The organism is Aeromonas popoffii, assembly GCF_037818705.1.
GTDB classification, from domain to species: domain Bacteria; phylum Pseudomonadota; class Gammaproteobacteria; order Enterobacterales; family Aeromonadaceae; genus Aeromonas; species Aeromonas popoffii.
On the sequence record NZ_CP149129.1, the window covers coordinates 1,212,244 to 1,269,582 of the forward strand.

Sequence of the window (57,339 nt, forward strand, 5' to 3'; positions counted from 1 at the left end):
CACCTGGATAACGCCTCTCGCCAGCTGCTCACTCAGGTGCTGGCCGATTATCCGGGCACGTTGCTGCTTGTCTCCCTCGATCCCGAGTTTGTCGCCGGAGTGGGAATTGAGTGGGAATACAGGTTGGGGGGAGAAATAGAAACGGAAGAATAAAGATGGGTGGTACTTCTTAGTACCACCCATTTTGCCTGTTCCAAATTTCCATTTCATATAAAGTCTTCAAAAATGGAGAGCTATGAGGAGATGGATATGATCAGCCTAAAATGATTGATTACATAAATTCCTATATATTTAGTTTGATTTTCAGTGGAAAAACAGTAATCTTCTGTTGAGAGGCGTATCGCTTGCGATCATCCAGTCTTCTGGGTGCAACTAATTTTGGGAGGGTTTTCCTCTAGTTTTACTAGTCTGTTAACAGGCGTTACACGATTACTACCTTTGACGCCTCACTCTTCAAAGGATTTTTTCAATGAGCGACTTCTCTGACAAGGTATGGTGGACACGAAAGTCCAAAATAAAAGCTGAGCGTAGGTTGTTGAATCTTGATACATATTCTCAGATATTACTTCTTTGGCACTCCGTATTTCTTGTTTTTTATTCTATCTACACATTGGTAAATCCTGTTAAAAGTAGTGCTGAGTCGGCCATAATGGTTGCTTTATCAGTTTCTATACTTATCCTCACATTATTCATCAATAATATGAACTACAAAGGAAGAGCTATGCTGTTAAAGCAGAGCTACGAGCAGCTAAGCTTGATTTATACAAAAGCTATATCTAGTCATGGTCATGATTTAGCTCAGTTAGATAAAGACTACCAATCTATACTTGCCGCATCCGAAAATCATCTTGAACTTGATTTCATTAAAGCAGTTGTTGATGAAAATAATAACTCTACAGATGATTCAAAACTAAGTAAGCATCCAACTTGTATCCATAAATTACTTGTGGTGTTCTATGCGGTAAGAAACTTCATATACTTTGTTTTTATATTTTGCGTTCCTTTTCTTATTTTATATTTTTTAAGGATGGATGCATGAACTCCTATAATATACTAAAAAAGCATTTCGAAACTGCGAATCTGAGAAGGATTTATAAGGAAAACGTTCTGCTATCTTCAGCAACCGGTGTGGATAATATGTCACACGAAATATTCTGGAGGTTTCATGATGATGAAATGAATGTTGTACAGAGAAAGTCGCTTAATGGTAATTATGATTTTAATAAATATAAACTTAAATTAATTAGTAAAGGAAAGGGAAAGGCTCCCCGTGAAATATCAATCCCTACAATTAGAGATAAAATAGCACTACGTGCAACTTGTGATTTTTTACAAGAAATATATCAGAATGATCTTGTATTTAATCTACCGCAGGAAATGGTCGTTGAAGTCAAAGAAGCTGTTTCTTCGAATGCCTATGATTCGTACTTAAAATTTGACGTTGCTAATTTTTATCCATCAATTGTGCATGATAAGTTGATTAGCCGGTTACGAGGGAAAATTAGAGACAAAAGAATATTAGATCTGATTTCCAGTGCAATAAAATCCCCGACAGTGTCAAAACCCAGTAAAAGTGATATTGATTCAAATTGTGGGGTTCCTCAGGGTTTATCTGTATCAAATATCCTTGCAGCTATTTACTTATTGAATATTGATAAATATTTTTCTAAATTGGATGGAATCAAATATTTCCGATATGTTGATGATGTGCTGATATTGTGTGCCTCATCACAGACCGAAAAAATTTCACTCGAGATTATCAGGAGATTTAAACATTTAGGGTTGAAGGTGTATGATCCTAAACGAAACCCTGAAAAGTCCAGTACAGGGTCTTTGGGTTATGATGAATTTGGGTATCTTGGATATTATTTTCAAGGTAATGTCGTAACTGCAAGAAAAGGGTCAGTTGACAATCTGAGAGAATCACTTATAGCAATTTTCACTGGTTATAAACACTCCCAATTGAGGAATGCTGAGTTTTTAGAATGGCGGGTTAATTTACGCATAACGGGATGTATTTTTCAGAATAAATCTAAAGGATGGATGTATTTCTTCTCAGAAATAACAGATGAAAATTTATTGCATGAACTAGATGCTTTCTTACAAAAATTGATTGTAAGGTTTAATGTGAAGGTGAACCTTAAATCATTTGTGCGTACATATTTTCAGATTAAGCATTATAGGCGTGAAACAACATACATTCCTAATTTCGACAACTATGATCTTGAAAAGAAAATTCATGTGTTAAGTTACTACTTTAAAAAAGATACCAGTAATATGACTGAGGAGGAGGTTAATTATCATTTTAATAAAAGAATAGCTAAGCAAGTAAAAGATATTGAAACAGATATAAAAGATGCAGGTTATTAAATTTATGAATCTCGTATGCTGGGCTAAACCTTGTGGGTTGATGCTTCACGAAATGAATCCCAACGTTTACCGTGAAGCTAAAGTTTTTTGGTTGTCGATTTTATATGGTCAAAATTTATCTTATTTGGGAGGTTATATATCCCGTTTGTTGGGCTTCGCTGTGCTCAGTGCCAACCTACACGAACTGAAGCCCAACGTTGACCGTGAAAGATAAAATTAATTTGGTTGTTGATTTTATATGGTCAAAATTCATCTTGTTTTGGAGATCATATCTCCCGTTTGTTGGGCTTCGCTGCGCTCAGCGCCAACCTACACGAACTGAAGCCCAACGTTGACCGTGAAAGATAAAATTAATTTGGTTGTTGATTTTATATGATAAAAATTTATCTTTTTTTGGAAATAATATCTCTCATTTGTTGGGCTTCGCTGCGCTCAGCGCCAACCTACGAAATGCACCAATCACGGTTCAAAACCCACGCTACCGCCCGTGGATTACAGCTTCCAATATGCTCCATTGACCAGCGAGGGCAGCAGCCCATCACACTGCAATAGGCACCAGATGGCTATGTTAAGCCAATCGAATCTGGTCGCACCAGTCAAAAAGTGACGCAAGTGTCAGTAACGACTGATTTTTTGCGCTGGCTCAACAAATCGCACTGAACGGGCACAGGATTCCCATGGCCCTTGATTTTGTTGGGGTTGGCAGGCGTGGCGGGGAAGAGGGTGGCTGGATTGCCATTGGGCGACTCTGGTCGGGGTCAATCCCATTAACGCCCCGACGTGGTTTCCAGACTGTGGGTCAGCCCACTTTGGCATCGACGCCGATATGGGCCTTCATACCGACATACCACTGATTACCTTTGGTGGTCTGGTGTATCTCGGGGTCACGCTCTCTGCGCTTGTTTTTGGTGGAGCCAGGGGCCATCGATGATGGTGGCATCGACCAGCGTGCCTTGTTTCATCATGATGCCAGCTTTAAAAAACCACTGGTTGACGACGTCGCAGGGGTTGTACCACTGCTGTATGCGCAGCATGGTGTCGAGTGGACAGGGACGACGACCGTTGCCCGTTTTGGGGCAGATAGGTTCGATGAGACCGAACATGCTGGCCATGGGAGCCGGGCGTTCATGCGAGCCAAACATATCTCTTTGCGGATTTTGTGGCGTTTACCATTGAACTCGCTATCTGCGAAGGTGATTCATATTGAACCTTATCCACTGATGCTAATTGGGACTGATGATGTCACATCAGGGACTTGTTCGGTTCTCTTGTAGGTATTCCGAAAACGTTACGATTTATGGTGCTTTTTCATGTTCAATTTCTTTGAATGTCACTGTCAATATAATTGGTTGTATTACCAGTAAAAAATGATCTAAGGTTGTTCTTTAAATTACCACAACCTAAGGTAAACAAAATGATTAAATTAACAAAAACGGTACTGCTCGCAGGTATTATTGCTTCTGGAACATTCAATCTACATGCCCAGGAAAATAAAGGGGCTGTAGATTTATCAAAATTCAGATATAGCTACGCAGAAATGCAGGAAATTGCCAACCCTAAGTTGCTATCGCACCGTATTTTCTATGAAAAACCCTCTGCTGGTCCAGATGCAGCCTGGTTTGATGCGGTTAAACAAGGTGATTTGGCCACGATTAAAAAAATGGTCGAAGCGGGGCAAAATCTTGAGGCAAAAGACGAAGCTTCCTTGGGGCAAACCGCGTTAGGCTGGGCTGCGTTCATCGGCTATTTGGATATAGTAAAATATCTGACAGAACAAGGTGCCGATATTCGCGCCACAGATAAAGCCGATGTCTACAATACTGTTAAATCTGCTGTCATGGGTAATAATGTAGAGGTTGTTAAATATCTGCATGAGCGTTTAAAGAATGAAGTTGACTGGGATGCCAAAGAAAAAGACGGTGAAACATTATTTATGATCGCTGCAGTAGATGGCAGGCTTGATACGGTGAAATATATTCTACAATTCAACCCGGATTTGAACGTCGTGGCGATTAATGAGAACCCTAAAATTAACGCGAGTCCTCTCAGCGGTGCGTGCGAACATGGCTTTACCGATGTGGCAAACCTGCTGATAGAAAAAGGGGCCATCAATCATAAAACGGGCAAGTCAAGCTGTAATTAAACAGCCTTAACACTCCAAAATATCATTCTGCCTCGATAGGGCTCTGTCGTCATAATCGATTTTCAGTGCGGTAATTAAATCGGTTAAAAGTTAAATGCGATAGAGCCCGTTTTTCGTACTGTTGGTCCTCAAGTCCAGGGCCGGATCCCACTTTATTATTGAACCTTTCATCTGACCGCGATCTGATCTCTATTACTCATATATACCCATTAAAAGCCGCTAACAAAATCGAGTTGATTCGAACGATGCCAATGCCCATCGAGCAGGCATGACATGAAAAATCATCAGTAAACAGCTCTGGAAATCCTTGCGCCACTTCTGCCTGCCACCTCAACAGCCTTCGCCACGGGGGCCGTCCACGCCTCGATGATTATGCCGCTCCAACGGTACTCTTGTTGTCTTTACTACCGGGCTCCCGTGGATGACGCAAGCGTCGCCAGTCCCAGGCGGTAAATCAGGACACCCACCTTTTTTCTTGGTCTGCTTACCGTATGCCGAGCAGCCAGTGATCTGCTTGGTATGGTGCAACCCTAAGACGAAAAAGAGCTCATTAAGAGCTCTTTTTCTTTACCCGCATATGGAAGGCATCTGTATAAAACAGATATCAGTTGCTCTTGCCGATGGCGTTGAGTGTATTGCTGTCGCAGAAGTCATAACCGTCGCAGTACTGCACCTGATAGACATACTCCTTGCCAGGGATCAGGGGGTTCTGGTCGGTGTTGATATCGATATAGCGGTCATCGTTGATGCCGAGTTTGGCCAGCTCGACAAACTTCTGATCTTGCGGCTTGTCGAGTTTCTCGGCGCGGGAGATACGGGTGAATTTATGCTGACGGGTCGTGATGGCGCTGTTGTCGGTATTGTTCCAGAACAGCTGTACCTCGCCGACCAGATCGTTGCTGGTCTTGAACCCGGAAGGCTGGTCGAATTTTGGGTACTGCACCTTGATATAGGTGACGTTGTGCGAGGCGGCATTGATCCGTAGCCTGTTGCTGGTCAGTGCATCGAAGGAGGCGATACTGTTGCCGCACAGGGAGAGATATTTCGGTAGGGGTTTGCCATATGTCGGCTGATCCCGCTCATCGTAGAAATGCATAGAGAGCTGGGTATTACCGCTGGTATAAGGGATTGCCCGTTCAATGTTTTTTACTTGTGACAGCATGAAGTTGTCAGGAGATGAACTGGCTCCCACCGAGATGTCCATAAAAGTATAAGAGTCGTTGCCTGAGGGCTGATAGAGCTCATTGGTTCCCCGCAGGGAATAGCTGCGATATTTCGGGTCGGAATACATGGCGGAGTACATTTCGATCCTGCCGGCAGAGGCACTGCCTTCCGCATTGGGGCCTGTGTCATTGAAGTTATGTCCGAACAGCAAGGTCGAGCCTTCCGGGGTATTGAGGCGATACATCTGGCAACCATATATGATCTCTTTATATTCCAGCGTGGCCAGATGATGGAAAAGGGGTTGTTCGGCCATGGCTGATGTCGAGAGCATGGTCAGGGTGGCGAAGAAAGCGCGTTTCATGTAATGGGATCCTGAATAAAAAAGAGCACACATTGTAAAACATATGGGCTCCCCATTGTGGTCCATATGGGGCTTGCAAAGAGCACTCTTTATTGAATTCCATATGGATCTCATCCGTGGTGCTCTATCTAGTCCAGGGCGGTTGATCTAGTTAGCTTGGTGCGGGTTGACCTTATCCCATTCTCTGGGTTAGCCTCGTGACTCTCTTGATTGATGAGTACCTCCTCCGATGCGCATTTAACTTGTCCGCACCCCGCCTTTGATTCCTCTCCCGCCCGGGAGATCGGGTGCGTCTTACCGTGACAGGTTGATGCTGACTCCTCTTTGTTTTCCCAATCCGTGGACACGTGTCCCTGTCATTTGGCGATGGCTCTTGGTCTGTTGCTCCGGCATCGGCCAAAAGGAGTTCAGATGACCCATATTGCATGTTATATCAAACAGTTGCAGCTGCCCTTCGGTGGATGTACTCAGCCCCTTACCTTTTCTCTGGCCACTGCGGGTGCAACCCTGCTTGGCCGCAACGGCATCGGTAAGAGCCTGCTGATCGAACTGCTGGCGGGCCAGCGCCGTCCGGTCGCAGGCAAGATTGAGTGGCACAGGCCCATCGGCTGGTTGTCCCAGTTTGTGCCAGAAGGGGAGGGCAGCGTGGGCGACGTTATCGGTTGGGGCGAGCCGCTGCGCGCCCTTGAGCGGATTGAGCAGGGCAGCACGGATGAGCGTGATTTCGATCTGCTGGCGGAACGCTGGTCCTTGCGCAGTGATCTTGCCGCCCTGTTGGCTCAGGCCGGTTTGGCGCTGGATGCTCACCAGCCGCTCGATCGGTTAAGCGGGGGCCAGCTTGGCCGCTTGCGCTTGTTGGCCCTCTTTGCCAATCCGGATCACTTTCTGTTGCTCGATGAGCCGGACAACCACCTCGATGCCGCTGGCATCGACTGGCTGAGTCAGCAATTGGCCAGCCATCGCGGTGGCTACCTGCTGGTGAGCCACGATCGGCGTCTGCTTAATCAGGCGAGCCAGATCTTGGAGCTCGGTGAGGCGGGGCTGCAACGTGCCGAGCTGCCGTTTACGGAGTATCTTGCCCAGCAGGCCCATGAGCAGGCGGCTCGCACCGCCCGGCTGGCGCAGGCGGTGCGAAGTGAAAAGGCGGCGGCGCGCAGCTTGCAAAAGGTGCGCGAGCAAGCGGCCAGACGGGCCGGTCAGGGGCGGCGCGAGCGCGGCTCCCAGGCCAAGGTGGTGCTTGATTTTAAAAAGGATCAGGCAGGCAAATCCCTTGGCAAGGTGCTGGATCGCCACGAGCGGGGCCACAGTGCGCAGGCGGATGCCAGAGCCGAGGCGACCGCTGCGTTGGCGGCGGTGCAACCACTGGTTATGCAGTGGCCTGCGGGGAGCGAAAGCAAGGGGGCGGCCCAGCCGCTGGTGATCACGGATGCCTGTCACCCGCGTTGGCATGGTCAGCCGGTCACGCTGGTACTGCAACGGGGTGAACGCTGCCTGCTAAGCGGTTGCAACGGCAGCGGCAAATCGAGTCTGCTGCAGATGCTGCGTGGGGCGCTGGCGCCCGATTGCGGCACGTTTCGTATCAATGGCCGGATGGCCTGCCTCGATCAGGGGCTTGGCCTGATTGCGCGGGATCTCAGCCCGCTTGCCAACCTGCTGGCAGTGGCGCCCAACCTGGCCGAAAGCGACGCAAGAACCCGGTTGGCGGGGATTGCCCTGCGTGGCGATCGCGCCTTAAAGCCCTGTCATGGTCTGAGCGGTGGCGAGCGGCTAAAACTGGGTTTGCTGATGGTGTTGGCGCACCAGCCCGACCTGTTGTTGCTCGATGAACCGGACAACCATCTGGATCATGCCTCGCGTCAGCTGCTCACACAGGTGCTGGCCGACTACCCGGGCACCCTGCTGTTGGCCTCCCACGATCCCGACTTTGTTGCGGGTGTGGGGATTGAGCGGGAGTATTGGCTAGAGGGGGAGGGGGTTAAATCATGAGCCAGCCGAGCAGTGGCTGGCTCAGAAAGGTGGGTGTCCCAGATTTCACTTCCTCGCCTTCGTGCCCCAATGTATCGCCCCCGATGCGCCGCAGAAGGCGCAGGCCTTCATCGTGCTGGGCTGCATCTTCAATTTCAATGGCATGATCTGGTGTCATCTGCTGGCATTCTCAACGGCCTGTGCAAGTCGCAAGGTAAGGTTGCCAGCCCGGCTGGGAGCTTGGCTCAACCGTCTGATGGGGGGCTCTTCGTGGGGATCGGTATCAAGCTGGCGACGGAGTGAGATTCTGCCATGAGAGACAACCGGGCATAGAAAAAGGCGTATCCCATCGCGCGAATACGCCTTCGTCTGCAATGTAGCAGGTCTGATCGAGATCAGTTCATGCCGGATTATCATACTGCCTGTCTAATGCTGTTTAGCGTTGTCCATGGGATAATGCTATCCGATTGATTTGTATCTTTTAATTATCCATTCTTGTCTAAAGCTATCTTAAGGGATGTAAGACAGGTGCGGGTTAAAGTGTGGGGTCAAAATGGCAATGTCAGATTTTCGGGGGGATTACCGTTCTCACCAGTTCGGTATGACTAAGCAGAACCAGTGCTAGATCGATTCGATTCGGGAAAATATCTATCGTAGGAGTAGCCAAGGTTCGACGGCGAGACCGGTGTCCTCTGTCGAGCATGGGAAAGCCACATTGATTGCATAGCCATGCTTTTGCAGCATGGCCGCCTTAAATACCTCATCTCACAGCAGGGCTCGGCGCACAGTGGGGCGAACTGGAATCAGTTCGCCAAGTGAGTGAGCTTTTTCGGGCTGTCTACGGAGTGCTGAGCACCTCAGTTTGAGAGGTTCTGTGCGGCATTGTCTCGTTAAGCGTCATGCTTGAGTCCTGCTGTTGATTCAGCATTACCAGAGACTGTGTATGCCGCTCCTTCCAGAATGGTTGGTCTGGCCAGCGGGATTCCGCAGCATAGAACAAGCAGGTATGTCGCAGGTAGGCTTGGCGTACGTGCTGTAATCGCGAACAGTAATCGGCGTGCAAGACCATGTTGCCGCGAAGGGAGGCGGCAATTGCCTGGGCGCCCCGCAAACCGGTGTACAGGGCGTTGAACAACCCCTGGGAAGAGAGTGGTTCCATCGCGAGGGCTGCATCACCAATGGCTAGCCATTGTTCTCCCCCAAACCTTTCCAGATAGGCCCCGCCCGCTGCATAGGCCTGCAATTCAGTCCAGTCCGAGTTGGCATCGCACCATTCGCGCATGTACCGAGTCATTGCCAGCTGCTGAGCCCATAGCTGTGGCTTTCGCTGGATGTGGGCCGCGAACTCCCGCTGCACGTGTAGGCCGAGTACCCGGCGATTGCCGGGGACCGACGCGCTATACCACCATCCCACAGAGGCTGATTCCACCAAGCTCCTTTGGTCTTGTCCTCGGTCTTGCCCCCAGGCATATAGCGCGACCAGCGGCGTGTCCTGATGGCGTGGGACTCGCAGGCGGCGAGCAATGATGCTGCTGCGGCCGCTGGCTTCTACTAGAAAGCGCGATGAAAGGATGCGTCCATCAGACAGGCCAACTTGCCACAACCCGCCATCGCGTCGGACCGTTTCTATTCGGAATGGCTCGTGGACAGCGCCCGAGGCCAAGGCCGCTTGGTGAAGCGCAAGGTCGAAGCCTTCGCGTTCCAGATGCCAGCCCATACCATTCGGGTCCCGGATAAAGTCTGTACAGACTAGGTCTTCACTGCCCCATGCCGAGAGATTGCCATGGCAAGGGCATGCGTAGCTTTGCTGCAAGGCGGCTAGCAAGCCGAGATCGCGCAACAGGGGGTAGGCCGCACCGGGCAGGCTTTCGCCTGCCCGAATGCCGGAGCGAGGAGGGGCCACAATGCAGACTCCGAGGCCCCTTTCAGCCAACCATTTCGAGCAGGCCGACCCAGCCGGGCCGGCCCCCACGACCAGGACATCCCACGTCGTCATGGCTTGAACACCTCATTGAACGCCTCGAGCTGTTGGTGGCTGAGCCAGCCGGCCCGCAGGAGCTGGTGGTTTTGCTCGATACTGCCTGCCAGCGTGTGGTCGAACAAGGTCCCCATGTGTGGCGACTGCTCCGACTCGCCGGGCAATGTCGCGACAAACATCACGGCGGGAAAGTCCGGATCGTCTTCAATGCCGGGTCGGGCCTCGACCAGAGCCATTTCGCCAAACTGGTTGATCATGTTCAGCATGACCTGCGGCGGCTTGGCGGGATTGCTCAGAGTGCCCAGAACCGGGGCCAGCCAGTTGTCGCGTTGTCGGAAGGCGAAAATACGTTCATCGCGAGGCAGACTCGTGTCCATCACTTTGAGGTAGTTGCGCAGGCTGAGTACTTGATTGGGTACTCGGGCCGGCCAATACGTCGGCAGGTACGGGTCGTACTTGATGTCGTAACCCGAGCGGCAGAAGGCGGAGTCGCCCTGCCAGGGTAGGGCCATCCAGCGAGTGAGGCCACCTGCAGGTTGCGCATACACGGGACCGTCGGGCTGTAGGGCGATCGACTGGGTCAGCTTGCTACCGTAGTCGCTGGGGGCCGTTTGTTCTTTCGGTAGCGCGCGGATCCGGAACGGCGCACGGTACAGGCTGGCATGACGCATGATCCATGGCAGCTCGCAGCCGGGATGGAAGGCATCGGCCAGGCAAAAGTGCAGGGCTGCCTTGTCGAGCATGTCCGGTTGCTCCGCCAGAGGAACTTGACTCAGCTCGCGGGCGGGCTCCTCCTTGGGAGGCCAGTCGCACTCGAAGTCGCCGGATGCCCAGCGTTGCAGGAGCTTGCTACGAACCTTAGACATGGACAGATACGCGCTTGGGGAAATTGGCTTGTCTCGGTCCGGGGCCGAGGTTGGGAAGTCGACATCCCCGTACTGCCAAGGCCAGCTGCGTGGGTCCACCGCGGTCTGGCCGGAGAGGCGGAAGCTGTTGTAAATGATTTGGCGAAGCTCATTGTATGGATTCTGGTCGACACTTTCCGGCCGATGGGCCAGTTTGGCAATCAGCTTAGGATCGTCGAAATCGAACTGCCCGCCCTTGCCGAAGAGAGTGGCGTAGCCTTGATTCACCCATTGCAGGTTGCTAAGGCGTTGCAGGGCGGGGAGGACATCTTTGCTGAACGATACTTTTTCTGGGAAGGGAAGCCAGCCGCTCTCGATGTAAGTGTCCATCAGCAGGTCGTAAAGGGTGCGCCAGCCAATCACATCTGGTGCAAAGTTCGGCGGAGCGACCACCACCCAGGCATCGTCGACCGGGATGTTCTGCCCGTTAAGGTAGACAGTGGCGGAAACCGGGCCGTCCGATACGTCGTCATACCAGTCGGCCGCATTATTGAAACTGTCCGGGGCAGTCGGGTCGTAGATTGGACGCCCCTCGGGCGATGCGGAACGCCCATGACCGCCGAGCACCAGCAGACGGCCCTTGTCGTCAGTGCGCAGCTCGCCCAGTGGGACGTTGACGCCCATGAAATGTCCGCTGTCGAAGTGGTATTCGGGTCCTTGCTTATTGATCCCGGAGATGTGGCGTTCGCCCGGGTCGATCACCAGGCAAGAGCGGTCGTCGCCTTGGAGGTTCGGGTTGCGCAACGGAACGGCCAAGGTGGCTGAATCCGGAATATCCATCGGTTGCTTGAATTGGTACCACTGAGCCTTGCGATTGGCGAGATGTGCGTGCCAGTGGATGTCCGCTTTGTCAGAGGTCAGCTCGTCGACGACCTCGCCGGCGGCGTTCAACCCATAAATACGGAAGATCGCAGCCTGGCGTTTGAGCGCCCCATGGTGGTCCCGGTGCTCACCCGCCATGGTCAGTTCTGGATGCACTACCTCCGGGCCGAGGAAGTAGCCATCTGGTTCGGTACTGGTACCCACTCGAGCGATACCGATGCCAGGATGAATGGCCGCCCGTACAATCGGACCACGTGCCGATGGCCAGATGGCGGCCGAGCGGGGCGTTTCCGGTTCGCCGAGCGGCTGGCCATTCACATCGCGGCGCAAGGTGGCGGAAGCCTGGTAAACCACCTTGCGGGCAGCGGCGATGCTGCCGACCGGTTCATGCTCCAGCAAGGTACGCCATGGGTTGAAAGACAGGGTCTCGCCATACTCGGTCTGCCCACGGGCCAAAATATCCTGTTGCGGCAGGATCAGTGTGGCCACGTGAATGGGGGCGGACTCTTTCTCACTCCACTCTGTCATCGCCTGATCCAGTGGCATGGACAGGGGGTCGATTTGCAGCTGGACCATGAAACGGAGTCGGGCCTCGCCGTTGGCTAGGCGTTGCTGTAGGTCCCGCTGGAGATAGCCTGGGTCCTGCAGGTCAGGTTCGGCTCCTTCAGGAATCCATTCCGGTTCCAGTTTGTATTTGCAATAGCGCTTATCGCCGAAACGGAACGGAATCACGCTCCACATCTCGGATGCAAGGACGGTCGGGACCTCTTTCTTCATCGCCTTGAGAATGCGGTCCGTTTCCGGGTGCTCCGCCAGCCATGCGTCATGATCCTCTTTCGTGTTCAGCGAAGCCCGAGTGAACTCACACATTTGCTGCGCGTTGTCGACAAAGAACACGTTCATGTTCTGCAGGATGAAGTCGGCCGTTGGGGCCGCCTCGTCCGGCGATAGTAGTTTTGTGCCTACGACGTCAAACAGCTTGATGCCAATTCCAACCGTGCTTTGGTAGTCCGGTAAGGAGTCTTTGATGTCGCTGGAGAACCGTACCCATGCCGGGTAAGACTTCCTTTGACCGAAGATGCCGACACGCAGCGACTCCGGTAAATCCGGAACGATCTCGAAACGCCCATGAGCCACGCCGTGCAACCGCAAGAAAACAGGACGTCTCGCTGGACATTGGCCCTGTTGGATCCGCCCGTACTGTACCTGTTCGACGAACATCTCTTTCAGGCTGGTGATGGGGTCGATCTGGCAATTTCCATTGGGGGATTTCGGACTATTCATTAGCACTTCACCTCGCTGGGAGCATCTGTGGGTAAAGCCATGAGATAACGAGTCTCCTTCGAAAAGCGGGGTGAGCGGTAAGCTCATGGCAGGGGTGGCTCTGATACCACCCCCTACAGGGTAGTTTCATATGGAAATCTTGCGTGTGGAGTTTTTGATCTTTTTTTGGGTTGGAAAATATAATAGGGTCATTGCGTTACTCGCACTTGCAGATTGAATCGCCCCCCACTTCCCTAGATACCTCGTGAGCTTCACTGGACTGTCCCGTCTCCTGTAGGCAACCCTGCCCTATGATTTGAGCATGGGAGGATGTCCATGAGCACACAGCGTTTCCCCCTTGAATTTAAAGAAGAAACCGTCAAGCAGGTCACTGAACGTGGCGACTCTGTGGCCGAGGTTTCCGCCCGGCAGGGGTTTCCAGCCACAGCTTGTACAAATGGGTGCAAGCGGTCAGCCCAAATCACTCGGAGAAACAGGCCGCCGAGTTGATCGAGGCCAAGAGCGAAATCCTTCGCACTGGGGGGCAAATGAGTTGCACAGAGGAAGGGCGAGATATTCTAAAAAAAGTCGCGCGGTACTTTGCCAGGGAGTCCGAGTAAGGTACCGCTGCATGAACGAACATCGACATACCTGGCCGCTGACGACCATGTGTCGTTTGTTGCAAGTTGCCCGTGCCGGTTTTTACCAATGACAGCACCGACCCGAGTCTGACCATGCCAAGGAAGATGCCAGATGGCTGGCGTTGATTCGCGATTCCTGGCGGGCTAGGCTGTGTTCTTAAAGTGATGAAGATATAATCTCACATCTTCTCAACAGCTTAAGACCTATGCAGTGTCCCGTCGCTATCAGTTGACCGATGTACAATGGGGCTTTATTGAGCCCCCTTTTTCCATATCACCGCATAAGCGGACGCCCTACTCGCGAGCCACGCCAGGTGCTCGATGGCATTCTCTGGATACTCCACACCGGTGCTCCTTGGCGAGATCTGCCAGAACGTTTCTGCCCATGGAGTTCGGTCTACAACACCTTTTGACGTTGGCAGAGTACAGGCCGCATCGATGCCATCCTTGAAGCGCTGCAACTGCATCTCAATGTGAGGAAGGTCTTATCGACTTCTACCTGTGGTGCATTGACGGCTCCAATGTCAGGGCATCCAAAGATGCTGCTAGATCGCGTAAAAAAACACTCAGGTAAATCAATCTCTTGGTCGATCACGTGGCGGTTTTGGCAGCAAGATTCACTTGGTCACTGATGGTCATGGTTTGCCGCTGGGGTTCTGCCTTTCGCCGGGGCAATCAGCGGAAATCAGATATGCGACAAGTGCGTTGGCCATGGCAAGGATACCGACCTCATCAGGCCGTTATCGCACGCGGGCAACGTATCTTGCCGCAGATAAGGCCTATAGCAGCAGGGCTTTGCGGGCCGAACTCCGGCGCAGAAGGATAAAAGCGGTCATCCCGCAATGTAGCGACCAGCAGCGGCACCATAAGGGGCGTCCACTGGTATTAGACAAAGCTCGTTATCGCAGGAGAAATGTGGTCGAGCGGTGCTTCGGATGGCTGAAGAAGTTTCGCCGATCCTCAACGAGGTATGAAAAGCTGGCGGTAAGTTTTGCAGCTTTTATCAAGCTGGCTTTCTGCCTTCGTTACTTGCGGGAACTATTGGTGGACAGAAAACCAGCACTTTGAGAACACAGCCTAGGCATGGCTATGGAACAGCAAAGGTGTAGCACTATTAGGATCAGTTATTTAGACCGGGCGCATTGCCAGCAGTTCGGCCGCCTGATGTAGACTTTTTTTCTGGAGTCAGTACTTTTGATAGGGGAAGTAGCCAGCCTAGCAGTGGCTGGCTCAGAAAGGTGGGTGTCCTTAATTGTTTCGTTACACAGTCAAGTTAAAAAGTGTAGCGTAACCAGGCAAAGAGGACGTTGCCATTATTTTTTGACCCCGGGATATAGGTAAATTGCGTGCTTATTTGCTTATAACTCGCAGAAAAAAGTGGTAACACAAGCGGCAGAGGGATGTAATTACCCATATCTTTACGTGCAGTTACCCCTGCCGTAAACCCTAAACCTAGACGAACATCTTCATCGTCATCCATATACCATCCTTTTTCCCACCCATAGCCGATAACCGGTTGCCAGTGGTTATGGGAGTCTTTAAACATCATGGAATACAGTGCATGCCAGTTACCCTGTTCGTCATAGCGTGATATGCCGATGCCGCCCCCCCATGGCATTTCATTGTAATGATCTGTCTCATCGTATAGCAGGCGGTTATGCCAACTAAGAAAAGGCAAATACAGTTCGTAATGTTGTGGCTCTTCCTTCGTTTTTACTACGTTGTTGGTAAAGGTATCCCACCAATGAAGGTTATTTTCTGTATCATTAGTGGGTGACGCCGCATGGAGGGTAGTCGTCGACAAAAGTAACACCGACCCTAAGCCGACAAGATAACTTCGCATATGAAACCTGTCTGATAGAAGGGAAGTATCGACGTATCATAGGACAAGTTTTTCCGCTGTCAAGGCTGGGTGCCATTTCATGTCGGTGATGCCTCCAATCAGTTGAAGTGGTGGACGTTCTCATGGATTTCAAAAGAGTGGGAAAAAGATGGTTTACGGGCCTGTCGCTTGATGCGCGTTCTGGGCGTCAGGTTGTGACGCTCGATATGCTGCGTGAATATTTTCACGGTCAGATGTCTCTCGCGTGGGACGGCTCTGGCGTTGCTTCCCCAGTTATCACTGGTGATAAAGCCAAGTTGGAAGGGAGCCAACAGGCTCAATAATCGACGGCATGTGTCATCGCTGCGCTGGCCAGGGTGTAGGCAACAACACATGTTCTTTGGGTATCAAAGGTATAAAAAATCCAATGTCGATGTTTTTTATTGCCAATATAGGCCTATTACTCATCCAGTTCACCAATAAGCGACACATTATCCAACACAACCTTTTCGGTAGTTACGTGCCTTGGTGCGAGTTTTTAAGGTGCGCAGGACGGTGTTAATACCAATGTTGAGGACGCGAGCGGTGTCACGGGCACCTGAGCCGTTGAACACCATCTCGACAATCTTCGCTTTAACGCCAGGATTTTACGCGCGTCATATAAGTGAGCTGAAAAACGTGGGGACAGGCAAGGGTCTTACCGTGGCGATATATGCGGTCGGAGTGGCAACGAGGGCAGTGAACCATGCCATAAATAACTGAGTCTCAAAAGCATCACCATGCCTTATCACCAGAATGTAGGCATGACCGGATGTTTAGCATTACCCGGATATGGGGATATTATCATTGCAATGATGATATATGCATTAGATTTTGAGTTGACATTTTCTTTTTAAATATATGTTTATTTATTTCACTGATAAGTACGTCTTTATTTACCGGTTTGGTAATGTAACCGTTCATACCGTGTGACATATAGTATTGTTTGGATTCTGGCATGGCATCAGCAGTTAACGCAATAATGGGAATGTTAGCCCAAGGTTTTGAGGATTGTCGTATCTGGGTGGTAGCCGCCAAGCCATCCATGATAGGCATCTGGACATCCATCAATACCAGATCAAACGTAGCTTGTGTCAATTTTGTTAATGCTTCTTCTCCTTGTATCGCCAGTGTGACCTGATGGCCGACAGAATCGAGCATGGCACCTATTACCTTGCGATTAGTGGCATTGTCATCCACTAGCAAAATACGATAGCTCTCCTGATTAACTGACTTGGAGGGTAAGCAGACAATGGAAGGTATGGTCGCTTGGGCAGGCCAGATATAGGTGAAGGTACTTCCAAATCCATCTTGACTCTCGACCGAGATATCGCCTCCCATTAAACGCGCGAGATTGCGGGATATTTCCAGGCCAAGGCCGGAACCACCATATTGACGGGTAATGGAAACATCGGCTTGGGAGAAGCGTTGAAATAGGTTTTTTATCTGATCCTTGCTCAAGCCAATACCTGTGTCCTGGATTGAAATCCTGATCGAATGGCAGTCTTTATCCAGTGGCCGACTATCTATGTTGATATTGACCTCACCCTGATGGGTAAATTTGATGGCGTTGCTCAGTAGATTGAACAGTATTTGACGTACCCTCAGGGGATCCATCATCAGCCATTCTGGTGTCTCAGGGGCCAACGTCAGGTTTAGTTTGATCCCCTTTTCGTCGCAGCTACTCTGCATCAGCACTCGGATATCTTCCAAAAGATGAGGTAAATGATGGGGTGCGAGGAGCAGTTCGATCCGGCCCTCTTCCAACTTGGAAATATCCAGGATGTCATTGAGCAGTCCCAGCAGGTGGTTGGCCGACTCCCGAGCAGTCTCCAGATAGTCTCGTTCCTTCGGGGCCATCTCTCTATCTGCCAGCAGTGACAACATGCCAAGGATGCCGTTCATGGGGGTGCGTATTTCGTGACTCATATTGGCCAGAAAACTACTTTTGGCCCGCTGACCGGCTTCTGCTTCACGGTTGGCCTGGAGTAGCTTCTCGTTGAGTTGCTGCATCAGTTTGTGGTGCAGATAGGATGTGTTCATTTGGCGCCATATGAGCAGGGCCAGCACAAACAGCAAGGCAAACTGCAATGTAGCGATCAGTGTGGTTGTGATGATCTGCTCTCGCACTCCATCGCGCCGGATGACGTCGAATAAGGTCGCCTGCTGGTTGACCTCCAGTGTCAGTTGATGAAGCAGTGGGAGCAGTTGTTCCAGTTCTTGGTTTAACTGTTGATGCGCTGTCTGGTCCAGTTGTGTGACCTTATCTGGTCCAAGCCAGATATCGGCCAGAGCAATGTAACTGAGGATCGCCTTGCTGGCCTGTTGATATATCTGGGTCTCTTGCAACAGGCTGCGATCCTTACTCTCCAGTATCAGGTCCATGCGACTAACCATGATGTCGTACCTGAGCTGAAACTTAGCCTGTGAGTCATGCTGCAGTGAGTTTTGAAAGCGCAACGCCTCGTTGTAGAGCTGAAAATAGTTCCACATGACGTTGTCTTCACCTTGGGTGGTACTGCGATGAAGGTCCTGGAATTGCCGATACTGGATGGTGCCAATACCGGCAAAGGCCAGCAACAGGACGCAGAGCACCACGAACAGAGATCGCTGACTCGCAGCTATGGATCGCATGATATACCTCACTCCACCTTGATCTGGCTGATCTGCCAGATGGCCCGACCGTAGTAGAGCTTGTTGCGAAGCTCAGGATATTGATCAAAGGGATAGATGAGGAATAGTGGCCCTTTGTCGCGTACCGAGAGGGGTTTGCCATTGATGCTACGGGCCAGGATCACTTGGTATTGGCTGGCATCGCTGGCGGGTATCTGGACGGAATAGTCATTGAGGGCGGTGATGGTTAGCTGCTTGCCACTGGCGCCGACCTTGGCCAGTAGGTCACTGAGCCGCGGACCCCGGAAGGTTTTCTCCTCGTCGTACCAAGGGGTGTGGGTCTTGATTTCGTACTCGGGCAGTTGATCCAGCATTGCACTATCCCACAAGGCCAATTGCTGGTAGTTGGGCTGAGTGATGCTCCCTTCTACTCTGAGCAGGGCATTGTCGGGGGAGGGGGTGGCCTGCACGACTCCGCAGAGGGTGGCCAGAAGCGGTGCGACATACAAGGTGAATTTCATATCTTCCTCCATCAATCCGTTCGAAGCTGATACTGGCAATGGTGAGCATCGGCAAGGGAGAGTAAGCAATATACGGGCCGATCTGTGAGAAACGCCGGTTTGCGGCTTGGCCGGGCAGGGAGGTAGGAGATTGGTTCCAGTTTCATTGCACTTTGCAACAAAAGGCGGATTCATGTTGCAAATTAGTAACTAAAATAGGGCTTGTCGTCTCAAATGGGGCTTTTTGTGGGCGATAGATTAGGAGCTTATGGGGCTTATTGATCCGGCACAGCCTTTGCATTGCTTCAACTGTCGTGAAAGTGAGCTGTCTAGGTATAAACAAGGAGCTGAACATGGAAAGTATGACTTACACCCTCAATGACACCCAAGTCATCGCACTGGAGAATGAATTCGATGCGATGGCAGTCAGCGAATTACGGCCTTTGTTCGAGCGGTTATCAGAGTACTCTGGTGATGTACTAGCCGATCTTCGTGACGTTCATTTTATTGATTCATCGGGTATTGGGGCCTTGGTCTTCCTGTATAAAAGATTGCTTATGAAAGGTCATCGTCTGGAGCTTATTTGTGGCCCAGGTCAACCCCATGACCTATTGGAAATGTTACATATAGACAGAGTCATCCCGTGCCATGAGAGTATCAAAGTTTATATGCTCTCTTGCGGCATGATGGCGGCAACATCATGAAAAGGTGGTGTGCCTTGTGGATATGCTTGCTGATATCCGGCTGCGCCCAGTGGCCGCCTGAAGGTTATGGGGGGCTTGCCGAGGTAAGGCCTACCCTATTGCCACGGAACGAGGATGAACGGCGGATCTGGTTACGTTATGATAAGCGTCAAAAGGAGCTAGATAAGCAGCTAGCCACATTGAAGCAAGCCAATCTGCGTGAGTGCATGCCCGCAGGGTTGAAACAGTTGCAATCTCAACGTGTTGACATCGTGCGGGATATGCATGGTCGACTCTGGTCAGAGGTTGCCTGGCGTCAGACGATGCTGGCACAATCGTTACAACAGGTACGTTTGCATCTTGAAGAGAGAGTCAGCGAAGGCTGTAGCACAGATTGGTCGGGGCTTCCCTTGCGTCAGTGGAGGCACACGTAACAAGCAAAAGGATGTTTATGAATCGGGGCGCTATCAAAGGATTGATTTGTTTTGTTTTCTTGTTGTTTGCCTGTCCGCTGCTGGCGACCACCTTGTTGGCTCCCGGGGATAGACTGGCGATAGTGCAGCCAGGGGAGGCCGCTTTTGACCAGCCTTTCCAGATAAACAAGCAAGGGGAAGTGAAACTCCCCGAGGTGGGCGTTGTAGTGGTGGGGGGGAAAACGCTCCAGCAGGCGGATGAGATTATCCGTACTGCCCTCAAGCCCATCTACAATAACCTCTCCCAATTAACAGTCACGCTATTGGAAAAGCGCCTGCTCATTAGTGTTATGGGGTATGTCAAAAAGCCAGGCAGCTATGATCTGGCACCCGATGGCAATGTACAGATGGCGCTCGATGCGGCTGGTGGTTTGGTGCCGGGTGCCCAGCTCAACAACATGCAGGTACGTCGTGGCGATACCGTCTCCAACTTCGACTACAAGCACTATCTCGATACCGGCGATGCCAGCTTGCTGCCCCCGCTGCAATCCCTCGATGTGGTGTTCGTGCCAGCCTCTCCTCTCATCGGCAACGTCCAGATTGATTTTGATGCTGCAACCCTGGCGGCAGGGGGGGATGGTGACACCGGCAAGGCTATCAAGGTCTTTGGCGAGGTGAACAGCCCAGGTGCGTTCAGCTTTAAAAGTGGCAACTCTATCGTCGATCTGCTGATGCGGGCCGGAGGGGTGACTCGTTTTGCAGGGGTGGAGCGGATCCGGGTGATCAATGGCGATGCCCCCGAGTTGTTCGATCTCAAAGCCTACCTGGACTCGGGTAACAATAAGTTGCTGCCCACTCTGGCCCCCGGGGCCACCATCTTCATCCCCAAGGATGAAGAGCAAATCAAGCGGGGGGCTCGCACCATCTACATCATGGGAGAGGTGTTCAAACCTGGCGCCTATGAGGGGCGGGAGGGAGACTCCTTCCTCGACATATTGGCCAACGCTGGCGGTCCGACCCGCTATGCCGAGAGTCGCCAAATCCGCTTACTGCGCACCGATGGGTCGGTCGAACCGATCGATCTGCAGGCTTACACCGAAGGTACGCAAAAGGCGCTGGCTCAAATCAAACCCGGCGACGCGATTTTTGTCCCGGAAAAGACCGATATTAACGAGAAGTCCTGGTTAAAAGTGGCACCCGGACGGGCGGTGATGGTGATGGGGGCGGTGCGTATCCCGGGTCGTTATGAATGGTCTGATGAGATGTCTCTGCTTGATTTGATTGCCCATGCCGGTGGCCCCAATGAGCGCGCCGACATTGCCAAAGTACAGATCCTGAAGGCGGATGGGGGGATGGCAACTCCGACCCTCTTCGATCTCGACAAGTTTCTGCATCAGGGGGGCGCGCTCGCCAGCCTGCCAACGATCCATGCCGGCTTTACCATCATGATCCCCGAGCTGCCCACCGATCCCAGCGACAACAAATCTCAGTGGGTACGCCAGTCACCGGACAGTTCCATCTATATATTCGGCCAGGTTGGCGCTCCCGGTCGCTACGCTTTCAACGATCAGATGGGCTTTATCGACATACTCTCCGCTGCCGATGGTCCTAGCGCCATGGCGGACTTGCGCAATGTACGCATCGCCCATCGCAATGGTAGTACGGCACGGGTGAGCAAGCTGGATCTGGCCCTTTACTTCGAGACCGGTGATGAAACTCTGCTGCCCAAGGTGCTGCCAGGTGACTCCATTTACTTGCCGGAGAAAAACCGCCCCTGGCTTGATGAACCCAAGGAGGACACCATCCGGGTGCTAGGGGCGGTTGCCCGACCCGGCCGCTATCGCTTCAATTCTTCCATGACCCTGTTGGATCTGCTGGCGGAGGCCGGTGGGCCAACCAGCTCTGCTTACATCAAGAAGATTGTGGTGATCAACATGGCTGTGAGCGGGCAGGGGGATCAGGCCCGTACCTTCGATCTGGACGGTTTTGCCAAGGAGCCTGATTTCAGCAAGCTACCGGTGCTGCGGGTAGGAGACACCGTCTTCATCCCCGATAGCAAGAGCAGTAACTGGGCCATCTTCATGGAGGGAATGCGGGACATTCTCACCACTATCTCGGTGGTCGCTCTGATGGGAACCCTGTGAGATGAGCATTCCAATCCAGTACCTTGAGCTGGAGTCGCTCTATGCCGCCACCCTGGGTCGTGGGATCCGCTCATTGGCGGTGACCTCGGCCGAAGGGGGAGAAGGGGTCAGCACCATTTGTGAGGCGCTGGCCCGGCGAGCAGAAGCGGACGGGCTCAACACACTGCTGGTGGATCTCAACCTGTATCACCCCGGTCGCCCCGCAACCCAGGCCTGGGGGCCCAACGATGTACCGGAGCCGCTGAGTCGGGGCCACTTCCTTGCGGTGCTGCCGGCACCCGGTAAGGATCTGATGGCTTTTCGCAACAAGGATACCCTGCGCCAACTGCTGGTTCGCTGGCTCGAACATTATGACGTGGTGCTCTTTGATACTTCCCCCCTCAATGCCCTCAACCGGGGCAATATCCCGGCAGATCAGGTCTGCGGGGCTTGCGAGGGCGCTGTGCTGGTTGTGTTGGCCGGGGTTACACCGACTGCCATGGTGCAAAGGGCCGTGGACAAGTTGACCCGGGCCGAGGCCAACCTGATTGGTGCCGTGTTTAACGATCGCCTTAACCCCGGGCTTGCCAGCGAGATTTTGCGTGAGCTCAACCGGCTGCCGAACAACCGGCTGACCGAGTGGCTCAAGCGTTGGTGCCGGCGCAGCGCCCTGCTCAATTTCAGGATCTGAGGGAGTGCCTATGGAAGAGTGGTTGCGATCTGCCCCTGCTACCCTGCAGTCGGTGCGCGAACTGCGCGGCCGCTTGGCACAGGGGTTGGCGCTGTTTCAGGTCCCCTCCCAGGATCAGGCCAACTGGCTGCTCTGTTTCAGCGAGTTGGCCACCAATGTCGTGCGGTATGCAGAGCCGCCGGCTCACCACCTCTGGCTCACTTTGCAACAGGATGAATCGGGATTAAGTCTTCTGCTTGACGACGATGGTGGCCCCCAGCCTAACCTCGTTGCGACACAACTACCGGATGAACTGCAAGAGGGGGGGTACGGTCTGGCTCTGGTATACCGGCTGTTTGATGAGGTGAGCTTTAGCCACCAAGGCAATCGTAATCGCGTGATGTTGCGGGCCCGTGGCTGTGCCAGGCAGGAGCCCGTAGTGGCGGTGATCGACGACGACAAGGTGATGCGTACCTTGCTGACCGGGTATCTTCACGGTCAATATCGGGTCGAAAGCTATGCCGATCCTCTCGCAGCCCTGCAGGCGCTAGGGCGTCAGCCCCCGGCTCTGGTGCTCTCCGACATCGAGATGGAGGGTATCGACGGCTTTGGCCTGCGTCAGCAGCTGATGAAGGACCCCAAGATGCGCGGTGTGCCCTTTATCTTCCTGACCGGTCATCAGGATCAATGGACCCAGAGCAGGGCCGGCGCGCTCGGCATAGATGATTTTTTGACCAAGCCCATCACCAAGCAGGCACTGTTGCTGGCTGTCTCCCGGGTGTTGCAACGCTCGGTTCAGCTCAAGTCTCAGTGGGGGGATCAGCTGGATCAGCGGATGACCTCGGCCCTGCGTCCCTTGTTGCCTGCCAGTCGTATCCATGGTTATCAGCTGTCATTACAGACCCGAGCCGCCGCTGTGGGCGGGGGGGATTTTCTGCTGGTCAGGGAGCGGGTGCTCTGGCTTGGGGATGTGATGGGGCACGATGCTGAGGCCAAGTTCTTCGCCCACGCCTATGCTGGCTATTTGCGTGGTCTGCTGACGGCCCAAAGTGAGCAGTGCTCACCCGCCCGGCTGTTGACAACGCTCTCCACTGCCGTCCATAGCGATCCGTTGCTTGGGGCGACCCTGCTCACCACCCTCTGCATTGAACTCGGTGAAGAGGGATGGGTCCGCTGGGCCAGTGCGGGACACCCGGCGCCCTGGCTAATAGGAACGGATGAGATGCATCAGCTTGGCGTCACCGGGCCATTGCCCGGCCTGCGACCGGATCCCCATTTCGAAACCTGCGAGCACCGGCTTCTTCCGGGGGAACGTTTGTTGTTCTGGACCGACGGGTTGCTGGAGAGCCGCAATGCTGTCGAGCGCCAGCAGTGGGAGGCGCAGTTGCAGCAAATCTGCCTTAGCCACGAACCCAACCTGGATCGGTTGACTCAGCGTATCGCCAACTGGTTTGACGACAGAGCTGACAGTGCACCGGATGACATGACCCTGCTGCTGATTGCCTGTCCCTCCCCCTGATCCTGTTCTCTCCCAGCCAGGCTGGCCCGTTCTATGCAATAACCTGCTGGATGTGGCTTGGGGCCACAAAAGGAGAACATGTATGTTGCCAACACAGCAGGTTTGGCTTGCCATTGATGCCCGTCAGGTCGGCGGGATCGAGGTTCACATCACACACCTCGCCAGCGATCTGCTGGCAAGGGGACTGGGGGTCACCATAGTGCTGGTAGCCGACCACGGTATGACCCCTTTTATCGCGTTGCTCCGGCGGGCTGGGTTGCCATACAGGGTGTGCCGCAACAGCCGGGATTTCATGCGGCAGCTGGCTTGCCAGCCGGGATCCGTTCTGCTTCATACCCACGGTTACAAGGCCGGAGTGCTCGGTCGGCTTACCGCCTGGTGTAGCGGCAAGCAGGTCGTTTCTACTTTTCACAGTGGTGATGAAGGGGAGGGCTGGCTGAAGTTCTACAGTTGGCTGGATCGTCTCACCGCGCGTTTTGCGAAGTGTATTGCAGTCAGTGAGCCAATCGCTCGCAGATTGCCTGTGCCAAGTACGGTGATCAGCAACTTTGTGCCCATGCCGACGACTCCGGCATCGGTTGCAGGTAACCGGGTGGCGTTTGTCGGCCGCCTCTCCCCGGAAAAGGGACCAGAAGCGTTCTGTCAGTTGGCCGCCTTTTGCCCGGACGGGGAGTTTCATCTTTACGGGGATGGCCCCATGAAGAGCGCCTTGTGGCAGCAGTATGGCGATCGCGTGCAGCTTCATGGCTTTCAAACCATGGCCCATGAGTGGCATAACATAGACCTGCTCTGTATTACCTCCCGTTTTGAAGGATTGCCTTTGGTTGCCCTTGAGGCGATGGCCCATGGCATCCCTGTCTGTACCTTTGCGGTGGGCGGCTTGGTTAACCTGATTGATCACAAATCAAATGGTTGGCTGGTAGAGCCTGGCCATGTTCGTGACATGGCGGAGCTGGTCAACTACTGGCTGCGCAGCGATGAGACGGCTCGTAGCAGAATGAGTCAGGCGGCTCGCAGAACCATTGCCAGGGGTTACAGCGTGAACCACAGAGTGACCGATATTCTGGCCGTCTACAGTGCCTGAGGAATGGGTGTTATACCCGGTAAAACGGGTGGTGTTGGCCATAATGCCAGTCAGTTAAGAGACTGTGAGTCTCAACCTGAGAGGGATAAGGCCAAAGAGTGAGGGAGGCATGATGCCTCCCTCTTTTTATTGGATACCCGTCTGGGCAGGGGGGTCAGCCAAATGGACTCTTTCACCCTGGCGCGGCTCCTGTTATTCAACATTTCAAATACTCAGTCACAATAAGAGCCGCTAACAACACAGCTCAACCAAGTGCAGGCAGATAAGGGCACATGCCTGCGTCTGCAAGCGAGATGGGTATCCAGCGTCGCTCGAAACGCAGACAGCGCTTGCCAAAACCGGCGAGCCACCATGAGTTCGCGCGATGATCCAGAGTGACGATCCCATCGCGCATTGCTATCGGTGCCTCGCCGGCAATGGGAGCCTTGATCCCCCGTCGCCTCCGATAATCACAGCAACGGCGAACGTCATATCCCTTGTCTGCGGGTAGCTTGTCAGGCCGACATCGTGGCCAGCTATGTGGGGCTTGGCATCGTTCGAAGCAGCTCAGATTTGTTAGCGGCGCGACATGCTTACCTGGCGGGCATTATGGCTTTTGCCACTCGTTTTTATGTGATGGGGTATGGTTCCTTGCTATCGGCCGGCCCTGACACCGCTCGTTGCTCAAGGTGACATGAGCGCCTGCAATATGGATGGGTAGCGACATGACGGCGTTCAAGCCGTCGCCTCGTGCACGACCACGTCGGATGCCTCATAAAAAAGGCCATTGCAGTGGCAATGGCCTGAGGCTGTTGATGAGGCGGGTGGCGGGATTAGCGCCCCTTCTTGCCAACCATGATGGCGATCGTCTTGCCGATGATATGCACATCCTGCACCAGCCAGCGCCAGGGATGGAGCAGCGCGACCGAGTAGGCAAGGTCGAACGCGAGCTTGCTGCGCACATCATCCAGCGACTCATCATAGCCCTGATTGACCTGAGCCAAACCTGTGATGCCGGGAGCCACCCCATAGGTGCGTTCGATAAAGAAAGGCACTGCCTCTTCCAGCCGGTTAGCGATCCCGGGCCGCTCCGGACGGGGACCTATCAGAGACATGTCGCCCTTGAGTACGTTGATAAACTGCGGCAGTTCATCGAGCCGGGTTTTGCGCAGAAAGTCACCGCTGCGGGTGATCCGGCTGTCCCCTTTGCCACACCAGACCGGCCCCGTGGCCGCTTCGGCGTCGGCGCGCATGGTGCGAAACTTGATCATGAAAAACAGCTCGGTATGGCTTTCGTGGCTGCGTCCGATCCGCAACTGGCGAAAGAACACCGGACCCGGGCTATCCAGCCGGATAGCCAGCATGATCAAGGGCCACAGCGGCAGCGTTAACAGCAGGCCGAGACTGGCACCCACCAGATCCATGATGCGTTTGATCACCAGTGTTGCTGTTGGAATTGGGTGTTTCATGCTGCTCTCTCCTGTGTGGTGGGGTGTACCAGCATCCGCAGGCCGTAGCGCAGGGTGCCGATGCCGTTGTACCAATGTCCGAGTACCAGATAGTGGATCTTGCGAAACAGAGTGGGCCAGCTGTACAGGGGGGTCAGATGGATTAACGTGACCAGCAGATACCCCAGCAGTTGCAGCACCAGCAGCGCCTGAAACAGCATGGATTGCGTTGCCAGCGGAATCGCACACAGCCACAGCAGTGTCAGGCACAGGGGCATCAGTACCCGTAGTCCCTTGCCACTGGCAAAGTTGAATGCTACCCAGCCAAATCTGGGGTGCAGCAGAGGCAGCAGGCGTAGCAGCTGCTGTGTGTTGCCTGCACCGATACGCTTGCGCCGTTGGGCTTCCAGCAGGGCATCGGATACCTCGAGCTCCAGGGCTGAGCAGCGATTGTCATAGACCGCCTTGTATCCCTTGGCGATGGCCATCATCGGCAGCATGAAGTCATCGTTGATGGTATCTGCGGCCAGCGGGGTGAGGCACTCCCGACGCATCATGTAAAATGCCCCGTGGGCGCCCAGCATGCTGCCAAGGGCTGATTCGCACAGCTTGATCTGGCTCTGGTAGTGCCAGTAGCTCTCTTCCCCTTGGGAACCGGGCTGCCAGAAGCGATAAGCCTCGCCCACTACCCCGATCTCTGGGTCCTGAAAATGGGCGACCGCCAACAGAAGGCTGTCTATGGGGAGTAGGGCAGAGACATCGGTGAGGGCCACAAGATCGCTTTCAATATGGGTCATTGCCTCGTTGAGTACCGCCACCTTGCCGCGATTGCAGGGGTGGTCGAACAGACGGATGTGCAACTGCTGCAGTGCCGGATCGCCTAACTGGCAGAGGGCTATGGGGTAGCTCTCATCACTGCAGCCATCAAAATGCAGATGGATGGAGAGTTTGTTGGCCGGATAGTCGAGACTGGCAAGATTCTGCAACTTGGCCGCCAGGGTCGCCGCCTCGTTGTAGATGGGCATCACCAGGGTAATGGTCGGCAGCGCGGCGTCGCTGGCCTCGGCCTTGAAGCCACGTTTCACCGGGAGCGGGGGGGTGACCCGCCCACCTGCGCGCTTGCCAACATATTTCAGCAGCAGGGGGTAGCCGACATGGTGGTAGACCACCAAGGCTGCACATAGCCAGAACAGGATCATTATCCACACCATGGGATACTCCTTTGTCGAAGGTTACCGTCAGTTCAACGGACGTACAGCGCTTGATAGGCATGAGCCATCTGGCTCAAACTGCCTTGCTCGCAGACAAATGCTCTGGTGGCTGCGCGCAGGCCACAAGACTTGAGCAACCCTTGTGCCAGAAGTTTAGCCAGTCGGATGGGATCGCGTTCTTCTAGCAACTGGCCGCTCGCTGGACAGACAATATCTGCCGCCGCGCCCACCGCACTCATGACCACGGGGACGCCACAGGCCTGGGCCTCCAGCACGCACAGGGGCATCCCTTCTGCCAGCGAGGGGAGGCAGAAGAGATCCAGCCCCTGGTAGAAGCGGGGCATCTGCTCGACCAGACCGAGAAAGTGGACCCGATGGGCGATCCCCAGCTGTTGGCACTGCTGCTGCAATGCATTTTGCAAACTGCCCACCCCGGCCAGTGCAAGATGCACCTCATCGGGCAGTGTGGCCATGGCGTCCAGCAGCAGGGCGTGGCCCTTGACGGTTTCGAGACGAGCGGCGCAGCCGATGAGCCGGACGCCGAGCGGCAAGCCCAGGGTCTGGCGAGCCAGCTCGCTGGCGCCGGGCGTAAAACGCTGCTCATCGATGCCGTTGGGGATCACCAATGGGGTCAGCTTGCCGAGCCTTGCCTGCAACTGATTGGCGACCGGGATGGCGTCGGCCACCAGGATAGGCCGGAAGGCATGCAGCCCAAGGCCTGCGAGCCTGCGTTGACGAGGATCGTCCAGATACCAGGCGTCATGTTCGGTATGCACCAGGGTTGGCACCCGGGCCAGCCGGGTGGCGAGTCCGCCATAGAGCAGAGGGCCCAGATGATGGGTGTGTACCGCTGACGGGCGCAGCTTGCGCAACAGACGGATGAGACGATAGAGGGTGGCGGGCGACCAGCCGGCTGGCTTGTCCAGGCAGTGGATCCCCTCGGCAAAGGGACGCAGGGCTGGCCAGGCTGCCAGCAGCGTGTCTTTTGTGCCCTCCAGTGAGATGATGTGCATGGGCTGGTGGCACTCGTTGGCCTGGCTGAGGTTGAGCACCATGGTTTCCAGTCCCCCGGGTTGCAGGTGCTGGACGATTTGCACGATGGCGGACTGTGAGGATACTGAAGGGGCTGGTGAAGTGAGCATTTGCATGGTGTTCTCCTGTCCTGAATGGAGCACGCCTTCGCCCCGTAGCGGTGACTATGCGAATCCTGTACCAACACTGGTCGAGGGTGTATGAGAATTGTGCCCGCTTTCTATCTACTGGCACCGCCCTTGCATTTGATTGTATGCCTTAGCCGTCTTGTCGGGAGTGACATCATGCCAACCCAGTTTTACTACAACCTCTACATCATTCTCTTCGCCGCTTGGCGGCGCCGCTATCTGATCCTGATGCCCATGTTGATCATGCCGCTGGTGGGGGGGGCGATCGGTCTGATGACCGCAAAGGTGTACGAGAGTCGCACCACCTTTATGGTGCCGCAGGACTCCAATCAGACCTCGACCCTCAAAGACCTCCTCACCCAGGAGAGCCTTAAAGATCGCTTTGCTGTATTGGAAGCCATGCTGCGTAGCCGCTATGTGATGGACGGGGTAGCGCGGGATCGGGGGCTGGTGAATGACGACACGCCTCCCGCCAAGCGCGATGCCATCATGGATTGGCTCTCCACTTCGGTCTCTATCCAATTGATCGGAGACGAAGTGATCGAGCTAAAGGTCAAGGCTGACTCCGCCGCCAACAGTGCCGGCCTGCTCGAGGCCATCTCGCGCCGTTTCTTTTTCAACCTGCTCAACAAGGGACGTCAGTCAGCCGAGTCCTCCGAGCGTTTCCTGCAAAGCCAGCTCGACAGCCGTCGCACTGAGTTGCAGGGGGCCGAGCAGTCGCTGGCCGACTTCAAACGTGAGCACGCCAGCGCCCTGCCAGCGCAGCAAAATGCCAATGCTGCGCGGTTCTATGGTCTCAAGGATCGTTACGCCGAGAGCCAGCTCCAGCTGCAACAGGCCAAAGCCCAGGTTGAGCAGTTATCCCTTGGTCAGCAAGGGCCTATGGCTCGCAGCCTTGAGGAGAAACTGCAGCAGATGCAGACCGAACTGGCGCTGCTGCGGGTACGTTACAGCGACGAACACAGCCAGGTGCAGACGCTGCTCTACCAAATTGGCCAGTTACAGCAGGAGCTGACGCGGCTCAAGAGCAAGCCTGACGCAGCCATAGGGCCCGAGTGGGAACAGGCCAAGCGACAACTGGCCGAGGCTGAGCAGAACGTCGCCGGTTTGCAGGCGCAACTCAACGAACTGACCGGGGTAGTGGATTCCCAAGGGGATACGGAGCGCCAGCTGGCGGAGCTGGAGCGCGACCTTGAGGTCAAGCGCACCCTCTATCAGGATCTGCTGCTGCGCTACGAGAAAGCCAAGGTGACCGGGGCGCTCGGCAGCTTCGAGCCTGGCGAACGGATCAAGGTCATCGACAAGCCGTTTGCGCCTGGCAAACCGAGCAACTACCCGCTTTGGTTGTTTCTGGTCGCCGGTGTGGTGGGGGGGCTGGGGCTTGGCTGTGGTCTGGCCTTGCTGACCGAGCTGGCGGATACCAGCCTGCGTCGCGCCGATCAGTTGGCAAACCTGGTCAATGCGCCAGTGCTAAGCCGGATCCCCTACTGCGAGCCCGCGCAGGGCTATCCAGCCAGCAGTGCTGGTCAGGTTCTGCCATTGGCATAGGAGCCGGGCTGATAGCCGCGAAGGCTGGCGCAATGCCAGTCATCCCGAACTTGCATATTCCTGTTAAGGCCTCGTGATGAGGCCTTTTTTATATCGCACAGATGACGGAGTAAAAATCGTGGCAAGCCTATAAAAGAGGATAGAGGCTGCATTTTCTATTTCCGTTTCTTGACTGTGGTTTTACCCAGTGATACAAGTGGAGCCGATGTAAAGCGTTGATAATAAATTGATTTTAAAATCAATTATTGGTTGTGATAACGAGTGATGGAGCAGAGTTAGATGAAAGACGTTACTAACAAATTAATAGCGCCTTCCATCTAATTACTGTTATGTTTTTTAGGAGAGTTTGGTGAAAAAGAAAAAACCAAAGTTATTTATTGGCTCTTCCGTTGAAGGGCTTGAAGTTGCTTATGCAATTCAATGTGAATTGGAGCATGATGCTGAACCAACAGTTTGGTCTCAAGGCGTTTTTAACTTAACACAATCAACATTGAGTGATTTGTTGTCAGTTTTGGACACGTATGACGCAGCGATTTTTGTTATGTCACCTGATGATATAGTTAAAATGCGAGGCCAAGAACAGACCGTTACAAGAGATAATGTTCTATTTGAACTCGGTATGTTTATAGGGCGTTTAGGACCTGAAAAAACATTTATGGTAAAGCCTCGTAATAGTCAAGATTTTCATGTACCGACAGACCTTCTAGGGCTCACTCCTGGGGTATATGATAATGAGCGTAGCGATGGTAATTTGCAGGCTGCATTGGGACCTTTTTGTTTTCAGGTGAGAAAACAATTAGCGCAAATGACTGTAAAACTAGAAGCTATCGAAGTTCATAAGTCGGAGATTGATGTAAAGTATAATGAGTTAATGAATAAATTGATTCAACTTGGTGGATATCCGCGTATGGTAGAAAACCAAGAGTGGCCATCTGATTCCATGCTCAAGTCTTATCATGAATTACGTGCAGATGTATTCGCTATTTTAAAGTCAGACTTTGGCAATCTGCTTGAAATGATAACAGCATCAGGGATTTTGAGTGTATTCTTCGGTGATATTTATGATAATGCCTATGTAACATTAGATGTTAAAAATGTTGATTTCTTAGATAATAATTTTATCCAGTTTGGTGCTTCTGACATAACTGCAAGCTCAATGGATATTCCAAAAGAAATTGTCACTTGGTTCGAGGATAGATTTGATATCATCGCAAAAGAAAACATATAACAAAGCATTTAAGAGTGATCTCCAACGCTTGGCATTTCTCGTTCCATCATTGGGTTTTGTGGTTACGGTGGTATGGTTTAGTTTGGTGGTAGCCTTGCTCACACCTTAATGCGGCGTTAGAAATATAGCCGGTATGCATAATCGGACGCTCGCGGTGACACTCCCCGCTAATGTGGAAAGCATGTCCCGACTGTTGACTTTGGCTGCCAGTTTGAGAGTGAGTTTCTGGGCTAAGAAGTGGCAATATTGGCGAGTTAAAGAGACATATTACAGAAAGATCTCGAACGTCCGATTACGCTTCGCTAATCGAACCTACGGTCCTAATTTTCACGCGTTAAAGGTAAATCATGAAAAAAAGTCTCAGGAAAGGATATTTTCACTTAGAGCTAAACCATGAATACGGTGCAGATACGATCGGTGCCGAAGCGGCAGAAGTAGAACTTAAAGAGGGTGTGGCTATTTTTAGAGCTAAGCTAAAGCCTGCAAGTGAAAATCAGATTTTGGATGCTGTTCATTCTAAGGATCAAAGTTTTAAGAATGTAGAATATTTTTCCTTTATAGATGAACACATTCGGAAAGGCATATCATCTTTCGTAAAGATTAATAAGGCCAAAATTAAAAGTTGGCGCATAGAAATTGACTATGAAAAAAAGTATGATTTTTCTTGTGAGATTCAGCCTATGAATCCTGACGGGGTATTATTTTATGTTGTAAGTTCATAGGTTAGATTACGACTTCGCTAGTCGAACCTACGGCCCTGGGCATTATTTGACTAAGTGGATATGTGAGAATGGAAGTTTTATATACTTACCCGAAATATTTAGAAAGCATCATCAAAAATTTGATTGATAGAGACTGGGTTGTTCATAATTTCAACTTGGTTAATGATTCAGATGTATATAATAGTTATAACTATCAATATAACAAGAAAATAAACTCTGTTACTTACACTATACATCTTGATTTAAATATCTATCAGTTCATTTTGAATGCATTTAAGAAAAGTAAGCCTAAACAAGAGTTTCGTGATGCAATTGCACTGGTTGCTTTTTGTCAATTTGCAGAGATCGAATTAGACCCAACTTATGCCGTATATGAAAAAATAAACTATAGAAGTGATGATGAAGTTCTTGATGAAATTTTATCTGACTTGGAGTTATTTCACCGTATTAACAATATAAATAACTCATCAGTAATAGATTTTGCATTGGGTAAAATAGACACAATTACTCCTGCAGATTCTTATGTTATGGATGTGCCCTTTATCAGGAGCAATCTCACTAAATATAGACGCCTACGTGAGTGGGATTCACTATATTTAATTGTTTTGTATATTATCTATGTGTCTCACATTCCAAATATGCGCCGACTGGATAAGCTTAAAAAAGTGGTTGAGTGGATGATTGTCGAGTTTATGTTATCTATTGTGGGTATTGCTTTTGCTTCTATTTATTTCAGTGAAACGCCCATGAAACGAATGATGAAATACAAAGTGTCAGATGATCCATGTTCAAAACAACGTAGTGCATTTAATATGACATGGGACTTATATAACTTGAATCGTTACTTCAGAATGTGGACTGAACGAGAATCCGAGCAAGAGGGGATGTTCGCGAGTGGTGACAAAGTATTCAATTTGGTGCTAAGAAAGTCAATTAAGGTACAACAAACAGGTTGCCTAGATAGCTTTAAGGATTTCCTCCCACAAGATATAGTTCTCTATTTAGAAAAAATAACTGCTCAGCCAAATAAATATTTTGAAAGAGCCTATAATTCAGCAGATTGGTCTCCTTCATATAGAGATGAATTAATCAGAAAATATGAATCACTAACTGATATAAAATATAGTGGATAAAAGTAAGTCAATGAAACGATCAAATCTGATGTTGTAGGCACGATACACGTACTGATAAAAAATCAGGGAGCCATGGCTCCCTAATCGCTGCACTCGGGGTGACAAACTAGCCGATGACGGGCGCCAGCTGCCCGTTGGTGTGCTGCCGGCGCTTTTGATAGCGCCATGCCAGCAGCAGCGGCATGCCGAGCAACAGCTGGGCGGCCAGCGGGATCTCCTCGATGGGGGCGGCCAGCGCGCCTTCCGGAATGATACCCCCTTCAATCTCGGCCGCCAGTTTGAGCTGCAGGGCACTGCCAAAATCAGCGAAGGTGGTGGCGTTGATAACAAAGGCATCCTCACCGCCCGCCACGTTCTCCACATACCACTCTTGCAGCACCCCGTCGGCATAGTCCTGACCTATGGTGATGCCGTTGATGGTATCGATGCCGGAGGCGAGCAGTTGATCCCGCACGGTGGCGGTATCCCGCCCGTTGTTCTGGATCCCGTCTCCTGACACATCCATCACCTGCCGGGCGGCGGTGTAGTTGTTGGTGTCAAACTGCTGGGCACCAAAGGCCATCGCCGAACCGGGGGCCGTCATCCCCGCATAGGGGCGCACCAGGTTATCCAGCGTGGCGGCGAAGTTATTGATGGAGGTCATGTCGTAGAGGTGAAACCAGTCGGTCATCGTTCTTTGTTGGTTGCTGCTACTCCACATCACCATCTGCACGGCGATGGACCCGAGTTTGCCACCACTGGTATCGAGGATGGCGCTCTGCACATCCTGGTTATAAAAGGCGTCCACATAGCCTTGTAACTGCAGATTGAATTCCGATGAAGTGACACTGCCAGACACATCCATCAGCAGTTGCAGTTCGGTATCGACTTGGGTCAAGGCGTATGCGGGGGAGGTCACCAGTACCATCCCTAGCAGCCCTGCTAACGGTTTGAGTTTCATCGCTCACTCCTTCTCCTTGGCGGTAGTGCCAGCAGAATGAATGAATAAAACGTGCCATCTTTGTTAACGGGTCTGATCGGGACAGGCATGGAACTTGCGATACCGGATAAGACACGTGATAACGGGCAGGAGTAGCAATGGATATCCGTCCTTGGCAGTGGGCACCCAACTGGTTGTTGCTTGGCTTGGCCAATCAGTGGGGCATGGTGTGGCTCAATATGGGTCACTTTAACGTGCTGGTGGTGTTGCTGATTGCTATCTGGTGGCAAATTGCATCGCGGGTTGCGCCAACCTGGCGCGTGCACCCGCTTGCGCTCGCCCTCTTTATCCTGCTGATCCTGATCCCCAGCGCCAGTTTCAAGGCGCTGGCCTGTCTGCTGCTGGTGGCCACACTGTGGCGCCGTCACCAGAGTGCCGATGAACGGGCCGTGTTGCAGATCGTGCTCGCCTTCACCGTGGCCGTGTTATGGGGTCAGCAGGTGTTTGCCCTGCTCTCCGGCCCTGTGCTGGCGCTCGATGCCTGGGGGGTTAGCCAGTGGTTGCAACTGCTTGGGTGGGAAACGCGCTGGGATGGCAATCGCATCGAGCGGTTGGGGGGCCATGCCCTGATCGTGCTCAAGGGGTGTTCCTCCTTCTCCCAGCTCTATCTGGTCGCCCTCTCCTGGCTTATCTCCAGCTGCTGGCTGGCGCCGGAACGCCCCTTATACCGGCAGTGGCCCATGTTGCTGCTGGTCTGCCTGCTCTATATCGGGGCCAATCAGTTACGGCTGGTGCTGATGAGCCTGGATCTGCGCTGGTATGGCTGGCTGCACACCGGCAGTTTGGCCCAGCTCTATCAGTGGGCCATCATGTTGCTGGTGATAACCATTCTGTTTATGCGGGGGCGCCATGGTGGGAATGTCTAGGGGATACCTGTTGCTGGTGGCGCTGGCCAGTGCCGCCGCCGGTGTTGGGGCCATGAGATGGCGCTATCAGACGCGGGTGGTCAATGTGATGCGGCTGGTGATGGCCATTCTGTTTATGAGGGGGCGCTATGGCGGGAATGTCTAGGGGATACCTGCTGCTGTTGCTGGTGGCGCTGGCCAGTGCCGCGGCCATGGGGTGGCGCTATCAGCACCGGGTGGTCAATGAAGGGGCCAAACCCATGCTGATGGAGCTGGCCCAGCTGGGATGGCAGATGCGAGCAGCCACGCCGGTATTGGGTGGCACTTATGTCAGCTATCAGCTGGTGCATCCCCAATGTGACGGGACGCTGCAGGCCATGCTGGTGGCGCCGGATCGCGAGGCGATGTCAGTGACGCTGGCGGGAGAGGGGATGAGTCAGGGGGTGATGTTTTTAGGCCAGCTTCACCAGAGCCCGCCGCTGCTCTCATACCGCCTCACTCAGGGCTGGCGTAAATTGTGGGGGCTGACCCCCTATCCCCTCTATCGCGTCGCCTTGCCGACGGCTTGCCTCGGGCTCATTGCGCCGCCGATGGCGTGACCGGCGCCGGTTCATCGCTCGGCAGAATGCGGATCAGCAAGGTGTTGGGTGCCAGCATGGGGTCATAACGGGGTTCCAGTTCAATGGCGCGAGACGCCAGCAAGTGGGTCAGGGCCGTCAGCCGTACGCTCGCTATCCGCGCACTCTCCAGCATGTCTGTTTGCAGTCCGGGGCCGCTCACCAGGGCGATACGGGCCGGATCCTTGAGTCCCAGAAACTGATGCAACTGCTGCTCCTGATCAGCCTGCAGCAGGGTCTGCTCTTGCTGGTACTGCAGCTGCAACTGGGGCTGTTCGGCCAACTGCTGATCCCGCAACTGGTTGAGGATGGGCATGGCCTCATTGACCGGCTCCTGACGGGCGCAACCGACGAGCATCAGCAGCGGCAGCATGAGGGGCAACCATCGGGGCAGTGGTCTGCCCCGACAGGTGCAGCGTGGGATCTGGTTGGCCATACGCAGTCACTTCAGGAAGATGAGTTGGCACCAGTTTGCAATGTTTTCAATCGCTTGGCTAGCTGTTCAATCTCCTGGCGCCACTGTATCCAGGTTCTGGCTGGCAACTGCTCGGCCAGTTGCCAGCGGCTTGGCACCTGATCGCGCAGACGCTGTAGCAGCAGGGCGGCATCGACCTGGTAACGGGCTTCCTGCTCGAGCCAGGCAAGCCAGCGCAGATCCTCGATGGCTTGCTGAAGCAGCAGAAGGTCATGGGAGAGACGATGGGCTTCGCAGGCTTGCGGGCCCAGCAACATAAAGTCGCTCTCCCGTCCGTCGGTGGGGTCATAAGGCAGGGCGGTGGGCATGCGGCCATGCCACTGCAGATAACCCTCAGCCCCGCTTTGCCAGAGGTAAAAACCGGCGGCCCTCGGGGTGCCCAGGTTGTAGAACCAGGGGGTGGCCCCGGCGGCCTTGACCCGCGCCACATCGACCTTGTCGGCACCAAAGCCTGCGTTGATCAGGGCAATCTCCACCTCTGCCAACAGTGCAACCTGACCGGGGTGGTTGAAGTGGCCTGCCCGGATCACCGCCGGATCCCGGCGCTTCATCTCCCGGGCCATCGCAGTGATGGCGGGCAGGGTGGCGAGATCCGGCTCATCAAACAGGCTCCAGGCCAAGGGTGGCAAACCGCTGGCAGTCAGTGCCTGTTGCCGCCTCTGCCACTGATCGAGTTGGCTGGCAGGATCGCCTCCCCAGCGTTTGAGCGGGGTATAGGCAAGCAGAGGGGGAATAAAGCCAAGTCCGGCGGCTTCTCCCATGATGTCACGCATGCCCGCCTCATCCTGTGGCAGGGCCGGGGAGAGCCCGCTAATCCCGAGCCGGGCTAGCCGCTCCAGATCGCAGCGACTCGCCGCGGCAAGCTGTTGTTGCAAGGGCTTGGGATCCGGCGTGAGCCAGCTTAGGTAGGGGGGCGCTTCGACGTAGATGCCGACCGGTTTGCTGGCCGCAGGCAGGGTCAGCGGCAGTACCTCGATAGTCAGTGGCAACTGCACCAGTTGCTGTTGGCTGAGCAGCTGAATATTGCCCTGATAGCGACCCGCAGGGGCGCTGCGGGGGATGGTCACGTGCAGCACCAGACGCCGTGGCACCCCAGCCCGCAGGGTGAGCCCGGCCACCCCCTCGACCAGCTCCTGATCCGAGGGGGCCAGCAGGGTGCCGCTCGCCTGGGGGCGCACCAGATGCCACTGACTGTAATAGGGGGTCAGCGCCAGCCGTGTGCCTGCTGTCTCGGGCGGCTTGATCACCAGCAAGGGGGCAGGATCATCCGTCGCCGCGTGGATGGCAAATTCCAGCAGCAGCTGGCTGCCACGGGCGGCCAGCACTGGTTGCGAGGCTTGCTGCAATGCGTGGGCGGGCGACGTTGGTGTGATCTGGAGGGTCAGGGCTGCATCCGGGATCGGCGTGAGGCTGAGCTTCTCCGGGATTGGTGCTGGCCGAGAGGGGGCCAGAGTCCACTTTTCCAAAAACAGCTGGCGCTGTTTGGCCAGCACCCGGGCGGTGGCATTGGCCAGCATGACGTGGCGCTGGTGACCCGCCACGACCGGGGTGTCGGCCTGGCCGGTGGGCGCCGGATAGGGGGCGAGCAGCACGCCCGCCAGGTATTTTGCATCCGGTGAGTGGCCCACCAGGGTAATGGTGAGCGGGCCGCCGGGGTGGTTCAGGGTGACATGGACGGGCCCCCCCTGAGGTGCGCCAAGCAGCAGCCAGGGATCCGGGTTGGGCAGTGCCTCGCGGGACTGCCCTGCGAGGTAGCGCTGGCGCAGCCACTCTTGCGGTTGCCACTGCCCGGCCCAGATGGGCTCATCATTGACCAGTACACTGCGCTCGAAGGGGTGGGGCAGGTATTCCCACTCGCCGGGATCATCCAGCCAGAGGGTGAGCTGGTAGCGGCCCTTGGCCACCTCCAGTCGCACCCCGTCCAGATTGCGCAGGCCATCGCGGATCAGGGCATCGCCGGAGGGGCGCAGTATGGGGGTGGGGTGGCCAAGCAGACGGGGATCGCCCGGAGCCAGGGTTTCAAAACCGGTAAAACGGGGGGCATCGGCCGCCCCCAGATCGAGGGCAACCGTGCCGGTGGGCAGTGTTAATCCTGGCTCCCAGTACCAACGGTGAATTGTTAGCTGAGGCGCCCCGTCGGCCATAAAAAGATAGAGTTTGGTCAGCTTGTCGAGGGCCAGGGCTCTGGGCTGGGCGGTGCGCCAGTCGCTCAGGGCGAAGCGCAGGGTGAAAGGACCGGGGGCAATGGCCCGCTCCAGATTGACCCGGCTGCGATAGTTGACTGACGCCGCGTCATCGGCCCGCAGGATGAGCGTCTGGGTCTGCGAATAGGGATTATGCCCTTCGATCACCAGTTCATCATCTCCACCGACGGGCCAGGGGACTGTGTCGAAGGTGAGGCGCTGAGGCGTCTTGTCGCCAGTCAGTGGCAATGGGACAAGGCCCGCCAGATGGCTCGCTGCCATCACAGGCTCCCCGCCGATGAGGAACAGTGCCAGCAGTAGCCAAGGGATCCATGGCAAGCGAGTTCGCATTCCCGCCCCTCCTGTCATATCAATGCTGCCAGCCAGGTTTTCAGTTCATCGACCTTATGATCCCAGCTTTGTGTTGCCACTGTCTGCTGACGGGCATGGCATCCCTGGGAGTGGGTCAGCGTCTCCCACTCATGGCGCTGGAACCAGTCCGGACCGTGTTCATCAAAGGCGGCGCGGTTGATTGCCTGGGCAAGATTGTCACCGGGGCGGGGCAAGTGCACCAGCTCCCGATAATCATCGAGCGCCGGAAAGTCGGTGCTGACGATGGGCCGCCCTACCGCCAGATACTCCCGCAGCTTGAGGGGGTTGCAGGCACGGATCTGGGCGTTGTCGACGAAGGGGAGCAGGCTAACTTGCCAGTGTTGGGCATAGGCGGCCAGGGTGTGGTGAGGTCTGGGCCCGAGCAGGTGAATATTGGGTATTCCCACCAAGGCGCTAAGGTCGGTCTTTTGCGGCCCTATCAGCACTAAGTCCCAGTGGGGTAGGGCGCGGGCTGTCTCTGCTAACAGAGGGATGTCGATCCAGTCACTCAGACTGCCGTAAAAACCGGCGATGGGGCGTCCGCTTGGCAGATCCGCCGGGCGCGGTTGGGGCGGCATAAAGAGATCGAGATCGACCCCGTGGCTCAGCAGTCGAGTCTTGTGGGGAGGAAAGCGGCTGGCCAGTGCTGGGCTGGCGGCCAGGATGAGATCCGCTTTTTCAACCAGTCTGGCCTCACAACGGGCAATGGCATCATGATCGACGCCTGCCAGTGCCGAGAAGTCATCGCCGCAGTAATAGATCACCGCGCGCTCGCCGAGCTTGCCGACCAGATCCACGGCACTGGGCAGCGAGATCCAGAGTAGAGGACGGTCAAGATCGGGCAATTGGCGGCGGATCTGGGCGGCAAGCCAGTGACCGTTTATTCTGCCCGCCAGGCGGCTACCGGGCAGGGGCAGCGCCAGCGGAGGCAGCACCTTGGGGCGTGGTTGCGCCTGGTGTGACGGTACCGCCTCTTCCCGCTTGGTCGAGAGACCTAGCACGGCCCCCAGCTTGCGCCCTAGGCGGCCAAGATCGTGCAGATTGAAGCGGGGGCGGCGCATGCCGATGGAGTTGACCCAGAGCACCTGATAGTCCGGCAGCAGGCGCTTGATCATATGCTGGGTGCTGGAGGGGTGCTGGCCCCAATCTTCGCCCAGAACCACCAGTTGTGGCTGTGCTGTCGGTTGCATCATGTCCGGTTCTCCTCTGTGAGAGTAGGGGCCGCGAGGATGTCGTGGCTATCTTGGGTGTCGAGAGGGCGCAGTACCCGAGCTGGTACCCCGGCGGCCAGCACTCCGGCAGGTAGATTGTGGGTCACTATGCTGCCTGCGGCGACCACAGTGCCCGCTCCAATGGTGACACCTGCCATCACCATGACACCGGTACCGAGCCAGACATCCTGCTCCAGGACGATGTCGCCCACCTGCTCGTCCTGATCAGGCAGGCCCTGGGCCCGGGCCCGAGCGTCCAGCGGGTGACCCGGGTAACCTGCAAGAAAGGCACGCCCGGCGATCCGTACGTTATCCCCCAATACCACCTTGCTACCCACCGCAATGGTGGTCTGCCAACCGATACCGACATTGTTGCCGATCGTCAGTTGCGGATCCTTGCTCGACGGGCGGCCGCTGATGGTCATGGCGGCACTGAGGCGGCAGTCGGAGCCGACTTGGATTGACACGGGCCCGCTGATAAAGGGGATGCCGCCATAAAGATAGAGGCGGGGGGCGGGCGCTTTCAGGCGTGATTGGAACAGCGGTGTCCACCAAAAGGTACGGGTCAGGGTCGAGAGGCTCTGGCTGCCCAACCTGTAGAGGCGATAAAGCAGGCGATGAAGAGGAGGAACCAGTGGAAAGGACCAGCTGCGTGCGCCCTTGGCGAACCGCCATACAAAGCGGGCTTGCGCCGACTCGCCCTGTTTGGCCCACGCTTTCATCCGGTACATGCTGATGCTGTTCATTGTGTCGTCTCCTTATTCTCATCTGCCGTTTGGCCGACCTGTCAGGGACTAGCATGGATCGCGCCAATCGGGCGCGTCCTGCAGATGAGGGGCTGATGGTGGGGGGCGTGGCAGGGGGATATGCAAATTGCGCTATCCGTGCTGCAAAACGCAAATAACAGTCTCATTTTGGACCTAATATGCTTTGCTGTGAGTGTAGGACTCAGGGAAACAGGGGATTATCGTCATATATGCTGTCTGGCGTGCCCTTTGCATTGGCGGTACATGACCCAGGGCGTGTTGCCTGGTGGCTGGGAGGCCCTATGAAACTTGGTGTGAACCAGATAGCCATGCTCTATTACGCGGTCGGATTACTGCTGATGAAGGGCATTTCCCTGCTGATGCTGCCGGTGCTGACCCATCAGTTGCTGCCTCGCGAGTATGGTCAGCTGGAGGTGTTGCTGACCATCATCAATCTGGGCTCACTCATTCTCGGCTTCGGTCTGGTGGACGCCCTCTACCGCTTCGCTGGCATGGCACAGAATGACGCAGAACGTAAACAAGTGGTGGCGAGGGTATTTGGCCTGGTATGGGTCATTGCGCTGGCCAGTCTGGTGGTGCTCTGGTTGCTGGCCCCGCAGGTGCAGCGGCTGCTGCCGGCGGAGACCCGCTTGGCGGATGTGCGCTGGGTGCTCAGTGCCCTGCCGTTCGAGGGGGTGATCGGGGTGCCGCTGGCGTGGCTGCGGATGCGCAATCAGGCCCGCCTTTTCTTTGTGGTCACGGCTGGCAAGGCTGTGATCCAGTCCCTGCTGACGGGCTGGTGGCTCTGGTTGGGCTGGGGTGTGAGCGGGGTGCTTGCCTCCGGCACCCTGACCTGTATCGCATTGGCCCTGCTGCTCAGCCTGTGGCAGTGGCGAGATAGCGGAATCCGCTTTGACTGGCAATCCTATCGTCCCCTGATGCGTTACGGTATGCCACTGGTGGTGAGCGGGCTGGCTGGCTTTGCTCTGAGCGGGCTGGATCGCTGGTTGCTGGCAGACGTGGTTGGCGAGACTCTGCTGGCCTACTATGCGGTGGCCGGCAAGCTGGCGCTGGCGGTGGGGCTCTTGCTGCAGCCCTTTGCCCTCTGGTGGTATCCCCGTCGCTTCATGCTGCTCAAGGAACCGGATGGCTTGCGTCTCAATGCGCACTACAGCGTGTTGGGGTCGGTGTTGGGTTTTGCCACTGCCGGGGTGGTCGGTCTCACGGCTCCCTTGCTCATTCACTGGCTCACTCCGCAGAGCTATCACGGGGCCATCGCTTATATCCCGTTGTTAGTGTTGGGAATGGCGGTGCGCAATGTTTCCGATCTGCTCAATGTCGGTTGCTTCAGCGGCGAGGAGAGTAAGGCGCAAATGTTCATCAATCTGGGCTGCAGTGCGCTTGGCGTGACTGGCTTTTTGCTCACAATCCCGCAGTTCGGGGTAGGCGGGGTGATCTGGACCCTGCTGTTGGTCTACATGGTGCGGGCGTTGGCCTTCTATCTGGTGAGCCAGCGGTTGCTGCCGTTGCCATATCGCCTCTCTATGCTTTGGGCGAGTAGCGCTGGGTCGTTGGCCATGATGTGGCTGGGTCAGTGGTGGGCAGGGCAATGGGTCGCCTGAGCCATGCACTGTGGGGGCTGGCCGTCAGCCTGCTGGTGGCGGGGCTCTGGTGGCGTCTGCCTCATCCCCTGCTGATGCCGGTGATTGGCCTGGCTATCCCTGCTATCTGGTTCGCCCTGCGTTGGCCATTTTTGATGGTGCTGGGGTTTGTCACCTTCTCTTTCTTTCGTCTGCATGAGGTGTTTCCCCAGCTCTATCCCCTCAAGATACCGCTGCTGTTCTCGCTGGCCGCCATTGGCGCCCTGGTCTGGCACATTTTGCTGACCGGGCGGATAAAACCCTACTGGAGCCAGCCCCTGAGTTGGTTGACGGCCTTCTTTGTGATGGTGTCTATCGGTGTACTGTTCGCCAGCAACCGGGGCGAGGCGATTGCCACCTGGACTGGCAGTTACAGCAAGATCTACCTGATGACTCTGGCGACCGCCTGGCTGGTGCGCACCCCGGGGGATTTTGCCCTGGCCGTGAGGGTGTTCGTGGTGGCGGGTTGTCTGGTGGCGCTGGTGGCGCTCTCCAACAAGGCGAGCGGGATCGGGCTGGTGGAGGAAACCCGGGTGACCATTGGTCGCGAGCTTGGCTCTGTGCTGGGGGATCCTAACGATCTGGCGCTGGTGTTGCTCTTTCCTGCCGGTTTCTCGCTCAGCTTGCTGCTCAATCAGGGTAACGGCGTGGCAGGGCGGGCCCTTGGGGCGCTGGGGTTCGTGCTGGTGGCCGCCGCCATTATTGCCACCCAAAGCCGGGGGGGCTTGCTGGGCATTTGTGCGGTCTGTGGCCTGTTTGCCTGGCAGCGGGTGAAGTCTAAAACCGTGCTGATCCTCTGTGGTTCCCTGGCGTTGCTGGTGCTGTTTGCCGCCGCAGGGATCAGTGATAGGGCATCTGGTGGTGCGGCCGAGAGTGGGGTCGATGCCTCCGCCATGGGGCGGATCTACGCCTGGCAAGCTGCCTGGGGCATGGCGTTAGGCCATCCGCTGGTGGGGGTGGGGCTTTCCAACTTCTATTACAACTACTTTTTCTACAGTCCCCACTGGGATGGCCTCAACCATGCAGTGCACTCCACCTGGTTCGGGGTACTGGCGGAAACCGGATTTGTCGGCCTGGCGCTGTTTATTGGTATGGTCACAGTGACGCTGCGCAGTTGTTGGCGTTGTCAGCTTGCTGGCATGCCTCCTGCAGTGATCACTGCCATGCAGGGTGTGATGGCCAGCATGGTGGGATTTGTTATTTCGGGGTCCTTCCTGACCCAAGGGTTTACCTGGCCCATCTATCTGGAGCTGGCGTTGGCTGTCGCCGCCATCAAATACGTCCAACAGGCCAGGGAAACGGCCGCTGTGGTACAGGACACAAACGACAAGGGAGCAGGATAATGAGTGCAATCCCCATTTTGCTGGTTCACTACGGTGAGGACTGGATCCGCGGCAGCGAACGCTGCCTGCTGGATCTGCTGGCTCACCTCGATCGCAGCCGTTTTGCACCTCTGCTCTGGTGCAACAGCCAGAGGTTGGCGGATGAAGCGGCCCGCCTCGGGGTGAACACTGTGGTTGAGCCCTTTACTCTGCTGCTCGGGTGGCAGGCTCCCCGTTTCGATTTGGCCGCTCATCGGGCTTTGTGCCAACGGGCGAGGGCGCTTATAGGTGAACATGGTGTCACGTTGGTACACGCCAACAGCGCCGCCCCCTGCCAGTGGTTGGCCGGGGTGTGCCGGGAGATGGCCGTGCCACTGGTGTGCCATCTGCATGCCCGTTATCAGCCCAGAGACAGGTTCACCTTACGGGTACACGAAGCCAATGTACTGATCGGGGTGAGCCAGCCGGTGCTGACTGCTTGGCGAGAGGATGGCTGCGAGCATGCTCGCCTGATCCACATTCCCAATGGCGTGGATGGTGAGCGTCTCAACAGTGGATCTCGCTGGCCTGTGCTCGACATGTTGGGGCTGCCCCCCGGGGGGCTGATTCTGGCCACGATAGGGTCGCTCATCAAACGAAAGGGGATCGATTTACTGATCCGCTCTCTGGCAGAACTCGTCAACTCAGAGGAAGAGGTACAACTTCTGGTGATTGGTAGCGGTCCTGAACGACTAGCCTTGGAGGCACTCGTGGTCGAGCTCGGGGTAGCGGAGCGGGTGCACTTTCTGGGCGAGCGTCCTGACAGCGCCGCTATTTTGCGGGGGGGAGTGGATCTCCTGGTGTCTGGTGCTCGCGAAGAAGTATTCGGTCTTACCTTGGCCGAGGCGGGCATGCTGGGGCTGCCGGTGAGTGCCTACCGGGTGGGGGGGATCCCTGAGGTGGTTGAACACGGGGTTAATGGGCTGCTGGCTGAACCGGGAGATTGGATCCAGATGGCTGGGCATTGGCAGAGGTTGAGCAACCCTTCGCTTCGATCTGCAATGGGTCATGCTGGGCAGCAACGTGCAGAGCGACTCTTCACTGTGGAGATTTATGTCGACAAGATAACAGAGGTATGGACTGACGCGCTGGCTGGGCGCTGGGCTAGTGCGAGTCAGTTTCCTTATCAACGGATGCTACGTTGGCTTGGGCGACGGCTTGCCGCTAGAGGACGAAGATTGTGGGTGAGGATGTTGGCTGGTATTGGCACCCGAAATTTATCAAATTGAGGGGGGAGCAAAAAGATGACAACACAGATGAAGCCAGTGACAGGAAAGATTGTCGTGGTTGATCCCATCCCCTTTCGTGGTGGATCCAAGGTGGCGACTGAAGTATTACTCGACGAGTTAGCCAAACGTATGCCGGAGATGACATTTCATGTGCTGACTCAGGACCCGGCTTCCTGGGCTCATTGTCGACATCACAAGCTTTGGGTTCCCCCGTTCTTGAAAGGGCGGGAGTCTGGCTTGGGTTATCTGCTCAAGCAGGGGTGGCAGACCATGGCTATTCTGTGGCTGGCATGGCGTCTGGGGGCGGTCAAGTGCTTGCTGGCAGCATCAGGGCCCGGGGTCGATCTCTGCTGTTACTGGGCTGCCCGCTGGTTGCAGTGTCGGGTGGTGCAGATGATCCATGGGCCTGTGGGGTGTTCTGGCCTCTCAGCCAGAGCATTGCAGCGTGCGAATCTTGTATTTTATCTGGAAAGTACACGTCGCTCTTTGGAGGCGTTAATACTTCGGCTTGGCGAAACTGATTTTCCATCACATTGGAAGTCATTTATAAATGGTTTGAGTGACGTTGATTGGCCTACGACGACATCGGGAGGTGCTCGTATATTATGGGCAGCGTCCTTGCTGAAATGGAAGGGATTGGAAACAATATTGGCCGCCCATCAACAGATATCTAGCAGTCGTCCAGAGTTGATAGTTTGCTATCTTCAGCCGATGGGAACTCGTTTGCCATGCAGTCAGCCCCAGCCCCAGTTGCCAGATACCCGCTGGTACTCAAGTCCTGATAATCTTGATGAGATAAGATCTCAATGTGGTATTTTTGTTTCTACTAGTCATCAAGAACCGTTTGGGCTCTCCATTCTGGAAGCGATGGCGGCAGGATTATGCGTGGTTATCCCAACTGATGGTGCCTGGTGGGATCAGCACCTGATTGATGGTGTGAACTGCTGTAAATATCATCCAAACGACTCTGATGATCTTGCCCGAGTATTGGTAGAACTGAATGCTATGCCAGATGTTGTCATTCGACTTGGGCGTAACGCTCAATTACATGCAACGACTCATTATAAAGCTGTTGATACGTATCAGGGTACAGCTGACCTGTGGGAAGCGCTGTTGCGAGAGGATAAATTAATTCTGTAGTGACCTGGGCTGTATTCCTAAAGTGGTTGAAAAAATGGCCTCCTTGGAGGCCATTTTGATGGCTTGAAATTGCGGCTCCTGAAATTTTTACACGGTGATAATACAACCTGGCACCGGTGACTCAACAAGTCCCTCATAAAAAATATTGATACCTCCATAATTATTTTCACATCTAAGCCACATTTTCAGTTAGCTCAATTCACGCTGCATCGATTTGGGAAACAACGCCTGTAAGAACACCTTATTTTTTGGGATTGAGAGGTCGTGACAACATCCAAATTAGTAACTTCGGACATAAGTATAGCTACTGACTTATTGTTATATTATTTTTCGGATAGCTATTGACATGCTAATAGCACGTTGTTGTCGCTAGTAACATCTACAGACTTCAGTGTTACGGCACATTGTCCACAAACGCCAGAGCCACAGTTGTATCTTATCGGTATATTTTTCTATGGCTGACTGAAAAACTGTTTTCTTTGTATTGCCAGGGTGTTTTTTTCGTTAAAACTTATATCTACCTTTCTACCGGTAATCCACTCAAACGTTTTGTAAATTCCTTTTTGGTTTTAAATAATTCCGTGAGTTATAAATAATCAATGAACATAGAATGATGCATACGCCAATAACTTCCACTGTTGTTAGAACTAGGTCGTAAACTAAAACATCAATGATTAACGCGACAAGTGGGTAAACAAATGACATTATCGCAAGACTCGACACATTTGATTTTTCATATGCTCCGTACAAAAATATATACATAAAACCTGTATGGACTAATCCAAGAATGACTAGGTTATGAACTTTATTTATATTCAGATTGAAGTTATTTACATCAAAAAAACTAGCAAATACTACAAGCCCAATTAACAAGTGACATAATGCAATAAACGTTGGCGTAAGATTGCTAACTTTCTTAGTATAAATGGTTGACAGAGCATATAGCGTTGCGGCTATTAAAGCATTTAGTACACCGGTGACTTTGATATCGCTTTGCTGCATATCACCGCCTAAAACAATAGTTGTGATGCCGATAAAAGAAACCGTCACAAGAGCAATATGATCTAGCTTTAACCGTTCTTTCAAGAGAATCGAGCCAAGAATAATTAAAATAAAAGGTTGCGTATTGTATATTATCGTGGTTAATCCCATGGATAGTTCGGTATATGACTTAAAGAGAAACAGCCAGTTTAAAACTAGTGTCACACCACCAATGATTAATGCGAGTACGGTATTCCAAGTGATTTCTTTCAGGGAGGGAAATTTTTTAGAAAAATAAACATACAACGTTAAAAATACCGAGCCGATAGCACACCGAGCGAAAACAATATTCTCAGATGCTTGATTTGATTCCAAAGCGAAGTAGCCAATAGACCCAGAAATAACCATTGCTATAAACATATAGTAACGGCCTAATGTATCGTTAGTGTATTTCATACTAATAGTCACCATATACTTGTTGGCTTAGATTTTCTAGATTGATGAGCATGACATCACGTCGGGCCGTACCTTTGGTTGAACCTAATGGGGTTACTGCATGCTTCAATGTCGGGTCAACGATAAGGCAGTCCATGAAGTTCGTTAGGCGTACAACATTTGTAGGAAGATCATCAAAGCCTGAAATAACATTATCTGCACCTAGGGCATTGTCTGTTAAATGGATTAGATGAATGAAAACCAGAGGCTCATCATCTTGGTGCAACCACACAGGGGAGCTGTATGATGCTTCACCTTCTTTTGCCTGATAACGTATAAAATGAATGCTGATATTAGCCGTTTTAACGTTATTAACTTCACAGTATTTTATGATAAGTGGCTCGTGTTGGTTAAAAATAGCTTTAAATGTAGGATTACTTAATAGAGATTCATCGATTACATTGAAGGTTCTACTCATGCCACCATTCAAGTTATTTGCTTTACCTGAAGCAAAATAACTTTGTATCTTTGATTTGATGGTTTGTTTACTAAGATTATCATACTCAATTTTAAGCATCCCACGATGTCGCACTGGAGAATATGGATCTGGCTTTACATTTTCATCAAAGAAAACTCGAAATTCAGAGATATCACTAAGTTCTAATTTATGCTCAGACAGTAAACTCTCGCCGCTAACAAATTTAAAACCGTTTACATAAGGGTGTGGCGCTTCCATTTCCGTTCCTTTCCTTTATTTAAGGAATTCATCATAATAGTTAATTAAAGACAGTGAAAATGCTATTTTTTAATAAAGTATTCATTTTTTTTATGGGTGCATTGCTCCACCCCAATCCCAGGGTGAGAGCATGGGTGTATGTTATTTAACCAATCTTTCGTTTCTCACCCATTTTGAAGAAGATAAGCGGAGAAGGATGTTCAAATTACCTTCCATTGTTGAGGGTTAAGTAAACTGATTTCGATCATAAAACATTCATGAGCTCACCCTGTAATTACCCCAGACAACGTCGTTGATTTCCTAAATCAACCATCAAGCCACAACCCCAAGTGACCGCTACTCTTGGGGCTTTCTGACTGGTAGACTAAGGGGGAAGCGACTGCCCCATGATGTAGACTTGAAGGGAAGGGTGGAGATCAGATCATCGCTTCCTCAGTTAGTTCCATCCAAGCTGCATCGATTTGGGAAATAACGCTGATCTAAACTATCGCCAAAATGGAAGCAATGAGTGCAGCTTGATTCTTGGCATAGACTCCTCAACAGAGCCGGACTACTCCATTTTGAAAATATCCATTCATGTAATATCGAGCTAAGTGATTTTCAACTAAAGGTGTTCGGCGTCTAAGAGAAGATCGTCTTTACCCCGTCAGCAAGAGCGTCAGTGATGATATCTTGCCGGCCTATCAAATATACATCGATATCCCAGAGGGTTGGAAAACCATCTTTAGATTCCAGTATTGTGAGTTCATCATCGTACATAGTATCTAGTATGATTCCAACGCCTAATCCTGACTTGATTGCCTCTATATTTTGATGCCACGAAAAAGATTCATACAAAAATTTATAAGGGATTCGGAGCATTGCTAAGGAATGTTCAAGACTAATGCGAGGTATACACCCTTCGTGAAATGATACTAGCGGTAAGTAGCTCAAAAGCTCAAGATTCACTCGTTTATTACTTGCCCAAATAAGTCTTGATGTATATAGGTAGTGACCATTATTTACTACAGCGGGTTCACTGTTTACTTTCATTTTTTTTTGAAAATAGAAATCCAGATTTCCATTCACATAGTTCCTGGCGTGGTTTTCATTTTTATCAACTATTAAAAATATGGTTGAACCATTAAAACACTTACTGAAATAACTCTTTACTTGAAGGGTTTTATCAGTGGAAAGGTCATCTGGAATACCGACGGTAATTATTTTATCTGATGGTACACATAATGAATTGGCTCGCTTTAATATATCGATAGCTTTTATATATATATTCTCCGCACCTTCGCCCCTTACTAGATTCTTTCCCATCCTCCGATTGAAAACTTCAATTCCTATTTTTTCTTCAAACTTCTGCAATGTGATTGTTACCGCCGATTGAGTTTTTGCTAGTATCTGCGCGGCTTCTGTAATGTTTAGCGTCTCGTATACACACGCAAAACAGCGTAGCTGCTCCAATGTAATCCCACTTTTACGCAAAAATGATCGTTCCATACCATACAACCAAGAGTCTACTATTTATTGCTATTTTCTAGCGAACGTACAAAAAAAGCAATCAAAAATCACCGAATAGAATAAAGTCGTGACATGATATATCTTTCCTCTTTATTTTAACGCTTTGTATCAACATAAAATTAATTAATTTTTCATACATAATCTGACAAAGTGTGTTGTGCGACTATGCATGGCATTGTTCATGGAATGAAATTGGTGAAGGCCAGATCGGTTTTGGTGGCCTTCAGTTTGGCATCATCGGCGGCCTGCACCGTTGATGTGACGCTACCGGTAATCAGTGCCACGGCGGTGGATGCCTTGAACATCTTTTCAATTGGTGATGGCGATGATGAAAGAGGTGCACTCAAAACTCTGCTGTGAGCCTGTCAAAGAACTTCCTGTTTTTTGGTTCAGATCATGGAGGCGAGCGGGGGCCTTGCTGTACAGCTTGCTCGGCACCTGCCGGTTGAACGGTGTAGATCCGGAGCATTACCTACGGCATGTGCTAAATATGATCGCCGACTGGCCGGTGAATTGGGTCAGCGAACTGCTGCCATGGCGTGTTGTTCTACCGGCGGAATAACATGTAACGCCTGTCAATACGCTCTTCGCTGTACGCTTACGATTTTTGGAGGGATGAGGCTTGAAATAGTGGCGTATCTGTTTTTTTACTCCCTTTGAGAACACAGCCTCGAGGCTCAGCGACACAGCATTGAGCAGATCCACAAGGTAGAAATGTGGTTCGCAGACGAGGGCATATCTGGCGCAGTGAAGGCATTAGAGTGCCCGGAATTTTCCGAGCTGTTCAAGTTTGTGCGGAAGGGGGATACGCTAATTGTTCCCGCCGTTGACCGTCTTGGGCGTGACACCATCGACATTTTGCACACGGTTGAGGCGCTGCAAGCTAAGGGGGTGTCGATTATCAGCTTGCGGGAAGGGTTCGACCTGTCCACGCCAATCGGCAAGGCAATGTTAACCATGTTGGCCGCAGTCGCAGAGCTGGACCGCTCAAATATCAAGGCCCGTCAGATGGCCGGGATCGCCAAGGCCAAGGCAGAGGGCAAAGCATTAGGGCGAGAAAAGACCATTGACGATATTGCCGTTGCTATCTGGCGCAAGGAGAACAGTGCAAGCATCCAAGCGACCGCCGAACATTTTGGGATTTCACCCGCCAGCGTTAAGCGAGCCTGCAAAGCAGCGTAATGACGCCCGAAACACCACGCGCATAATGGAGCTAAAGCATGATTCCGGAAACGCGTTTCGAACAGGCACATAGTGTGACAGCGGGCAGTTACATAGAGTTATTTACAGGCTCGAGATAGAGGTTTAATGCCGGTTTAACGGGCTTATCAAACTCAGTGATCCTTGTGCCACCAAGTTTGATAACCAGCCGGGCTGGTAGTTTTTCATTTTCCCGTCAGTCTTTTTCATTTTCGGCGGCGGGCTACACCAGGGGGACCACAGGATGGAATTAATACTGGCGGAGCTTGAAGTGTACTTGGAGGAAGTAGACCTGACACTGCAGGAGCGGGATACAATCGCGCGCATTCTTGAAAGGCTTCGTGATGAAGTCACTGCGTTGTAATGCGGAAGGATTCGGATTAGCCCGCCACAGTGCGGGCTTTTTGATGTCTTGGATAGTGAAAAAGAAAAAAGCCTGCATTTCTGCAGGCTTTCTAAATCTTGGATCACCAGTGGATCATTTTGGTTCCTGTTTCAGGCCAGTCTCTGTCGCGATGATTTCGCTAAGTGGCTGTTTTACCTCGTTTTGTCCTACCGCTGTCCTAGTTAAATTGGTGGAGCTGGGGGGATTTGAACCCCCGTCCAAAATTACTACATCCTCGGTACTACATGCTTAGTCACTCTTTACATTCGCCAACCCGCTGCGGAGAGACACGCCACGAATTGACTAGCTCGATTGGTTTTAATGCTTCCGCCCCGAGCAGGACTTCCACACGATCCTGTGAAGGATGACCTTCCGATTCCCTAGGACACAGGCAAGCTAGGGTAGAAGGGCTCAGCGCAGGTTATTAAGCTGCGAGTGCGTAGTTTTCGTCGTTTGCGACTATTTTTTTGCGGTTTGTTAACGAGGCCTACCGCACCTCGGCATGCACCTTGGGTTTCGTGAATCTTGTCGAATCCAGAATCAGCCCCAAGTTGTCAAAGTCGATTGTACGCAAAAATCCTGTCATGGCAAGGCGTTGATAGCAATCGACCGGCCTGGGCCGGTCGATTGCTGGTTTATTGGACGCCGCATGGCTGCATGCGGCGCACAATCAGCCGCGATGCTTGTTTTTCATGATGCGGGCTTTCTCCCGATCCCATTCGCGGGCCTTGGTGTCTTCCCGTTTGTCGTGCTCTTTCTTGCCTTTGACCAGGCCGATCTCGACCTTGACCCAGCACTCTTTCCAGTAGAGCGCCAGCGGCACTATGGTGTACCCCTGACGGGCGGTCAGGCTCTCCAGCTTGTCGAGTTCACGGCGGCTCAGCAGGAGCTTGCGGGTGCGGGTCGGATCACACACTACGTGGCTGGAGGCGGCGTTCAGTGGCAGGAAAGTGGAGCCGAACAGGAAGGCCTCGCCCTGCAAGAAGATGACATAGGCTTCGCTGATGTTGGCCTTGCCCGCCCGCAGGGATTTGACTTCCCACCCTTGCAGGGACAGACCGGCTTCCACGCGCTCTTCGATGAAGTACTCGTGGCGGGCGGTTCTGTTGAGTGCAATGGTGCTGGACCCGGCTTTGTTTTTACTGTTCTTTTTGCTCATGACGGGCGCCTTTGGCAATGATTAGGAAGGCGCATTATACGTGGGTGGCGGCGGCTGTAAAACGCGCAACTGCTCGAGTGGCGGCTTTGTGAGCGGTTTTGGGGATGATCTTGGCTAACAAGGTGATAAAATCGGCCCGATTGGATGAGGAAAGCCCATGCCCCGTATTACTCGCAGTGCCCTGGTGATGTTCAGCGCAGAACAAATGTTCAGGCTGGTCAATGATGTTCACGCTTATCCGGAGTTTCTGCCCGGTTGTGTCGGCAGCCGTGTCCACGAGACAGGCGATGACTATATGACTGCCTCGGTCGATGTGGCCAAGGCGGGGATTGCCAAGACGTTTACCACCCGCAATCGGCTCGATGCCAACCGGCAGATCAAGATGGAACTGGTGGAGGGTCCCTTCAGCAAGCTGGCTGGCTGGTGGACCTTTACGCCGCTGGATGTGGATGCCTGCAAGGTCGAATTCGACCTCGATTTTGAGTTCACCTCCAAGCTGATCGAGCTGGCGTTTGGCCAGATTTTCCGCGACCTAGTGGGCTCCATGGTGCTTGCCTTCTCCAACCGCGCCAAGGTGGTGTACGGTGTCTGATCTGCTCAATATCGACGTGGTGTATGCCTTGCCCGAGCGCCAGACTGTGCTGCGTATCCGGGTTGCTCCCGCCACCAGCGTGCTGGCCGCCATCGAGCAGTCCGGCATAGTGCAGAAGCACCCGGAGATCGATCTGTCGGTCAACAAGTTCGGCATCTACAGTCGGCCGGTCAAGGGGGCTGACCTGCTGCAGGAGGGGGATCGCATCGAGATCTACCGCCCGCTCATCGCCGATCCGAAAGAGATGCGCAAGAAGCGAGCCGAGAAGGCCAAGGAAGAGGGCCGTGCCGATGCGGTGACCGGCGGGCGGCCCAATGCCAACCGCAAGCGAGGGGACACAGATCCGGCCTGATGCCGCACTCTGGAGTAAAAAGGCGCCTTGGCGCCTTTTTTGATCTGCTTTCCTGTTGAGTCGTCACCAACGCTGTTCAGCGGCAGAGCGCTGTCACATCCCGTGCAGCCGCTCGTTTTCCACCACCTCAACGCCACCCTCCTGCTGGCTGAGCACTATCATGGCGTGGGCTACCTGGCTGGCGTCGATGGCGCGCCAGCGGCGCAACTTGCCAACCAGCAGGGGGCGCAGCAGCGGATAGAACGCCTGGAAGCATTGCTCCGACAGGCGCGGCGGCTGGCGGTTGCCGAGCAGCATGGCGGGGCGCACTATGGCGAGCCGTGGCCAGGCTTGTGTCAGCAGCGCCAGTTCCATCTGCCCCTTGGTGCGGGGATAGAGGGCCGGCGAGTGTGGATTGGCCCCCAGACTCGAGACGACGATAAGACGTTGGCAGCCGTGGCGGCGAGCGAGTGCCGCGAAGGCCAGCACATAGTCGTGATCGACCCGGTGAAACGCCTCGTCGGACCCTGCCTGCTTGCGGGTGGTGCCGAGGCAGCAGAAGGCGATGTCGACCGGATCGGGCAGGCTGAGCTCCGCCAGTTGTTCGAAGTCGACCGGCAGCCAGTGATGTTGGGGTCGGGAATCACTCGCCTTGCGACAGAGCAGGGTCAGTGAGTGAGCGGGGTCGAGTTGACGGAGCAGTTCCCGGCCAATCAGCCCGCTGGCCCCGGCGATCAGGATCTGGCTCATGGGTGCCTCCCAGCTTCAACGGGGGCCGTCAGCGCCTGGTCATCAAGCCGTCCGCTGGGATGGGGGTGTCGGGGCTGGTTCATGGAGGCTTCCTCGCGAAGATGGGATGGCGGTGGCCACATAAAACAAAACCGGCACGGGGCCGGTTTTGTGAATGCGATCAGAGCGGTGTGTGGAAGGCCGCTGGCAACGGGAAGTCGCCGGTGACCGTGGCCAATTTTTCGTTGGCGAAGGTCAGGGTGAGCTCCCTGCGCTCCTTTTCGCCACGACCCGGCTGGAATTCATAGAGGTAATACCAGGTGTTCGGGTCAAAGGCATCGCGCAGCATGGCGGAACCCAGCACGAACTCGACCTGTTCGCGGGTCATGCCCTGGCGCAGTTTGTCGACCTGTTTTTGTTCCACGTAGTTGCCCTGGGGAATATCGATGCGATAGACCAGGCTGCAACCGGACAGGGTGAGGGCGGTCAGGGCCGCGGCAATCAGGTGTTTCATCCGCATATCGAGTTCAGATCATCCATTCAAGTCTTTTTAAGCTCGGCAAATCATACCGGCTCCCTCTGCGGAAGTAAAAAGCCATTGATCCATCAGCCAATAAAAAGGGCCGCCGTGCGACCCTTTCTGCCTGATGGCGGTTTACAGGGCGGCGCGGAAGATGGCGACTATCTCCTCATGGCTTGCCTGTTTCGGGTTGGTGAAGCCGCAGGCATCTTTCAGGGCGTTGCTGGCCAGGATATCGAAGTCATCGGCCTTGACGCCGAGCTGCGCCAGACCGGCCGGGATCTTCACATCCAGCGCCAGCTGCTTGATGGCGGCAATCGCCGCATCGGCGCCCTGTTCGTCGTTCATGGTGCTCACGTCCACCCCCATGTAGCGGGCCACCTCTTTCAGGCGGGCGGCGCTCACTTGCGCGTTGTAAGCCTGAACGTGGGGCAGCAGCACGGCGTTGCAGACCCCGTGGGGAAGGTCATAGAAGCCACCCAGCTGGTGCGCCATGGCGTGCACGTAACCCAGGCTTGCGTTGTTGAAGGCCATGCCAGCTAGGAACTGGGCGTAAGCCATTTGCTCGCGGGCATGCAGATCGTCGCCCTGGTTGACCGCGGTGCGCAGGTGCTTGGCGATGAGCTGGATCGCCATGATGGCGCTGGCATCGGTCACCGGGGTGGCGATGGTGGAGACATACGCCTCAATGGCGTGGGTCAGGGCATCCATACCGGTGGCGGCGGTGAGACCTGCCGGTTTGGCCAGCATCAGCTCGGGATCGTTGACCGACATCAGCGGGGTAACGTGCTTGTCGATGATGGCCATTTTCACGTGGCGCGCATCGTCGGTGATGATACAGAAGCGGGTCATCTCGGAGGCGGTACCGGCAGTGGTGTTGATGGCGATGAGCGGCAGCTGCGGCTTGGCGGAGCGATTCACCCCTTCATAATCCTGGATGCTGCCTCCGTTGGCGGCGACCAGGGCGATGCCCTTGGCGCAGTCATGGGGCGAGCCACCCCCCAGCGAGATGACGCAGTCGCAGCCGTTGGCCTTGATCATGGCCAGACCTGATTCGACGTTGGCCATGGTGGGGTTCGGCTTGGTTTCGTCGAACACCACGCTTTCAATGCCATGTTCAGTCAAGAGTGCGGTGAGTTTGGCAACCACGCCGATCTGGTTGAGGATTTTATCGGTGACGATCAGCGCCTTGCGATAGCCGTAACCCTTGATATCGGCGGCGGCCTCTTGCAGACAGCCGGCCCCCATCAGGTTGATTGCGGGGATGTAGAACTTGAATGTCGCCATGATGGACTCCCTATAGTTAGCCATTTAGTGGTAATTGGTGGTTAAGCTACCATCATGGGAGGGATACAAAAGCATCTTGTTTACAACTTTACGGGGTCGATCACGAGTCGTTAATTAAGCGCTGAACCAGGCTTGACTTTCCCTGTCGTGATCAGTTTGCAGAAAAACGTTTTTCAAGAAATTCATCAAGTTAGCAAACGTTTTGCGCGGAGTTTGTGACTGTCAATGCGTGGAAGTGTGAGGCGCTTCAAGGAATTGGAAAGCGCTTTCGACCATAGTTGGCGCCTCCCCTAAAGAGGGGGAAAGGCTTGAAAGTATCATGAAGAATCATCTTAACTTGCGCCCTGACCCTGCTGGCAGGGGGCAACCAGGAGTCCACTATGTCTGATGTATTTCACTTGGGTTTGAAGAAAGCGGATCTGCAAGGCGCCACCTTGGCGATCGTTCCCGGTGACCCCGAGCGCGTCAAGCGCATCGCAGAGCTGTTGGATAACCCGGTGCACCTGGCCAGCCATCGTGAATTCACTACCTGGCGCGGTGAGATGGACGGCAAGGCCGTGATCATCTGCTCTACCGGTATTGGTGGCCCGTCCACCTCCATCGCGGTTGAAGAGCTGGCCCAGCTCGGTATCAATACCTTCCTGCGTATCGGCACCACAGGTGCCATCCAGCCGCACCTGAATGTGGGTGACGTGATCGTCACTACCGGTTCCGTGCGCCTTGACGGTGCCAGCCTGCATTTTGCGCCGATGGAGTTCCCAGCTGTTGCCGACTTCGACTGCACCACTGCGCTGGTCAACACCGCTAAAGAGATGGGCTCCAAGCTGCACATCGGTGTGACTGCCTCTTCCGATACCTTCTACCCGGGTCAGGAGCGTTACGACACCGTATCCGGCCGCGTAGTGAGCCGTTTCCAGGGTTCCATGAAAGAGTGGCAAGCCATGGGCGTGCTGAACTATGAGATGGAATCTGCCACCCTGCTGACCATGTGCACCAGCCAGGGCCTGCGTGCCGGTATGGTGGCTGGCGTTATCGTCAACCGTACCCAGCAGGAAATCCCGAACGCCGAGACCATGGCAAAAACTGAATCTGATGCCATCAAGATCGCATTGGGCGCTGCCCGCAAGCTGATCTGATAGCAGCTCTTGATACAAGAGCACCGAGTGGGGG

Annotated in this window: 48 protein-coding genes, 1 other RNA gene and 8 pseudogenes (1 of these 57 only partly in view); 29 read left to right on the plus strand and 28 right to left on the minus strand. The window is 53.8% G+C overall.

Annotated elements, in window-relative coordinates:
- The 3 genes and pseudogenes from WJM78_RS05830 to WJM78_RS05840 form a co-directional block, all read left to right on the plus strand.
- Positions 1-153 (plus strand): annotated as a pseudogene (locus WJM78_RS05830) (ABC transporter ATP-binding protein); its annotated part reaches 111 nt to the left of the window's first position; the annotation flags it as partial.
- 316 nt (positions 154-469) lie between these two features.
- Complete coding sequence (locus WJM78_RS05835) at positions 470-1,039, plus strand: SLATT domain-containing protein (protein WP_339014380.1); 570 nt, start codon at positions 470-472, stop codon at positions 1,037-1,039.
- A complete protein-coding gene (locus WJM78_RS05840; protein ID WP_339014382.1) occupies positions 1,036-2,370 on the plus strand; it encodes a reverse transcriptase domain-containing protein in 1,335 nt (444 codons plus the stop codon). The genes WJM78_RS05835 and WJM78_RS05840 overlap by 4 nt, the downstream gene beginning before the upstream one ends.
- 776 nt (positions 2,371-3,146) lie before the next feature.
- Here WJM78_RS05840 and WJM78_RS05845 read toward each other — a convergent pair.
- A pseudogene (locus WJM78_RS05845) lies at positions 3,147-3,568 on the minus strand (transposase); the annotation flags it as partial.
- Between the two features lie 216 nt (positions 3,569-3,784).
- Between WJM78_RS05845 and WJM78_RS05850 the strand changes: the two are divergent.
- A complete protein-coding gene (locus tag WJM78_RS05850) occupies positions 3,785-4,513 on the plus strand; it encodes an ankyrin repeat domain-containing protein (protein WP_339014384.1) in 729 nt (242 codons plus the stop codon).
- A gap of 604 nt (positions 4,514-5,117) precedes the next feature.
- Here WJM78_RS05850 and WJM78_RS05855 read toward each other — a convergent pair.
- Positions 5,118-6,038, minus strand: a complete 921-nt coding sequence (locus WJM78_RS05855) for a hypothetical protein (RefSeq protein ID WP_339014386.1) — start codon at positions 6,036-6,038, stop codon at positions 5,118-5,120.
- Between the two features lie 411 nt (positions 6,039-6,449).
- Between WJM78_RS05855 and WJM78_RS05860 the strand changes: the two genes are divergently transcribed.
- Together WJM78_RS05860 and WJM78_RS05865 are read left to right on the plus strand one after the other, a co-directional pair.
- A complete protein-coding gene (locus WJM78_RS05860; protein WP_339014388.1) occupies positions 6,450-8,024 on the plus strand; it encodes an ATP-binding cassette domain-containing protein in 1,575 nt (524 codons plus the stop codon).
- A gap of 49 nt (positions 8,025-8,073) precedes the next feature.
- Positions 8,074-8,306 (plus strand): annotated as a pseudogene (locus tag WJM78_RS05865) (LysE family transporter); the annotation flags it as partial.
- Positions 8,307-8,841: 535 nt separating this feature from the next.
- Here WJM78_RS05865 and WJM78_RS05870 read toward each other — a convergent pair.
- Positions 8,842-9,999, minus strand: a complete 1,158-nt coding sequence (locus WJM78_RS05870) for an FAD-dependent monooxygenase (RefSeq protein WP_052449300.1) — start codon at positions 9,997-9,999, stop codon at positions 8,842-8,844.
- Positions 9,996-12,992 carry a LodA/GoxA family CTQ-dependent oxidase gene (locus WJM78_RS05875; protein ID WP_339014390.1) on the minus strand — a complete coding sequence of 999 codons (2,997 nt, stop codon included), beginning with the start codon at positions 12,990-12,992 and terminating at the stop codon, positions 9,996-9,998. Before WJM78_RS05875 ends, WJM78_RS05870 begins: the two co-directional genes overlap by 4 nt.
- 315 nt (positions 12,993-13,307) lie before the next feature.
- On the opposite strand from WJM78_RS05875, the pseudogene WJM78_RS05880 reads away from it, so the two are divergent.
- Both WJM78_RS05880 and WJM78_RS05885 read left to right on the plus strand, forming a co-directional pair.
- Positions 13,308-13,752 (plus strand): annotated as a pseudogene (locus WJM78_RS05880) (transposase); the annotation flags it as partial.
- Between the two features lie 71 nt (positions 13,753-13,823).
- Positions 13,824-14,680, plus strand: a pseudogene (locus WJM78_RS05885) (IS5 family transposase).
- A 205-nt stretch (positions 14,681-14,885) separates the two neighbouring features.
- Here the strand turns inward: WJM78_RS05885 and pagP are convergent.
- The 6 genes and pseudogenes from pagP to WJM78_RS05905 all read right to left on the minus strand — a co-directional run bounded on the left by pagP (position 14,886) and on the right by WJM78_RS05905 (position 18,607).
- Entirely contained in the window at positions 14,886-15,455 is a 570-nt protein-coding gene (pagP, locus tag WJM78_RS05890; protein ID WP_339014392.1) for a lipid IV(A) palmitoyltransferase PagP, read from the minus strand.
- Positions 15,456-15,553: 98 nt separating this feature from the next.
- Positions 15,554-15,885 (minus strand): annotated as a pseudogene (locus tag WJM78_RS22780) (IS1 family transposase).
- A 40-nt stretch (positions 15,886-15,925) separates the two neighbouring features.
- Entirely contained in the window at positions 15,926-16,051 is a 126-nt protein-coding gene (locus tag WJM78_RS22785; protein WP_422388433.1) for an IS1-like element transposase, read from the minus strand.
- A 16-nt stretch (positions 16,052-16,067) separates the two neighbouring features.
- On the minus strand, positions 16,068-16,181 hold the full coding sequence (locus WJM78_RS22790) for an IS1 family transposase (protein WP_422388434.1): 114 nt from the start codon (positions 16,179-16,181) through the stop codon (positions 16,068-16,070).
- A gap of 96 nt (positions 16,182-16,277) precedes the next feature.
- Entirely contained in the window at positions 16,278-18,107 is a 1,830-nt protein-coding gene (locus tag WJM78_RS05900) for an ATP-binding protein (RefSeq protein WP_339014394.1), read from the minus strand.
- Positions 18,108-18,115: 8 nt separating this feature from the next.
- Positions 18,116-18,607 (minus strand): molybdopterin-dependent oxidoreductase, encoded by a 492-nt coding sequence (locus tag WJM78_RS05905; protein ID WP_339014396.1) that lies wholly within the window; start codon positions 18,605-18,607, stop codon positions 18,116-18,118.
- A gap of 332 nt (positions 18,608-18,939) precedes the next feature.
- On the opposite strand from WJM78_RS05905, the gene WJM78_RS05910 reads away from it, so the two are divergent.
- The 5 genes from WJM78_RS05910 (at position 18,940) to WJM78_RS05930 (ending at position 25,078) form a co-directional block, all read left to right on the plus strand.
- Positions 18,940-19,290: an STAS domain-containing protein gene (locus WJM78_RS05910; RefSeq protein WP_052449301.1), complete on the plus strand. Its 351-nt coding sequence runs from the start codon at positions 18,940-18,942 to the stop codon at positions 19,288-19,290.
- Positions 19,291-19,720: 430 nt separating this feature from the next.
- On the plus strand, positions 19,721-21,826 hold the full coding sequence (locus tag WJM78_RS05915; RefSeq protein WP_339014398.1) for a polysaccharide biosynthesis/export family protein: 2,106 nt from the start codon (positions 19,721-19,723) through the stop codon (positions 21,824-21,826).
- 1 nt (position 21,827) lies between these two features.
- Positions 21,828-22,496: a capsular biosynthesis protein gene (locus tag WJM78_RS05920; RefSeq protein ID WP_339014400.1), complete on the plus strand. Its 669-nt coding sequence runs from the start codon at positions 21,828-21,830 to the stop codon at positions 22,494-22,496.
- 10 nt (positions 22,497-22,506) lie between these two features.
- Positions 22,507-23,994: a SpoIIE family protein phosphatase gene (locus WJM78_RS05925; protein WP_339014402.1), complete on the plus strand. Its 1,488-nt coding sequence runs from the start codon at positions 22,507-22,509 to the stop codon at positions 23,992-23,994.
- Positions 23,995-24,076: 82 nt separating this feature from the next.
- A complete protein-coding gene (locus WJM78_RS05930) occupies positions 24,077-25,078 on the plus strand; it encodes a glycosyltransferase family 4 protein (protein WP_042034139.1) in 1,002 nt (333 codons plus the stop codon).
- An 812-nt stretch (positions 25,079-25,890) separates the two neighbouring features.
- Here WJM78_RS05930 and WJM78_RS05940 read toward each other — a convergent pair.
- The 3 genes from WJM78_RS05940 to WJM78_RS05950 are packed head-to-tail and all read right to left on the minus strand — an operon-like array spanning position 25,891 to position 28,864.
- On the minus strand, positions 25,891-26,526 hold the full coding sequence (locus WJM78_RS05940) for a sugar transferase (protein ID WP_042034140.1): 636 nt from the start codon (positions 26,524-26,526) through the stop codon (positions 25,891-25,893).
- Positions 26,523-27,716 (minus strand): glycosyltransferase family 2 protein, encoded by a 1,194-nt coding sequence (locus tag WJM78_RS05945; RefSeq protein WP_339014405.1) that lies wholly within the window; start codon positions 27,714-27,716, stop codon positions 26,523-26,525. The genes WJM78_RS05940 and WJM78_RS05945 overlap by 4 nt, the downstream gene beginning before the upstream one ends.
- A 32-nt stretch (positions 27,717-27,748) precedes the next feature.
- Positions 27,749-28,864, minus strand: a complete 1,116-nt coding sequence (locus WJM78_RS05950) for a glycosyltransferase (RefSeq protein ID WP_249126551.1) — start codon at positions 28,862-28,864, stop codon at positions 27,749-27,751.
- A 168-nt stretch (positions 28,865-29,032) separates the two neighbouring features.
- On the opposite strand from WJM78_RS05950, the gene WJM78_RS05955 reads away from it, so the two are divergent.
- The 4 genes from WJM78_RS05955 to WJM78_RS05970 all read left to right on the plus strand — a co-directional run bounded on the left by WJM78_RS05955 (position 29,033) and on the right by WJM78_RS05970 (position 33,507).
- Complete coding sequence (locus WJM78_RS05955) at positions 29,033-30,424, plus strand: GumC family protein (RefSeq protein WP_212513274.1); 1,392 nt, start codon at positions 29,033-29,035, stop codon at positions 30,422-30,424.
- Positions 30,425-30,773: 349 nt separating this feature from the next.
- Complete coding sequence (locus WJM78_RS05960; protein ID WP_339014409.1) at positions 30,774-31,652, plus strand: nucleotide-binding protein; 879 nt, start codon at positions 30,774-30,776, stop codon at positions 31,650-31,652.
- A gap of 347 nt (positions 31,653-31,999) precedes the next feature.
- Positions 32,000-32,374 (plus strand): hypothetical protein, encoded by a 375-nt coding sequence (locus WJM78_RS05965; protein WP_339014411.1) that lies wholly within the window; start codon positions 32,000-32,002, stop codon positions 32,372-32,374.
- 68 nt (positions 32,375-32,442) lie between these two features.
- On the plus strand, positions 32,443-33,507 hold the full coding sequence (locus WJM78_RS05970) for a hypothetical protein (RefSeq protein WP_339014413.1): 1,065 nt from the start codon (positions 32,443-32,445) through the stop codon (positions 33,505-33,507).
- A 106-nt stretch (positions 33,508-33,613) separates the two neighbouring features.
- On the opposite strand, the gene WJM78_RS05975 is transcribed toward WJM78_RS05970, so the two are convergent.
- Positions 33,614-34,447, minus strand: coding sequence for a DUF1194 domain-containing protein (locus WJM78_RS05975; RefSeq protein WP_339014415.1), 834 nt, complete (start codon positions 34,445-34,447; stop codon positions 33,614-33,616).
- Positions 34,448-34,584: 137 nt separating this feature from the next.
- On the opposite strand from WJM78_RS05975, the gene WJM78_RS05980 reads away from it, so the two are divergent.
- The 3 genes from WJM78_RS05980 to WJM78_RS05990 are packed head-to-tail and all read left to right on the plus strand — an operon-like array spanning position 34,585 to position 35,930.
- Positions 34,585-35,352, plus strand: a complete 768-nt coding sequence (locus tag WJM78_RS05980; RefSeq protein WP_339014417.1) for an archaeosortase/exosortase family protein — start codon at positions 34,585-34,587, stop codon at positions 35,350-35,352.
- Complete coding sequence (locus WJM78_RS05985) at positions 35,345-35,497, plus strand: hypothetical protein (protein ID WP_339014419.1); 153 nt, start codon at positions 35,345-35,347, stop codon at positions 35,495-35,497. Before WJM78_RS05980 ends, WJM78_RS05985 begins: the two co-directional genes overlap by 8 nt.
- Positions 35,481-35,930 (plus strand): hypothetical protein, encoded by a 450-nt coding sequence (locus WJM78_RS05990; protein ID WP_339014421.1) that lies wholly within the window; start codon positions 35,481-35,483, stop codon positions 35,928-35,930. The genes WJM78_RS05985 and WJM78_RS05990 overlap by 17 nt, the downstream gene beginning before the upstream one ends.
- Here the strand turns inward: WJM78_RS05990 and WJM78_RS05995 are convergent.
- The 4 genes from WJM78_RS05995 to WJM78_RS06010 all read right to left on the minus strand — a co-directional run bounded on the left by WJM78_RS05995 (position 35,908) and on the right by WJM78_RS06010 (position 40,935).
- Positions 35,908-36,321, minus strand: coding sequence for a hypothetical protein (locus WJM78_RS05995; RefSeq protein ID WP_339014423.1), 414 nt, complete (start codon positions 36,319-36,321; stop codon positions 35,908-35,910). The genes WJM78_RS05990 and WJM78_RS05995 overlap by 23 nt on opposite strands.
- Before the next feature lie 74 nt (positions 36,322-36,395).
- The gene (locus WJM78_RS06000; protein ID WP_339015768.1) at positions 36,396-38,888 is read right to left on the minus strand and encodes a hypothetical protein; all 2,493 of its coding nucleotides are present in this window, start codon (positions 38,886-38,888) and stop codon (positions 36,396-36,398) included.
- An 83-nt stretch (positions 38,889-38,971) separates the two neighbouring features.
- Positions 38,972-40,171 carry a glycosyltransferase gene (locus tag WJM78_RS06005; protein ID WP_339014425.1) on the minus strand — a complete coding sequence of 400 codons (1,200 nt, stop codon included), beginning with the start codon at positions 40,169-40,171 and terminating at the stop codon, positions 38,972-38,974.
- Positions 40,168-40,935: an acyltransferase gene (locus tag WJM78_RS06010; protein ID WP_339014427.1), complete on the minus strand. Its 768-nt coding sequence runs from the start codon at positions 40,933-40,935 to the stop codon at positions 40,168-40,170. The genes WJM78_RS06005 and WJM78_RS06010 overlap by 4 nt, the downstream gene beginning before the upstream one ends.
- Before the next feature lie 302 nt (positions 40,936-41,237).
- Here WJM78_RS06010 and WJM78_RS06015 point away from each other — a divergent pair, with 302 nt between their 5' ends.
- Genes WJM78_RS06015 through WJM78_RS06030 form a run of 4 tightly spaced genes read left to right on the plus strand, consistent with a single transcriptional unit; the run spans position 41,238 to position 46,305 of the window.
- Positions 41,238-42,557 (plus strand): lipopolysaccharide biosynthesis protein, encoded by a 1,320-nt coding sequence (locus WJM78_RS06015; protein ID WP_339014428.1) that lies wholly within the window; start codon positions 41,238-41,240, stop codon positions 42,555-42,557.
- Entirely contained in the window at positions 42,545-43,918 is a 1,374-nt protein-coding gene (locus WJM78_RS06020) for an O-antigen ligase family protein (protein WP_339014430.1), read from the plus strand. Before WJM78_RS06015 ends, WJM78_RS06020 begins: the two co-directional genes overlap by 13 nt.
- Positions 43,918-45,165: a glycosyltransferase family 4 protein gene (locus WJM78_RS06025; protein WP_339014432.1), complete on the plus strand. Its 1,248-nt coding sequence runs from the start codon at positions 43,918-43,920 to the stop codon at positions 45,163-45,165. The genes WJM78_RS06020 and WJM78_RS06025 overlap by 1 nt, the downstream gene beginning before the upstream one ends.
- Before the next feature lie 15 nt (positions 45,166-45,180).
- Positions 45,181-46,305 carry a glycosyltransferase family 4 protein gene (locus tag WJM78_RS06030; protein ID WP_339014434.1) on the plus strand — a complete coding sequence of 375 codons (1,125 nt, stop codon included), beginning with the start codon at positions 45,181-45,183 and terminating at the stop codon, positions 46,303-46,305.
- A 338-nt stretch (positions 46,306-46,643) separates the two neighbouring features.
- Here WJM78_RS06030 and WJM78_RS22795 read toward each other — a convergent pair whose 3' ends face one another.
- From WJM78_RS22795 to WJM78_RS06050, 5 genes are all read right to left on the minus strand, one after another.
- Entirely contained in the window at positions 46,644-46,751 is a 108-nt protein-coding gene (locus tag WJM78_RS22795; protein ID WP_422388445.1) for a 2Fe-2S iron-sulfur cluster-binding protein, read from the minus strand.
- Positions 46,752-46,845: 94 nt separating this feature from the next.
- Positions 46,846-47,742, minus strand: a complete 897-nt coding sequence (locus WJM78_RS06035; protein ID WP_181364813.1) for a DMT family transporter — start codon at positions 47,740-47,742, stop codon at positions 46,846-46,848.
- Between the two features lies 1 nt (position 47,743).
- Positions 47,744-48,457 carry a 2OG-Fe dioxygenase family protein gene (locus tag WJM78_RS06040; protein WP_339014436.1) on the minus strand — a complete coding sequence of 238 codons (714 nt, stop codon included), beginning with the start codon at positions 48,455-48,457 and terminating at the stop codon, positions 47,744-47,746.
- Between the two features lie 621 nt (positions 48,458-49,078).
- Positions 49,079-49,945 carry a LysR family transcriptional regulator gene (locus tag WJM78_RS06045; RefSeq protein ID WP_339014437.1) on the minus strand — a complete coding sequence of 289 codons (867 nt, stop codon included), beginning with the start codon at positions 49,943-49,945 and terminating at the stop codon, positions 49,079-49,081.
- Positions 49,946-50,145: 200 nt separating this feature from the next.
- On the minus strand, positions 50,146-50,313 hold the full coding sequence (locus WJM78_RS06050; RefSeq protein WP_339014439.1) for a hypothetical protein: 168 nt from the start codon (positions 50,311-50,313) through the stop codon (positions 50,146-50,148).
- 21 nt (positions 50,314-50,334) lie between these two features.
- Here WJM78_RS06050 and WJM78_RS06055 point away from each other — a divergent pair.
- A pseudogene (locus tag WJM78_RS06055) lies at positions 50,335-50,528 on the plus strand (transposase domain-containing protein); the annotation flags it as partial.
- Positions 50,529-50,641: 113 nt separating this feature from the next.
- A pseudogene (locus tag WJM78_RS06060) lies at positions 50,642-51,148 on the plus strand (recombinase family protein); the annotation flags it as partial.
- A 591-nt stretch (positions 51,149-51,739) separates the two neighbouring features.
- Here WJM78_RS06060 and ssrA read toward each other — a convergent pair.
- Both ssrA and smpB read right to left on the minus strand, forming a co-directional pair.
- Positions 51,740-52,099, minus strand: a transfer-messenger RNA (tmRNA) gene (gene ssrA, locus WJM78_RS06065).
- A gap of 122 nt (positions 52,100-52,221) precedes the next feature.
- On the minus strand, positions 52,222-52,710 hold the full coding sequence (gene smpB, locus WJM78_RS06070) for an SsrA-binding protein SmpB (RefSeq protein WP_042036966.1): 489 nt from the start codon (positions 52,708-52,710) through the stop codon (positions 52,222-52,224).
- A 157-nt stretch (positions 52,711-52,867) separates the two neighbouring features.
- Here smpB and WJM78_RS06075 point away from each other — a divergent pair, with 157 nt between their 5' ends.
- Together WJM78_RS06075 and WJM78_RS06080 are read left to right on the plus strand one after the other, a co-directional pair.
- Positions 52,868-53,302, plus strand: a complete 435-nt coding sequence (locus tag WJM78_RS06075) for an SRPBCC family protein (protein ID WP_042036964.1) — start codon at positions 52,868-52,870, stop codon at positions 53,300-53,302.
- On the plus strand, positions 53,295-53,654 hold the full coding sequence (locus WJM78_RS06080; protein ID WP_339014442.1) for an RnfH family protein: 360 nt from the start codon (positions 53,295-53,297) through the stop codon (positions 53,652-53,654). Before WJM78_RS06075 ends, WJM78_RS06080 begins: the two co-directional genes overlap by 8 nt.
- Before the next feature lie 93 nt (positions 53,655-53,747).
- Here the strand turns inward: WJM78_RS06080 and WJM78_RS06085 are convergent, their stop codons facing one another.
- From WJM78_RS06085 to yiaY, 3 genes are all read right to left on the minus strand, one after another.
- Positions 53,748-54,383 carry an NAD(P)H-binding protein gene (locus tag WJM78_RS06085; RefSeq protein ID WP_339014444.1) on the minus strand — a complete coding sequence of 212 codons (636 nt, stop codon included), beginning with the start codon at positions 54,381-54,383 and terminating at the stop codon, positions 53,748-53,750.
- Between the two features lie 160 nt (positions 54,384-54,543).
- Entirely contained in the window at positions 54,544-54,882 is a 339-nt protein-coding gene (locus tag WJM78_RS06090) for an outer membrane protein assembly factor BamE (RefSeq protein ID WP_042036960.1), read from the minus strand.
- Positions 54,883-55,017: 135 nt separating this feature from the next.
- Positions 55,018-56,169: an L-threonine dehydrogenase gene (gene yiaY / locus WJM78_RS06095; RefSeq protein ID WP_339014446.1), complete on the minus strand. Its 1,152-nt coding sequence runs from the start codon at positions 56,167-56,169 to the stop codon at positions 55,018-55,020.
- A gap of 380 nt (positions 56,170-56,549) precedes the next feature.
- On the opposite strand from yiaY, the gene udp reads away from it, so the two are divergent.
- Positions 56,550-57,305 (plus strand): uridine phosphorylase, encoded by a 756-nt coding sequence (gene udp / locus WJM78_RS06100; protein WP_042036957.1) that lies wholly within the window; start codon positions 56,550-56,552, stop codon positions 57,303-57,305.
- The last annotated feature ends 34 nt before the right edge of the window (positions 57,306-57,339 follow it).

Coding starts and splice junctions, on each gene's coding strand:
- WJM78_RS05985 (WP_339014419.1), top strand. CDS start 35,345: ATGTCTAGGGGATACCTGTTGCTGGTGGCGCTGGCCAGTGCCGCCGCC.
- WJM78_RS06085 (WP_339014444.1), bottom strand. CDS start 54,383: ATGAGCCAGATCCTGATCGCCGGGGCCAGCGGGCTGATTGGCCGGGAA.
- WJM78_RS05870 (WP_052449300.1), bottom strand. CDS start 9,999: ATGACGACGTGGGATGTCCTGGTCGTGGGGGCCGGCCCGGCTGGGTCG.
- WJM78_RS06015 (WP_339014428.1), top strand. CDS start 41,238: ATGAAACTTGGTGTGAACCAGATAGCCATGCTCTATTACGCGGTCGGA.
- WJM78_RS05900 (WP_339014394.1), bottom strand. CDS start 18,107: ATGCGATCCATAGCTGCGAGTCAGCGATCTCTGTTCGTGGTGCTCTGC.
- yiaY (WP_339014446.1), bottom strand. CDS start 56,169: ATGGCGACATTCAAGTTCTACATCCCCGCAATCAACCTGATGGGGGCC.
- WJM78_RS05925 (WP_339014402.1), top strand. CDS start 22,507: ATGGAAGAGTGGTTGCGATCTGCCCCTGCTACCCTGCAGTCGGTGCGC.
- WJM78_RS05905 (WP_339014396.1), bottom strand. CDS start 18,607: ATGAAATTCACCTTGTATGTCGCACCGCTTCTGGCCACCCTCTGCGGA.
- WJM78_RS05920 (WP_339014400.1), top strand. CDS start 21,828: ATGAGCATTCCAATCCAGTACCTTGAGCTGGAGTCGCTCTATGCCGCC.
- WJM78_RS05860 (WP_339014388.1), top strand. CDS start 6,450: ATGACCCATATTGCATGTTATATCAAACAGTTGCAGCTGCCCTTCGGT.
- WJM78_RS22790 (WP_422388434.1), bottom strand. CDS start 16,181: ATGGTTCACTGCCCTCGTTGCCACTCCGACCGCATATATCGCCACGGT.
- WJM78_RS05980 (WP_339014417.1), top strand. CDS start 34,585: ATGGATATCCGTCCTTGGCAGTGGGCACCCAACTGGTTGTTGCTTGGC.
- WJM78_RS05850 (WP_339014384.1), top strand. CDS start 3,785: ATGATTAAATTAACAAAAACGGTACTGCTCGCAGGTATTATTGCTTCT.
- smpB (WP_042036966.1), bottom strand. CDS start 52,710: ATGAGCAAAAAGAACAGTAAAAACAAAGCCGGGTCCAGCACCATTGCA.
- WJM78_RS05975 (WP_339014415.1), bottom strand. CDS start 34,447: ATGAAACTCAAACCGTTAGCAGGGCTGCTAGGGATGGTACTGGTGACC.
- WJM78_RS05930 (WP_042034139.1), top strand. CDS start 24,077: ATGTTGCCAACACAGCAGGTTTGGCTTGCCATTGATGCCCGTCAGGTC.
- WJM78_RS05955 (WP_212513274.1), top strand. CDS start 29,033: ATGCCAACCCAGTTTTACTACAACCTCTACATCATTCTCTTCGCCGCT.
- WJM78_RS05940 (WP_042034140.1), bottom strand. CDS start 26,526: ATGAAACACCCAATTCCAACAGCAACACTGGTGATCAAACGCATCATG.
- WJM78_RS05915 (WP_339014398.1), top strand. CDS start 19,721: ATGAATCGGGGCGCTATCAAAGGATTGATTTGTTTTGTTTTCTTGTTG.
- WJM78_RS06075 (WP_042036964.1), top strand. CDS start 52,868: ATGCCCCGTATTACTCGCAGTGCCCTGGTGATGTTCAGCGCAGAACAA.
- WJM78_RS06040 (WP_339014436.1), bottom strand. CDS start 48,457: ATGGAAGCGCCACACCCTTATGTAAACGGTTTTAAATTTGTTAGCGGC.
- WJM78_RS06020 (WP_339014430.1), top strand. CDS start 42,545: ATGGGTCGCCTGAGCCATGCACTGTGGGGGCTGGCCGTCAGCCTGCTG.
- WJM78_RS05995 (WP_339014423.1), bottom strand. CDS start 36,321: ATGCTGCCGCTGCTGATGCTCGTCGGTTGCGCCCGTCAGGAGCCGGTC.
- WJM78_RS06045 (WP_339014437.1), bottom strand. CDS start 49,945: ATGGAACGATCATTTTTGCGTAAAAGTGGGATTACATTGGAGCAGCTA.
- WJM78_RS05970 (WP_339014413.1), top strand. CDS start 32,443: ATGGAAGTTTTATATACTTACCCGAAATATTTAGAAAGCATCATCAAA.
- WJM78_RS22785 (WP_422388433.1), bottom strand. CDS start 16,051: ATGGTGTTCAACGGCTCAGGTGCCCGTGACACCGCTCGCGTCCTCAAC.
- WJM78_RS06005 (WP_339014425.1), bottom strand. CDS start 40,171: ATGATGCAACCGACAGCACAGCCACAACTGGTGGTTCTGGGCGAAGAT.
- WJM78_RS05855 (WP_339014386.1), bottom strand. CDS start 6,038: ATGAAACGCGCTTTCTTCGCCACCCTGACCATGCTCTCGACATCAGCC.
- WJM78_RS06025 (WP_339014432.1), top strand. CDS start 43,918: ATGAGTGCAATCCCCATTTTGCTGGTTCACTACGGTGAGGACTGGATC.
- WJM78_RS06090 (WP_042036960.1), bottom strand. CDS start 54,882: ATGCGGATGAAACACCTGATTGCCGCGGCCCTGACCGCCCTCACCCTG.
- WJM78_RS05990 (WP_339014421.1), top strand. CDS start 35,481: ATGGCGGGAATGTCTAGGGGATACCTGCTGCTGTTGCTGGTGGCGCTG.
- WJM78_RS05840 (WP_339014382.1), top strand. CDS start 1,036: ATGAACTCCTATAATATACTAAAAAAGCATTTCGAAACTGCGAATCTG.
- WJM78_RS05910 (WP_052449301.1), top strand. CDS start 18,940: ATGGAAAGTATGACTTACACCCTCAATGACACCCAAGTCATCGCACTG.
- WJM78_RS05835 (WP_339014380.1), top strand. CDS start 470: ATGAGCGACTTCTCTGACAAGGTATGGTGGACACGAAAGTCCAAAATA.
- udp (WP_042036957.1), top strand. CDS start 56,550: ATGTCTGATGTATTTCACTTGGGTTTGAAGAAAGCGGATCTGCAAGGC.
- pagP (WP_339014392.1), bottom strand. CDS start 15,455: ATGCGAAGTTATCTTGTCGGCTTAGGGTCGGTGTTACTTTTGTCGACG.
- WJM78_RS06010 (WP_339014427.1), bottom strand. CDS start 40,935: ATGAACAGCATCAGCATGTACCGGATGAAAGCGTGGGCCAAACAGGGC.
- WJM78_RS06030 (WP_339014434.1), top strand. CDS start 45,181: ATGACAACACAGATGAAGCCAGTGACAGGAAAGATTGTCGTGGTTGAT.
- WJM78_RS05950 (WP_249126551.1), bottom strand. CDS start 28,864: ATGCAAATGCTCACTTCACCAGCCCCTTCAGTATCCTCACAGTCCGCC.
- WJM78_RS05875 (WP_339014390.1), bottom strand. CDS start 12,992: ATGAATAGTCCGAAATCCCCCAATGGAAATTGCCAGATCGACCCCATC.
- WJM78_RS06035 (WP_181364813.1), bottom strand. CDS start 47,742: ATGAAATACACTAACGATACATTAGGCCGTTACTATATGTTTATAGCA.
- WJM78_RS05945 (WP_339014405.1), bottom strand. CDS start 27,716: ATGGTGTGGATAATGATCCTGTTCTGGCTATGTGCAGCCTTGGTGGTC.
- WJM78_RS05965 (WP_339014411.1), top strand. CDS start 32,000: ATGAAAAAAAGTCTCAGGAAAGGATATTTTCACTTAGAGCTAAACCAT.
- WJM78_RS06000 (WP_339015768.1), bottom strand. CDS start 38,888: ATGGCAGCGAGCCATCTGGCGGGCCTTGTCCCATTGCCACTGACTGGC.